The sequence below is a fragment of the Clostridium sp. YIM B02569 genome (assembly GCF_022320765.1).
Classification (GTDB): Bacteria; Bacillota; Clostridia; order Clostridiales; family Clostridiaceae; genus Clostridium; species Clostridium beijerinckii.
In genome coordinates this window covers 1-53,888 of record NZ_JAKJJX010000037.1, presented here as the reverse complement: position 1 = coordinate 53,888, position 53,888 = coordinate 1, and the positions used below count along the sequence as shown (strand labels likewise).

81 protein-coding genes are annotated in these 53,888 nt (G+C 29.8%); 7 read left to right on the top strand and 74 right to left on the bottom strand.

The genetic code is table 11. The features are described from left to right. Positions 1–431, top strand: a 431-nt coding sequence (locus L3B96_RS24920; protein ID WP_238948882.1) for a helix-turn-helix transcriptional regulator, incomplete at its 5' end; no start/stop codon positions are given. 58 nt (positions 432–489) lie between these two features. On the opposite strand, the gene L3B96_RS24915 is transcribed toward L3B96_RS24920, so the two are convergent. Next, positions 490–696: a hypothetical protein gene (locus tag L3B96_RS24915; RefSeq protein WP_041896188.1), complete on the bottom strand. Its 207-nt coding sequence runs from the start codon at positions 694–696 to the stop codon at positions 490–492. A gap of 182 nt (positions 697–878) precedes the next feature. Here L3B96_RS24915 and L3B96_RS24910 point away from each other — a divergent pair, with 182 nt between their 5' ends. Then, a complete protein-coding gene (locus L3B96_RS24910) occupies positions 879–1,106 on the top strand; it encodes a helix-turn-helix transcriptional regulator (RefSeq protein WP_236886744.1) in 228 nt (75 codons plus the stop codon). Positions 1,107–1,588: 482 nt separating this feature from the next. Continuing rightward, a complete protein-coding gene (locus L3B96_RS24905) occupies positions 1,589–1,843 on the top strand; it encodes a helix-turn-helix transcriptional regulator (RefSeq protein WP_343073115.1) in 255 nt (84 codons plus the stop codon). 78 nt (positions 1,844–1,921) lie between these two features. Here L3B96_RS24905 and L3B96_RS24900 read toward each other — a convergent pair whose 3' ends face one another. The 7 genes from L3B96_RS24900 to L3B96_RS24870 form a co-directional block, all read right to left on the bottom strand. Continuing rightward, positions 1,922–2,095 (bottom strand): hypothetical protein, encoded by a 174-nt coding sequence (locus L3B96_RS24900; protein ID WP_238948881.1) that lies wholly within the window; start codon positions 2,093–2,095, stop codon positions 1,922–1,924. Positions 2,096–2,207: 112 nt separating this feature from the next. After that, positions 2,208–2,636 carry a hypothetical protein gene (locus tag L3B96_RS24895; RefSeq protein WP_238948880.1) on the bottom strand — a complete coding sequence of 143 codons (429 nt, stop codon included), beginning with the start codon at positions 2,634–2,636 and terminating at the stop codon, positions 2,208–2,210. A gap of 227 nt (positions 2,637–2,863) precedes the next feature. Next, on the bottom strand, positions 2,864–3,442 hold the full coding sequence (locus L3B96_RS24890) for a hypothetical protein (RefSeq protein WP_168981585.1): 579 nt from the start codon (positions 3,440–3,442) through the stop codon (positions 2,864–2,866). After that, positions 3,423–4,688 (bottom strand): FtsK/SpoIIIE domain-containing protein, encoded by a 1,266-nt coding sequence (locus tag L3B96_RS24885; RefSeq protein WP_238948879.1) that lies wholly within the window; start codon positions 4,686–4,688, stop codon positions 3,423–3,425. The genes L3B96_RS24890 and L3B96_RS24885 overlap by 20 nt, the downstream gene beginning before the upstream one ends. Beyond that, entirely contained in the window at positions 4,688–4,855 is a 168-nt protein-coding gene (locus L3B96_RS24880) for a hypothetical protein (RefSeq protein ID WP_238948878.1), read from the bottom strand. Before L3B96_RS24880 ends, L3B96_RS24885 begins: the two co-directional genes overlap by 1 nt. Beyond that, the gene (locus L3B96_RS24875) at positions 4,848–5,018 is read right to left on the bottom strand and encodes a hypothetical protein (RefSeq protein WP_238948877.1); all 171 of its coding nucleotides are present in this window, start codon (positions 5,016–5,018) and stop codon (positions 4,848–4,850) included. The genes L3B96_RS24880 and L3B96_RS24875 overlap by 8 nt, the downstream gene beginning before the upstream one ends. Positions 5,019–5,152: 134 nt before the next feature. Then, the gene (locus L3B96_RS24870) at positions 5,153–5,368 is read right to left on the bottom strand and encodes a helix-turn-helix transcriptional regulator (RefSeq protein ID WP_238948876.1); all 216 of its coding nucleotides are present in this window, start codon (positions 5,366–5,368) and stop codon (positions 5,153–5,155) included. 126 nt (positions 5,369–5,494) lie between these two features. Between L3B96_RS24870 and L3B96_RS24865 the strand changes: the two genes are divergently transcribed. Continuing rightward, complete coding sequence (locus L3B96_RS24865; RefSeq protein ID WP_238948875.1) at positions 5,495–5,893, top strand: hypothetical protein; 399 nt, start codon at positions 5,495–5,497, stop codon at positions 5,891–5,893. A 226-nt stretch (positions 5,894–6,119) separates the two neighbouring features. On the opposite strand, the gene L3B96_RS24860 is transcribed toward L3B96_RS24865, so the two are convergent. From L3B96_RS24860 to L3B96_RS24565, 61 genes are all read right to left on the bottom strand, one after another. Further along, entirely contained in the window at positions 6,120–6,467 is a 348-nt protein-coding gene (locus L3B96_RS24860; RefSeq protein WP_238948874.1) for a hypothetical protein, read from the bottom strand. A gap of 118 nt (positions 6,468–6,585) precedes the next feature. Then, positions 6,586–6,756, bottom strand: a complete 171-nt coding sequence (locus L3B96_RS24855) for a hypothetical protein (RefSeq protein ID WP_238948873.1) — start codon at positions 6,754–6,756, stop codon at positions 6,586–6,588. 123 nt (positions 6,757–6,879) lie between these two features. Further along, complete coding sequence (locus L3B96_RS24850; RefSeq protein WP_238948872.1) at positions 6,880–7,413, bottom strand: esterase; 534 nt, start codon at positions 7,411–7,413, stop codon at positions 6,880–6,882. 94 nt (positions 7,414–7,507) lie between these two features. Further along, positions 7,508–8,293, bottom strand: coding sequence for a GH25 family lysozyme (locus tag L3B96_RS24845; protein WP_238948871.1), 786 nt, complete (start codon positions 8,291–8,293; stop codon positions 7,508–7,510). 59 nt (positions 8,294–8,352) lie between these two features. Further along, positions 8,353–8,817 carry a hypothetical protein gene (locus L3B96_RS24840; protein ID WP_238948870.1) on the bottom strand — a complete coding sequence of 155 codons (465 nt, stop codon included), beginning with the start codon at positions 8,815–8,817 and terminating at the stop codon, positions 8,353–8,355. Positions 8,818–8,832: 15 nt separating this feature from the next. Further along, a complete protein-coding gene (locus L3B96_RS24835) occupies positions 8,833–9,069 on the bottom strand; it encodes a hemolysin XhlA family protein (RefSeq protein WP_236894845.1) in 237 nt (78 codons plus the stop codon). A 130-nt stretch (positions 9,070–9,199) separates the two neighbouring features. Next, a complete protein-coding gene (locus L3B96_RS24830; RefSeq protein WP_238948869.1) occupies positions 9,200–10,354 on the bottom strand; it encodes an Ig-like domain-containing protein in 1,155 nt (384 codons plus the stop codon). A gap of 258 nt (positions 10,355–10,612) precedes the next feature. Beyond that, on the bottom strand, positions 10,613–10,858 hold the full coding sequence (locus L3B96_RS24825; protein ID WP_238948868.1) for a hypothetical protein: 246 nt from the start codon (positions 10,856–10,858) through the stop codon (positions 10,613–10,615). A gap of 19 nt (positions 10,859–10,877) precedes the next feature. Further along, positions 10,878–12,911, bottom strand: coding sequence for a phage tail protein (locus L3B96_RS24820; protein WP_238948867.1), 2,034 nt, complete (start codon positions 12,909–12,911; stop codon positions 10,878–10,880). Beyond that, positions 12,911–13,552: a putative phage tail protein gene (locus L3B96_RS24815; RefSeq protein WP_238948866.1), complete on the bottom strand. Its 642-nt coding sequence runs from the start codon at positions 13,550–13,552 to the stop codon at positions 12,911–12,913. Before L3B96_RS24815 ends, L3B96_RS24820 begins: the two co-directional genes overlap by 1 nt. Positions 13,553–13,572: 20 nt before the next feature. Continuing rightward, on the bottom strand, positions 13,573–14,637 hold the full coding sequence (locus L3B96_RS24810; protein WP_238948865.1) for a baseplate J/gp47 family protein: 1,065 nt from the start codon (positions 14,635–14,637) through the stop codon (positions 13,573–13,575). A 3-nt stretch (positions 14,638–14,640) separates the two neighbouring features. Continuing rightward, positions 14,641–15,075 (bottom strand): DUF2634 domain-containing protein, encoded by a 435-nt coding sequence (locus tag L3B96_RS24805; RefSeq protein ID WP_238948864.1) that lies wholly within the window; start codon positions 15,073–15,075, stop codon positions 14,641–14,643. Beyond that, on the bottom strand, positions 15,068–15,418 hold the full coding sequence (locus L3B96_RS24800) for a DUF2577 family protein (protein ID WP_238948863.1): 351 nt from the start codon (positions 15,416–15,418) through the stop codon (positions 15,068–15,070). The genes L3B96_RS24805 and L3B96_RS24800 overlap by 8 nt, the downstream gene beginning before the upstream one ends. An 11-nt stretch (positions 15,419–15,429) precedes the next feature. Then, complete coding sequence (locus L3B96_RS24795) at positions 15,430–17,481, bottom strand: NlpC/P60 family protein (protein WP_238948862.1); 2,052 nt, start codon at positions 17,479–17,481, stop codon at positions 15,430–15,432. 8 nt (positions 17,482–17,489) lie between these two features. After that, positions 17,490–18,119, bottom strand: coding sequence for a LysM domain-containing protein (locus L3B96_RS24790; RefSeq protein WP_238948861.1), 630 nt, complete (start codon positions 18,117–18,119; stop codon positions 17,490–17,492). 19 nt (positions 18,120–18,138) lie between these two features. Then, positions 18,139–20,073 carry a hypothetical protein gene (locus tag L3B96_RS24785; RefSeq protein WP_238948860.1) on the bottom strand — a complete coding sequence of 645 codons (1,935 nt, stop codon included), beginning with the start codon at positions 20,071–20,073 and terminating at the stop codon, positions 18,139–18,141. Beyond that, complete coding sequence (locus L3B96_RS24780) at positions 20,074–20,229, bottom strand: hypothetical protein (RefSeq protein WP_238948859.1); 156 nt, start codon at positions 20,227–20,229, stop codon at positions 20,074–20,076. Positions 20,230–20,249: 20 nt separating this feature from the next. Beyond that, a complete protein-coding gene (locus L3B96_RS24775) occupies positions 20,250–20,636 on the bottom strand; it encodes a hypothetical protein (RefSeq protein ID WP_041896228.1) in 387 nt (128 codons plus the stop codon). A 56-nt stretch (positions 20,637–20,692) separates the two neighbouring features. Next, positions 20,693–21,118 carry a phage tail tube protein gene (locus L3B96_RS24770; RefSeq protein WP_238948858.1) on the bottom strand — a complete coding sequence of 142 codons (426 nt, stop codon included), beginning with the start codon at positions 21,116–21,118 and terminating at the stop codon, positions 20,693–20,695. 13 nt (positions 21,119–21,131) lie between these two features. Continuing rightward, positions 21,132–22,202 carry a phage tail sheath subtilisin-like domain-containing protein gene (locus L3B96_RS24765; RefSeq protein ID WP_238948857.1) on the bottom strand — a complete coding sequence of 357 codons (1,071 nt, stop codon included), beginning with the start codon at positions 22,200–22,202 and terminating at the stop codon, positions 21,132–21,134. Next, positions 22,202–22,669 (bottom strand): DUF6838 family protein, encoded by a 468-nt coding sequence (locus L3B96_RS24760; protein ID WP_238948856.1) that lies wholly within the window; start codon positions 22,667–22,669, stop codon positions 22,202–22,204. The genes L3B96_RS24765 and L3B96_RS24760 overlap by 1 nt, the downstream gene beginning before the upstream one ends. Next, positions 22,670–23,065 (bottom strand): HK97 gp10 family phage protein, encoded by a 396-nt coding sequence (locus tag L3B96_RS24755; protein ID WP_238948855.1) that lies wholly within the window; start codon positions 23,063–23,065, stop codon positions 22,670–22,672. Then, on the bottom strand, positions 23,058–23,396 hold the full coding sequence (locus L3B96_RS24750; RefSeq protein WP_238948854.1) for a hypothetical protein: 339 nt from the start codon (positions 23,394–23,396) through the stop codon (positions 23,058–23,060). Before L3B96_RS24750 ends, L3B96_RS24755 begins: the two co-directional genes overlap by 8 nt. A gap of 1 nt (position 23,397) precedes the next feature. Then, complete coding sequence (locus L3B96_RS24745) at positions 23,398–23,670, bottom strand: hypothetical protein (protein WP_238948853.1); 273 nt, start codon at positions 23,668–23,670, stop codon at positions 23,398–23,400. Between the two features lie 51 nt (positions 23,671–23,721). Continuing rightward, positions 23,722–24,750 carry a major capsid protein gene (locus L3B96_RS24740; protein ID WP_077845011.1) on the bottom strand — a complete coding sequence of 343 codons (1,029 nt, stop codon included), beginning with the start codon at positions 24,748–24,750 and terminating at the stop codon, positions 23,722–23,724. Between the two features lie 17 nt (positions 24,751–24,767). Then, positions 24,768–25,142, bottom strand: a complete 375-nt coding sequence (locus tag L3B96_RS24735; protein WP_238948852.1) for a hypothetical protein — start codon at positions 25,140–25,142, stop codon at positions 24,768–24,770. Positions 25,143–25,157: 15 nt separating this feature from the next. Continuing rightward, entirely contained in the window at positions 25,158–25,793 is a 636-nt protein-coding gene (locus L3B96_RS24730) for a DUF4355 domain-containing protein (RefSeq protein WP_238948851.1), read from the bottom strand. Positions 25,794–26,020: 227 nt separating this feature from the next. Beyond that, positions 26,021–26,233: a hypothetical protein gene (locus tag L3B96_RS24725; RefSeq protein ID WP_238948850.1), complete on the bottom strand. Its 213-nt coding sequence runs from the start codon at positions 26,231–26,233 to the stop codon at positions 26,021–26,023. Position 26,234: 1 nt separating this feature from the next. Next, positions 26,235–27,731: a minor capsid protein gene (locus L3B96_RS24720; protein WP_238948849.1), complete on the bottom strand. Its 1,497-nt coding sequence runs from the start codon at positions 27,729–27,731 to the stop codon at positions 26,235–26,237. Continuing rightward, entirely contained in the window at positions 27,724–29,079 is a 1,356-nt protein-coding gene (locus tag L3B96_RS24715) for a phage portal protein (protein WP_343073113.1), read from the bottom strand. The genes L3B96_RS24720 and L3B96_RS24715 overlap by 8 nt, the downstream gene beginning before the upstream one ends. Positions 29,080–29,082: 3 nt before the next feature. Next, on the bottom strand, positions 29,083–30,204 hold the full coding sequence (locus tag L3B96_RS24710; RefSeq protein ID WP_343073112.1) for a hypothetical protein: 1,122 nt from the start codon (positions 30,202–30,204) through the stop codon (positions 29,083–29,085). A 196-nt stretch (positions 30,205–30,400) separates the two neighbouring features. Continuing rightward, a complete protein-coding gene (locus tag L3B96_RS24705) occupies positions 30,401–31,174 on the bottom strand; it encodes a hypothetical protein (protein ID WP_238948847.1) in 774 nt (257 codons plus the stop codon). Positions 31,175–31,365: 191 nt separating this feature from the next. Then, positions 31,366–32,052 (bottom strand): hypothetical protein, encoded by a 687-nt coding sequence (locus tag L3B96_RS24700; protein WP_343073111.1) that lies wholly within the window; start codon positions 32,050–32,052, stop codon positions 31,366–31,368. A gap of 34 nt (positions 32,053–32,086) precedes the next feature. Beyond that, positions 32,087–32,812 (bottom strand): hypothetical protein, encoded by a 726-nt coding sequence (locus tag L3B96_RS24695; RefSeq protein WP_238948846.1) that lies wholly within the window; start codon positions 32,810–32,812, stop codon positions 32,087–32,089. A 299-nt stretch (positions 32,813–33,111) separates the two neighbouring features. Further along, positions 33,112–33,822, bottom strand: a complete 711-nt coding sequence (locus L3B96_RS24690) for a hypothetical protein (RefSeq protein WP_238948845.1) — start codon at positions 33,820–33,822, stop codon at positions 33,112–33,114. A gap of 159 nt (positions 33,823–33,981) precedes the next feature. Further along, on the bottom strand, positions 33,982–34,641 hold the full coding sequence (locus L3B96_RS24685) for a recombinase family protein (RefSeq protein WP_238948844.1): 660 nt from the start codon (positions 34,639–34,641) through the stop codon (positions 33,982–33,984). Positions 34,642–34,874: 233 nt separating this feature from the next. Next, positions 34,875–35,300, bottom strand: coding sequence for a helix-turn-helix domain-containing protein (locus L3B96_RS24680; RefSeq protein WP_238948843.1), 426 nt, complete (start codon positions 35,298–35,300; stop codon positions 34,875–34,877). A 242-nt stretch (positions 35,301–35,542) separates the two neighbouring features. After that, positions 35,543–36,193, bottom strand: coding sequence for a hypothetical protein (locus L3B96_RS24675; protein ID WP_238948842.1), 651 nt, complete (start codon positions 36,191–36,193; stop codon positions 35,543–35,545). Next, the gene (locus L3B96_RS24670; RefSeq protein ID WP_041896146.1) at positions 36,190–36,372 is read right to left on the bottom strand and encodes a hypothetical protein; all 183 of its coding nucleotides are present in this window, start codon (positions 36,370–36,372) and stop codon (positions 36,190–36,192) included. Before L3B96_RS24670 ends, L3B96_RS24675 begins: the two co-directional genes overlap by 4 nt. 79 nt (positions 36,373–36,451) lie before the next feature. Beyond that, complete coding sequence (locus L3B96_RS24665; RefSeq protein WP_238948841.1) at positions 36,452–37,477, bottom strand: hypothetical protein; 1,026 nt, start codon at positions 37,475–37,477, stop codon at positions 36,452–36,454. Between the two features lie 117 nt (positions 37,478–37,594). Then, complete coding sequence (locus tag L3B96_RS27380) at positions 37,595–37,717, bottom strand: hypothetical protein (protein ID WP_275297366.1); 123 nt, start codon at positions 37,715–37,717, stop codon at positions 37,595–37,597. A 218-nt stretch (positions 37,718–37,935) separates the two neighbouring features. Further along, a complete protein-coding gene (locus tag L3B96_RS24660; RefSeq protein WP_238948840.1) occupies positions 37,936–38,121 on the bottom strand; it encodes a hypothetical protein in 186 nt (61 codons plus the stop codon). Positions 38,122–38,204: 83 nt separating this feature from the next. Next, positions 38,205–38,825 (bottom strand): type II toxin-antitoxin system PemK/MazF family toxin, encoded by a 621-nt coding sequence (locus L3B96_RS24655; protein ID WP_238948839.1) that lies wholly within the window; start codon positions 38,823–38,825, stop codon positions 38,205–38,207. A 51-nt stretch (positions 38,826–38,876) separates the two neighbouring features. Continuing rightward, positions 38,877–39,398: a hypothetical protein gene (locus L3B96_RS24650; protein ID WP_238948838.1), complete on the bottom strand. Its 522-nt coding sequence runs from the start codon at positions 39,396–39,398 to the stop codon at positions 38,877–38,879. A 48-nt stretch (positions 39,399–39,446) separates the two neighbouring features. After that, positions 39,447–40,115, bottom strand: a complete 669-nt coding sequence (locus L3B96_RS24645; protein WP_238948837.1) for an ERCC4 domain-containing protein — start codon at positions 40,113–40,115, stop codon at positions 39,447–39,449. A gap of 12 nt (positions 40,116–40,127) precedes the next feature. Continuing rightward, positions 40,128–40,799, bottom strand: a complete 672-nt coding sequence (locus tag L3B96_RS24640) for a hypothetical protein (RefSeq protein WP_238948836.1) — start codon at positions 40,797–40,799, stop codon at positions 40,128–40,130. A 162-nt stretch (positions 40,800–40,961) separates the two neighbouring features. Beyond that, positions 40,962–41,645 (bottom strand): hypothetical protein, encoded by a 684-nt coding sequence (locus L3B96_RS24635; RefSeq protein ID WP_238948835.1) that lies wholly within the window; start codon positions 41,643–41,645, stop codon positions 40,962–40,964. Between the two features lie 108 nt (positions 41,646–41,753). After that, entirely contained in the window at positions 41,754–42,623 is an 870-nt protein-coding gene (gene dcm, locus L3B96_RS24630; protein WP_238948834.1) for a DNA (cytosine-5-)-methyltransferase, read from the bottom strand. A 44-nt stretch (positions 42,624–42,667) separates the two neighbouring features. Further along, on the bottom strand, positions 42,668–42,868 hold the full coding sequence (locus tag L3B96_RS24625; RefSeq protein ID WP_238948833.1) for a hypothetical protein: 201 nt from the start codon (positions 42,866–42,868) through the stop codon (positions 42,668–42,670). Positions 42,869–42,908: 40 nt separating this feature from the next. Then, the gene (locus L3B96_RS24620) at positions 42,909–43,115 is read right to left on the bottom strand and encodes a hypothetical protein (RefSeq protein WP_238948832.1); all 207 of its coding nucleotides are present in this window, start codon (positions 43,113–43,115) and stop codon (positions 42,909–42,911) included. Positions 43,116–43,246: 131 nt separating this feature from the next. Then, positions 43,247–43,672, bottom strand: a complete 426-nt coding sequence (locus L3B96_RS24615) for a hypothetical protein (protein WP_238948831.1) — start codon at positions 43,670–43,672, stop codon at positions 43,247–43,249. Further along, positions 43,672–44,067 (bottom strand): RusA family crossover junction endodeoxyribonuclease, encoded by a 396-nt coding sequence (locus L3B96_RS24610; protein ID WP_238948830.1) that lies wholly within the window; start codon positions 44,065–44,067, stop codon positions 43,672–43,674. The genes L3B96_RS24615 and L3B96_RS24610 overlap by 1 nt, the downstream gene beginning before the upstream one ends. Before the next feature lie 11 nt (positions 44,068–44,078). Next, on the bottom strand, positions 44,079–44,813 hold the full coding sequence (locus L3B96_RS24605; protein WP_238948884.1) for an ATP-binding protein: 735 nt from the start codon (positions 44,811–44,813) through the stop codon (positions 44,079–44,081). Next, positions 44,752–45,537: a helix-turn-helix domain-containing protein gene (locus L3B96_RS24600; RefSeq protein ID WP_238948829.1), complete on the bottom strand. Its 786-nt coding sequence runs from the start codon at positions 45,535–45,537 to the stop codon at positions 44,752–44,754. The genes L3B96_RS24605 and L3B96_RS24600 overlap by 62 nt, the downstream gene beginning before the upstream one ends. A gap of 12 nt (positions 45,538–45,549) precedes the next feature. Continuing rightward, positions 45,550–46,317 (bottom strand): PD-(D/E)XK nuclease-like domain-containing protein, encoded by a 768-nt coding sequence (locus tag L3B96_RS24595; RefSeq protein WP_238948828.1) that lies wholly within the window; start codon positions 46,315–46,317, stop codon positions 45,550–45,552. Continuing rightward, positions 46,304–47,137, bottom strand: coding sequence for a RecT family recombinase (locus tag L3B96_RS24590; RefSeq protein WP_238948827.1), 834 nt, complete (start codon positions 47,135–47,137; stop codon positions 46,304–46,306). The genes L3B96_RS24595 and L3B96_RS24590 overlap by 14 nt, the downstream gene beginning before the upstream one ends. Then, positions 47,127–47,348 carry a DUF1540 domain-containing protein gene (locus tag L3B96_RS24585; RefSeq protein WP_173711407.1) on the bottom strand — a complete coding sequence of 74 codons (222 nt, stop codon included), beginning with the start codon at positions 47,346–47,348 and terminating at the stop codon, positions 47,127–47,129. The genes L3B96_RS24590 and L3B96_RS24585 overlap by 11 nt, the downstream gene beginning before the upstream one ends. 43 nt (positions 47,349–47,391) lie before the next feature. Next, entirely contained in the window at positions 47,392–47,580 is a 189-nt protein-coding gene (locus tag L3B96_RS24580) for a hypothetical protein (protein ID WP_238948826.1), read from the bottom strand. Beyond that, positions 47,577–48,017 carry an aspartyl-phosphate phosphatase Spo0E family protein gene (locus tag L3B96_RS24575; protein WP_238948825.1) on the bottom strand — a complete coding sequence of 147 codons (441 nt, stop codon included), beginning with the start codon at positions 48,015–48,017 and terminating at the stop codon, positions 47,577–47,579. Before L3B96_RS24575 ends, L3B96_RS24580 begins: the two co-directional genes overlap by 4 nt. 19 nt (positions 48,018–48,036) lie before the next feature. Next, positions 48,037–48,438 carry a hypothetical protein gene (locus L3B96_RS24570; protein WP_238948824.1) on the bottom strand — a complete coding sequence of 134 codons (402 nt, stop codon included), beginning with the start codon at positions 48,436–48,438 and terminating at the stop codon, positions 48,037–48,039. 1 nt (position 48,439) lies between these two features. Beyond that, positions 48,440–49,579 carry a hypothetical protein gene (locus L3B96_RS24565; RefSeq protein WP_238948823.1) on the bottom strand — a complete coding sequence of 380 codons (1,140 nt, stop codon included), beginning with the start codon at positions 49,577–49,579 and terminating at the stop codon, positions 48,440–48,442. Between the two features lie 104 nt (positions 49,580–49,683). Here L3B96_RS24565 and L3B96_RS24560 point away from each other — a divergent pair, with 104 nt between their 5' ends. Then, positions 49,684–49,950, top strand: a complete 267-nt coding sequence (locus L3B96_RS24560) for a DUF2513 domain-containing protein (protein ID WP_238948822.1) — start codon at positions 49,684–49,686, stop codon at positions 49,948–49,950. A gap of 51 nt (positions 49,951–50,001) precedes the next feature. Here L3B96_RS24560 and L3B96_RS24555 read toward each other — a convergent pair whose 3' ends face one another. The 5 genes from L3B96_RS24555 to L3B96_RS24535 form a co-directional block, all read right to left on the bottom strand. Further along, positions 50,002–50,256: a hypothetical protein gene (locus L3B96_RS24555; RefSeq protein WP_238948821.1), complete on the bottom strand. Its 255-nt coding sequence runs from the start codon at positions 50,254–50,256 to the stop codon at positions 50,002–50,004. A gap of 157 nt (positions 50,257–50,413) precedes the next feature. Then, the gene (locus L3B96_RS24550) at positions 50,414–50,551 is read right to left on the bottom strand and encodes a hypothetical protein (RefSeq protein ID WP_238948820.1); all 138 of its coding nucleotides are present in this window, start codon (positions 50,549–50,551) and stop codon (positions 50,414–50,416) included. A gap of 117 nt (positions 50,552–50,668) precedes the next feature. Next, complete coding sequence (locus L3B96_RS24545) at positions 50,669–50,833, bottom strand: hypothetical protein (RefSeq protein ID WP_238948819.1); 165 nt, start codon at positions 50,831–50,833, stop codon at positions 50,669–50,671. 39 nt (positions 50,834–50,872) lie between these two features. Further along, positions 50,873–51,076 (bottom strand): hypothetical protein, encoded by a 204-nt coding sequence (locus tag L3B96_RS24540; protein WP_238948818.1) that lies wholly within the window; start codon positions 51,074–51,076, stop codon positions 50,873–50,875. 58 nt (positions 51,077–51,134) lie between these two features. After that, a complete protein-coding gene (locus tag L3B96_RS24535) occupies positions 51,135–51,317 on the bottom strand; it encodes a helix-turn-helix transcriptional regulator (protein ID WP_238948883.1) in 183 nt (60 codons plus the stop codon). A gap of 215 nt (positions 51,318–51,532) precedes the next feature. Here L3B96_RS24535 and L3B96_RS24530 point away from each other — a divergent pair, with 215 nt between their 5' ends. Beyond that, positions 51,533–52,204 carry an XRE family transcriptional regulator gene (locus L3B96_RS24530; RefSeq protein WP_238948817.1) on the top strand — a complete coding sequence of 224 codons (672 nt, stop codon included), beginning with the start codon at positions 51,533–51,535 and terminating at the stop codon, positions 52,202–52,204. A 52-nt stretch (positions 52,205–52,256) separates the two neighbouring features. After that, positions 52,257–53,888: recombinase family protein (locus L3B96_RS24525; protein WP_238948816.1), on the top strand; the 1,632-nt coding region annotated here is incomplete at its 3' end.

Below are 53,888 nucleotides of genomic sequence, written 5' to 3'. Positions count from 1 at the left end.
AATCCATGGACACTCTAACTACATACAAAATTAATATGTTTGATTTTGGCAAAACCATAGGTGATAAGTTAAAATTTCATCGATTTAAAAATGACCTAACTCAAGATGAATTAGCTAAAATAGTAGGATTTAGAAAAGGATCATGTATAATGGATATTGAATTAGGTAGAAAATTACCTGGAAGGGAAATATCAAAAAATCTAGCAGCTTATTTTAATCTTGATACAAAATATTTTTACGATACATATTTGGAGGAAACAGATAACGCTAGTGAAAAGTTATTAAACTATCGAAAACAAAATAACTTATCTATAAAAGAAATATGCAAACACACTAAAATAAGTATTACAGCTTGGTCCAGTTGGGAAAATGGTAGTAACAATGTAAGCAGAGAAAAATATAAGTTATTAAAAGAATATAATATTCTATAAAATAAAGGGCCAACTTGAGTAGTTGACCCTTTATTTATTATCACTATACTAGCAAAAATCAAACAGTTTTATTGTACAGTTCTTTATTAAATATGTTTTTTTCTTTAATTTTTTCTATCGCATTACGTACTGCTATAAATTTAGAAAACTGAAATTTCAAATTATCCGGAAGATTATTCCTCATAAACTCTGTTAAGTTGTCTTCCTCTTCTTCTAGAACTTCCAAAATATAATCTTCATCATTTTCATAAGTTTTTCTTTCCATAACATAACACTCCCTGTCTCTAATATTATAGCTTTTTTATTTAGATTATTAAATTTATTATATCATAAATACCGATATACGCAAACATATGTTTGCTTGATTCTTTACTTTTTTTGTAATTTTGTTCGTTTTGCTAACATTTTGGCACAATTTACTAGTGCTATTGCTAAAATTGTGTTGAGGTGATAAAATTGCTATCCAAAAGATTAACATATCTTAGAAACGAAGCCGAACTCACTCAGGTCGAGCTCTCTAAAAAACTTAATATATCTAGATCAGCGTACGCTCATTATGAAAATGGTACATATGAGCCATCTATTCAAATGATTGAATTATTTGCCGATTTCTATGAAGTTAGTACAGACTTTCTACTTGGCAGGACTAGCATCAGAAAACCTTACCCTAAATAAGCTTTTCTGATATACATATATATTAAGTGTTTTTCAAAATTATAATTCAAAGCTTTTCTATCTAATTAATTCTCTTCGTTAATTTTTTAACTTTTCTTCGTAACCCCTCTCTATTTTTCATATAAGATATTGATCAACTCTTATAATCTAATTATACAACTAAAATCGTTCACTGACAGTAACCGTTAGACTCAATTCGAGTTTTGTCCCTTCTTTCACTCTTACGTTTTCTTGATTTTTTATAGAGCATTAGGTCTAATATGTAAATATTTTATATTTTATTGTGTTATATATAGAAATCACATCAACTTAATTTTAAAATAATTTAACTTAAATTTATAATTAATCTATTTTGTCTAAAATTTACAACGGCTTTAAATCTAACTAATATACAAAAAATAATTATTGAAAATTTTGTAGAAAACAGAGGAATATTATGATAATTGTAGAATAATAAATATACTACAAATTACAAATGAAAAATCTGTTTAGCTGAGGTAGTTTGCCTGCTTGAGGAAAAGCGAACTGAAAAAGAACTTTCTTTAACCGAATTAGCTCTTAAAATTGGGGTTAGTAAATCTTACCTATCAAAGATGGAAAAGCATCCTGGTATTTGTAACCCTACTATACGAGTTATATTCAAAATCTCCCAAGAGCTTGGGATAAGCCCTTATAGAGTTCTACACTATTTTAAACAACATTATATTCCTGATAATGAGGAGGACCAAGATAGTTAATTATCCTGGTCTTTTAACTTGCCTGACTTAATAATATGTTCATTACTTTTCCTTAAATACTACGCTATATTATTAAAACTAAAATCTCAAAAACATTTTATACAATACGTTAAGCATATATAATGCCATAATTCCAATGACTATCCATCCAAACATAACTGTGTAATCAGGCTTCTTTGGTTTTGGCTTCATAGCGTTAGCAATTTCTCTTAAAGAATCGCTAATTTCATTTAATGGATCTCTATCACTCATTTTAACTCTCCACATTTAAATTTATTCTACAACATAATTTATTATAGTTAACTTTAATTTATGCATAAAAAGAAAGCTGAAACAATCAAGTAACAGCTTTCAAAATAAATAGTTATTTAATAGCAGCAATATTAATCCAATTAGGATCTATTTGTTTAGGTCCTGTAGAAATTAAAGATTGCACTATATCTAAATTCCTATTAGTAATATCTTTAGCTTTAAGCATCGTATAAATAGCGTGTGCATCATTTTTAAATTTCTTATGTTCATATTGATTTACACTCTTTTCTAAGTAATATCTTACAGCCAATATCCTTTCTCTACTAATTTCCTTATTTCTAAGGTTATCATGAAACATTTTTTGAGTATACGCATACTTTATTTCAATCTTAGCTGGCCTTATCTTCCGTTTATTCATATCCTCTATTACCATTTCTGCTGTAACTACGCTCCTTGGTAGTAATTTTAGCTTTAGAACTCCTAAATTAGTGAATATCTTAATCACTATTGGTAAACCTATTAATACGATTAGAATTAGCATAACTTTTTTCTCCTTTCAAATGTTTTGCATATCGCTTAAGCTTGTGTTTGGTATAAATTTTGTCTTAAGTAATATGTAACTCAAAGTTTAGGAATATCTGTTGTGTTAGGCATTGGATATGTTGTAGGGGAATATAAATTCTCCCTACAATCCAATATTTTAAAGTATTGGTATGCCTACATTTCTATATCTCAATAAAATAGAGAGTATGCTGAAATAAAAGAAAGTTAGAATAAAAAAGAATATAAATTATTGTAATGTAGATCAGTGTATAAAACCTCAAAGTTGGACGAGTTATAACGAATATCATTTAGGCTTGGTCGTGATATTATGACAATCGGAAAAGTACCGTAACATTGCTTTTGAAGTGTACCTTCTTTATATAATTTTTCATAAAGTTGCATTTTTGAGTTAGGAGTGTAATGAGTGTAGTCAACTTCTAATATAATAAAATATAGATTCTTTTCATAAATAAATTCTATATAGGCGTCTGGTCTTATTAAACCTTTAAGATACTGTGGCTGAATCTTAAAATTTCTAATACTGGCGCCTTTATTTTTAACTTTCTTCAGAAAATCATATACTAGTAAATCATGATCTTTTAATTTTCTTTCATTATAATATATCTTTTCTCTGGTTAACTGACTTATATAGCTTTTCAATAATTCCATATCTTCTAATTGTTTTAATCTTCTTCGGCAGCTTTCATATGTTCCATTAAAAAATAATTCTGTAGCTTGTGGCACTGATATTGATTTGTAATCCTCAATCCATTTTAAAACCGCTCTATCCCTCTCTGTTAACATCTTCTATATCCTCCAAACTTATTACTCCTTTACGTGCCCTTTTCTTTCCTGTTGGTTTTATTTGATTTTCTTCTACATCAATTATTTGAGGTTGTTCTATTGAATATATTTTATTATTAATTTTCTTAACATTAAGTATCTCTTGTTTCTCTTTCTTTGTAGGGATTCTAATTTCAGGAACATATTTATTTAATAGAACAAAATCATCGTCTATATATGGAACTTTAATTTTTATCTCTCCATCATTTCCGCATACAATACACTCGCCTCTTTTAAGTTTCATAGCATTATTAGAATTTATTACATTTTGAGAATCAATTATTGAGTTTTGATGAAATGTAGTTCTCGTCATTTGGCTCTTTACATCAGTATCTAAATTAGTTGCAGTTGTCCTTTGTAATGCCCCGATTAAATGAACTCCAACGCTTCTACCAGCTTTAACAACTTTCCAAATCTGATCCCATACAGGCAATTCCATTAATTCTGACATTTCCTCACAGACAAGAATAACTCTTTTCATTCTTCTATTAGGAAAGTGGCTATTCCATTGTTGTATATTTCTTATGCCATGAGCTTTAAACAAATTGCTCCTTTCCTCCATTTTTATTCTTACTTTATTAATGGCTATCATTAATTCTGCTGGACTATATGCGACCATTTTTACAGGCCCACAATCTGCAAATGATGAAATTTCTCCTTTAATAAGTTGAGTGAGGTATAATTCAACATCTTTAGGTGAATTGTATATTAAATTAGTAAGAATACACGCTAAAAGCATTGATTTACCATATCCAGTAGCCCCAGCTATTAATAACATTGGATGCTTATTTAAATCTATAGTGTAACTTTGTCCTTTATAATCTTTCCCAAAATATAATTGGTGAGACTTACATTTAACTGGTTCAAACATAAACTTATCTAAGTCTTTATTGACCACATACATTTTTATATAGTTTCTAAATGTATCTTTCTCTATTTGAACTATTGAATTTAAATTACATTCTAAAATATTTATTTTGCTTTCTAAATGCTCTACGCTTAAACCTTTTGTATTCTTCAGATAGCATACATATCCATAGTTTTTAGTTTCTATCTTATAAATTTTAAATGTTTCTTCATCTTTATTTTTTATTCCAGTTTTCAACATCACTTCATTGAAATTATTCTTAAATTTTCTTTCTTCTGATGCATTTAGATAGTTATATAAATATACACTTCCAACCGCTAACCCTAGCTCTACAAGCATTACTTATGCACCTTCTTAGAATTAATATCCGTAACTTTAACTATTGCTAGTGCAATAACAGAACTATATAAAACAAACCCTTCAAATGCTCCATAGCCAAATGCAGATCCTAAGTGTTTACAATTGCTATATATGAAATTAAAAAGCCGTAAATCTAAATTAAACATGATCTTTCTCCTTTCTCATATATCTTTCTGGGTAATATATCTCTCCAAGCACTTGTTTTATTTCAGTCCCTCTATCTTCTAACTCATACAGGCGTTTATATAGTTCTATTTCCTTCGTAGATGTAGTTTTGAAGCTTATTGGTATTACTAAAGACTTATCCATTTCTTGACTCCTTTTTGATTAATCTTTAGTTTAAATATATGTATGAATTAATCAAAAGTTTCCTATTACTCAAAAAAAATTTCTAAATCTAATTTTTATTTTCTAATTCTAAATTCGCACAAAAAAGAAGACCCTTATTCTTCAGGATCTTCTTCATAATACACAATATCATTAATATCTATATTTAATTTTCTAGCTATATTAAACAAAGTATCAATAGTCAATTTATCCTTGTTATTTTCTAATCTGCTATAGTAACTATTCCCTATTTCTAAAAAACTTGCAAAATCCTTTTGTTTTTTATATCCTAACCCAAGTCTTATTTCTAGTAATTTATTTTTTACCCCCATAATACCACCTCTATATAATTGTAAATTATTTCAAATAAAAAAGCTAGTTGAATTAATGATATGGCTATATTTTTACATTTCATGGTATAATGTGGATAAAACTATATAATTGGAGGGAATAAGATAATGAAGAAAAGTATACTAAAAGTATTAAGCGCAACGCTCATAAGTTTTAGCCTATTTGCAGTACCTACAAGTGCATTTCAGACAGGTTGGGTGTCTAATATAAATAATGGACAAATTGAGTGGGAATACATATATTCGGACATGACAGCCCCTATGGGATGGACATATATAGATGGAGATTGGTATTTCTTTGGTGAAGATGGTGTTGCAAATTCAAATTTAGTTTTAAAAAGTGGAAATTATGACTATTATTTAAAAAATGACTGTAGAATGGCTCATGATGAATGGATTCACCCTGATAAAAATACCGCAGTACTTCTCTATACCGAGTCTGATGGACATATAAATTACGATAAAACTACTTACGACAATACGATTAATAAGAATACTTGGAATTAAAAATAAGTAAAGCAGCACATAGAATCGTCCATAAAAGCAAATAGCAACAAACAAAAAAATCTTGCCTGCTGCTATCGATAGATTATATTGAATGCTTACGTTGTATAGTTTATCATTACATTGCAACACTGTATCTAATCTTACTTCCTTGATTTTTATAAATATCTTATGCTATACTAATTATGCAAAATGGACTGGTGGTGGCTTCGGCTGCTGCCTTTTTAATTTAATCACATTTCACTTTTAGTAAATTCCCACAATTATTACATTTATATATTTCACAATCTAAATCATTTTCCTTAATCATTTTTAAAAATCTATATGTACCATTCTCACAATTATAGCAAAAATCATCTTCTATATTAGATTCATATAATTCTCCATCTTTAAATAATGCTATATCACATACTTGTCTAACATTTTTAATATCAACTTTTTGAATCTCCCTTTCTCTTATACAATATTCCACAATACAATCATGAGAACAAAAAAATTCTCCTATGCCACCATGATAATAGCTGTCCATTTTATCAGTTATTATGCTATTGCAATTATTGCATCTTAAATGCATCATTTTTATCCCTACTCTCGAATTTATTAAATTTACTATACTATATTTTATGATTTAGGGCAAAAAAATAAAAGGTAGACTAAGTATTTCTACCTAATCTACCTTTATTGCTTATATATCATTATGCTCCAATAGCTTTTAAAAAGATAGGAGTAAGTATTTGGCTAAATAGCTCTCCAAATAAACCTAATGCCTTTGTAACTAATCCTCCAATTTGTTGAGGATACATTGTACACATTGCTGCTATAAAAAATCCTGATAATAACTTAAATAAATTAGCCCTTCCACTCATATTCTCACCTCTATATATAATTTTACATAATTATACCATATTATATATAAAATGTAGTAATTTTAGGCAAAAAAATAAGCAGTAGTTGGATTTCTCCTAGCTACTGCTTTTTAAATTATAATTTTATTTCCAAATCCCATTAGAATTAACCCAATAACCATCTGGAGTGTAAGTATTTTTTAATATTTTACCGTCTGATCCAGCATAATACCATGCTAACCCAGTTCCTCTTACAGAGTATGTTTTAAACCAAGTATTTGTCACCATTGCACCATCAGCTCCTAAATAATAATCGCCATAAAATCTATTTTGTACTATACTATAATGATCTGACGAATGATCCTCATCTCCATAGTACCATTTCCCATCTACTTGAAACCATCCCTCTTTGTCAATACAGTCATCTCCAAAATAATTCCAAATATCGTAATGCCCCCATACTATATTACTTCCTTTTTCATGAATCCATTCGTTTCTGGCGTATGTTCCATCTTCTTTTAAAAACTCAATTCTGTTATTATTAACAAATTTCTTTCTATTAGCATCTACCTCAGTATATATCTTTGTATCTGCATGCACTCTTATTGGATTCAATGCTGCTATTGTTCCAATTATCACCCCTAAAGTTATGATTTTATTCAAATATTTATTTATCATACCTGATCCCCCTAATATATATTAGCTATATTTTACCATATACTCCTCATTTAAACAAAAACAAAGAGCACAGGATTACTCATATGCCATAAAACTATTTTATATCATAAAACCAACTTCCTAACGTCTCTTTTAATTCTAAACATTTGCTCATAGGCAAGTTTTGCGTTTCAACCCAAATTCCGTTATCATTTGAATTAGCATAGATACGAATATCTTTAAAGTATTCCTGTACATATTCCATGTCCACTCCTACAAAGCTTCCATCTCCTCTATATCCATTTGGAAGATAAGTAGTTCTTACATATCCATTTGTTTTATTTAATATACCTTCATTAAACTCATTCATATCACAATCAGTATTTATTCCACTTACTGATCCTGTTTCACTATATTGATGTCCTACTCTATTAGTGAAGAAATTAGAGTTTAATTTCCCTGGAGCATTATTATAGTTTGCTTCCCATAATGGATAATCAGCAATTCTATTATCTAAGTTATCCATAAAACTAGTATAAGTATAAATACCTATTTGCATATTAGATAGCTCTTTAAATTTAGCAATGAATCTTAGAATATAATCCATTAGCCCATCAAAATTAGTTTCTACGTCTAGCATTGGAATTAGATCATTTGCTTTATCTTTAATAGCATTATAAAAACTATTGGCCTGAGTTTCTGGTGCGCTAGTTCCAACTAAGAAATGATAGAATCCTGTTCTTAAACCTGCGTAATGTGCATTAGAATAGTTAGTGTCTAGATAACTATCTTTAAATGTTGTTCCTTCAGTAGCTTTAATATAGACTGCTTCTACTCCTGCTGCCTTTACTTGATTGAAATTTATATTTCCGTTATGATTACTTATATCTATGCCTTTCATTTATATCATCCTTTCTATAATAAAAAAATAAGAGCAACCTATAAAGGCCACTCTAAAAACTAGGCTATTGTTTGTGCTGCATCTGGTGTTACATATTGTGGCTGTTGGCCTTCTGCTGGTGCAATAACTAAAGCTTGTACTTTGCTTAATTGATCTGTTAATGCTGCTAATTCAGCTTTTAAATTAGTGTTATCCTCTTGCAACTGTTTAAGTAAAGTAGAATTATCTACAACTGCAGCTTTAGTTTGATTTACTTCTCCTGCTATAGCTTGCCTAATTTCTGCAATATCACCTGCGCTCAACTCTGGAAATTTAGCCAATAGCAATTTATCGAACATCTCTGCTTTACTTGCAAGTTTTTCTTCTACAGTCTTTGAAATTCTAAAATGTTCATCTACTATGTTCCAGATAGCCTTACCTGCAGTAATATAATTTTTATTCTTTAATATTACTTCTTCCACTCCACTTTTAACTAATTTACTTTCTAATACCTTAATAATTAACTTTAATGCTGTTCTTATCATTTTACATACCTCCAATTATTTATTAAATATTCCTGTTTGAACTGCATAAAAAAAGAAGCTAATTAAAGCTCCTCCAATTGCAGTTATAAACCACTTCATCATACTGGTTAAGTTTTTAAGATTTTCACATAGGTTCTTAAGCTCTGTTTTTAGCTCTCTTCCATCCTGCTCAAGCTTATCTAGTCTATCTCCATGATTATTTAGTCTTTTATCATGCGTTTCTAGTTCATGTCTAATTAATTCTTCATTCATATTACACCTCTTTTTATTAGTTATTTTTATATAATAAAAGCACCCACATTTCTGTAAGTGCTTTTTAGTTCATCTATTATTATAAACGATTCTAATATTAATTTTATCTTACTTCCAATCAATCATATGCTTATAGAACTACAGTTGCAGGTATTTTTATTGTAACTGTTGCACCTGGAGCAATATCCCCAACATTAACTATAATATTTTTAGATGTTGAACTTGGATCAACTGTACCTTGAGTTGTTGTTATTCCATTCACTACAAAATCAATATGATTAGGAGCAGGATCATTTACTACTACTGCTTTAGCTGTCTTTGTACCAGTATTAGTTACTACTATAGTATATGTAAAATTATCTCCTACCCATACGTCCTTTACATCTGCTGTTTTTATCACACTCAATGTAGTATCAGCTGCTCCATGAAATATAATTGTAACATCTCCACCAGCATTATTAGTGTTATCACCTTTTGCATGAGCAATATTAACTATCTTATCTGAATCTGTTGGATCTGGATCCGGATTTGTCGGCTCAGCAGTTTTTGTGGTTACAGTTACAGCACATGTTGCAGTTACCCCATCAGCAGTTGTAGCTGTAATTGTTGCTTGCCCTTCTTTTAGAGCTGTAACTTTACCTGTTGAATCTACCGTTGCCACTGATTCATCTGAAGATGACCAATTTACTTGTACACTTGCTGGTGTAGTTGTAGCAGTTACTTGTTTTGTGTCACCTAAAGTTAAATCCATTGATGATTTATCTAACGATATTGATTCATCTGGATTTACCAAATACCCCGTATTATCTATATCAATAAAGTCAAGAGCAAAAAATCCAGTATTCATATTGCTTATAGTAACAGTATGAATGTCATTAGCTAAATCAAGTTTTGCGAATGTAATAATTTGATACTGAATATTTGGGCTGTAAGTAGAAACATCAGGATATTTTATTCCATCAATGTTTACTTTGTATCCGATGTGTCCATAATGTTTTAATGTACCAATCATAAGTTTAGAGCCCTTAAATTTAAAAGTTAAAGTTCCGTTATTAGTATAAGATAACGTACCACTATAGCTGCCACTATATTGTTGCCTGGTAGGCAGAGTGTAGTGTAACCTTGCGTCTTCATCGTCAATTCTTTGCCATCCCTCTTCAGGTGATGTTAATTGCTGTCCAATTGTAGCGGCATTAGCTACATCTCCATTTTGAATTGTTCCGATGCCTAAAACTGCCAATAGCATAACAAACATTATACTAAATTTCTTAAAGTAATTTTTCATTTATCATTTCTCCCTTATCAAATAATTTGAATAATAAATGAACGCGCGTTCTTTTCCTTATATTTATAGTAACTTCTATACCAATTTAATCCAAGTAAAATCGTAATACAAATTCTTTTATATATTCAAAATCAAGTAATTTTTTACAATTATAAATATAATCTTTCTAAAAGCACCATTTTTAAATAAGCAATAAAAAAACACCTTATTGGTGCTGATCTATTGCTTATATTCTTTTATTTACTACTTCCTATTTTCCTATGATGCAGTACTTATACTTTCTAAATATGCTTTTCCTACATCTTCTGACGAAATAGATTCATCTAACTTTAGTTGTGCTCTTAATTGATTTATATTTTCTACTTGTTGAACTAGTCCTGAATTATCATCTATAATTAATAAAATATCTCCATTAATAAACCAAGCAGGACTGTTTTTTATAAAATCTTCAGCGCTAACTCCATTAATACTTTCTTTTTTATCCCATATTTTAATTTTAATCATATTATTTCCTCCTATTAAATTATATTTGATTAGAAAAATCTACAGTCACAACAAGTACATTAGTCAAAGATCCAGTATTAGTTTTATAGTCTATACCCGATACTATAAAAATATTTCCAGCATAATATTCCGCAGAAACATTTGTCAATGATGGATTAATTTCAATAACATTACCTTGAGTTGCTGAGGAAGCATTCGTTAAAGAAAGATCAATATAATCAATGTCACCATTATAATAATTACCCGAAATACTTCCCCCTATTAAGTAAGCTATATTACCAGATACTACAAGTCCATAGCCCGTTCTTGCAGTTAATAAACTTGCTGAGCTATGTACCCATGTATTTGTAGATATAGTATATATAAAAATGTCACTATTAGCAGACGAACCACCTGTCCCTCCAAGCAGAAATATAGAACCGTTATATACTACAGCCCTCGCACCAGATATCCCCGTAGAAATTGAACTCATATTTGACCATGTATTGGTTGTTATATTGTACATTTGACAGACATATGTTACAGATGTTATGGTTCCACCAATTACGTAAATATTGGCACCATTTATTATTACAGCTGGATTGCTTACAGCTGTAATCAAATTAGCTCCTGTCGTCCATGAATTAGAAGCTATATCATAAATATAAATACCTCCTAGAGATTTACCATATAAGTCTACCAGACCAGTAACATATATTTTGTTATTATAGACGACTGCACTTCCTGCATATCCAGCCACAGGCATCGAAGCTATTGCACTCCATGTATTAGATAATATATCAAATACATAACTTGATGAAACAGCATTATTTGAAAAATATCCACCAAAAACATATATTTTCCCATTATATTGAACAGTAGCTGTATTTGTTTTGGACACAGGTATACTTGCACCTTTATAAGCTAGACTAGGCATAGGAGTATATTTGTTTGTTAATAACGGTGTTTTAGATTTTACTGCTGTTCCTGTTCTTAATATCCCAGCTGATGAATTATACGTTTTACCTGCTATCACATCTGCATCTGTAGCAGTTCCAGTAATAGCAGCTATTATTTGATCTCCTATAAGATATTGTCCGCCTGATATTACTTGCTGTGATGTACTAGGATTTATTGTTATTCCAGCTCTCGTTGGAATATTTTGAGTTACTTTTCCAGCTCCATCATGGAATCCCTTGGATATTATATATGTTCCATTTATAGGCAAAGACTGATTTACTGCCCCATTATTAGGCATTGTCCCAGTTAACCCTGTATCATTATCATTACTGAATTTTTTAGTTGCTAGTACATTTGAAACATCAGCGTCACCCTCTGCACTAGCTTTGATAAAAAAACAATCACTTATCGAGTTATACCATACAGTATATGCTTTATCTTTAATAAAATTTGGTGGTGTAGTTGTTCCAGGTTTATATAATTTTTTACCATTTATAGTTGTTGCAGCTCCACCATTGTTCGCACTTGCTATAAAAGTTATTGGATATCCATTTACTAGCGATCCTCTAATTGTAAGTGTTAGTGCTGTAGCCGTTCCACCTGCTATTTGATACACCATATCTGACAATTGCGCAGTAATATAGGTTCTCAATTCTTCAATGTCCGATTTCTTAGCAAATATTATTGTAGGATCTATTTTTAAAGTTATACTTTCAGTATTTGTTACTACTAATATTAAATTTAAAAGCAATTCTTTAGTACTACCATCTGCAATAACTGGCTTGTATGTTTCAGCACATTTACATATTCCAAGCATATTTCCTTCTTCATCAAAAGCGCCATATTCCCGTATAGTAAATCCTCCGATTGTTGAGGGTATCATAACTTCTATATGTAGCCAATTCGGATTATCCTTATCGATCTCAACATGATTAATATTTCCCTCCCAAACTGTATTTTTAAGATCCAATTGATCTTCTGTTGGCTCATAGTAATTCCCGCCACCATCTCCGACTTTCATTTTCACAAAATTTACTTTAGTCCCAAGACCAATCGAATTTGCTATTTTTGCTTTACCTATATTGGTCAAAATACTATAAAATTTTTCTGCCATTAAACTACCTCCTTTGGATATGTATTTATAGTTTCTAAACTTGAAGGTTGTATTATCGGAATATAATATTCAGCTTTAGATTCTATATCATTTGGCGTCCACGGATACGTATTAACTATCTCTCCATCAAACGCGGCTAACCCTATATAAATGTTAGATTTAGTCGTTGCTTTTAACTCGTAATTAACTCCAAGATGTGCTGGCTTTAGTTCTTCAATGATATCCATTAAATCTTCTAAAAAATTGTGGAATCCACTATAACTTTCTAGGATTAACTCAAAGTAATAATCGCTGCTATACTCTATAATGCTTGTGTTATCTACAAAGCTATTACAAATATCTTTTACAACCTGTTTTGTAGTAGTGCTAGTACCTCTTTTTTTAGCCAAAACTCTACTTCTTCTATTTTCTAAAGTATCATTCATTTTAGCTTTTACCCCAAACTCATTTTCCCACGAAGATAAACTCCATGTAGCAGTTTCAATGAAACATTGATTTATCAAATCTTCTATGCAATATAAAAGACCATCTAATTCATCCCCTTGGGATTTATAGATGGACTTCATAATATTATTATTGCTATATATGAGTGGTGGTACATACTTGGTTAAATCTATAGATTGTTTTTCTAGAATTCTCATGACAATAAATTTCACCTTCTTCAAACTTCAGTTAAGGAAATATCCCCCAAGACCGCAATCTCATCTGATTCCAAAATTATATTTTCAGATGAATTATTAATTTTAAAACTAGAATAATCTGCATCTAATACATCGTCCATATCTAATAATAAACTTATTATTTTAAGAACACTTATTTGTTTGACATTATTTCTCAAATAATTAGCCACATTAGCTGAATAAGCACTTTTAATATCCTCTAAATTAGAACCTGATTTTATTTGCACATTCGCAGAAATGTTTATAGTTTTTTCTATAACACTTATAACAGTTATTGTAGGGCCTATAGGCCTCTCTTCTTCTATATGATCATAAACTGCTTTTATTAAAGAATCATTAGCTATTCTACCATTACTATTTGTTATTACAACTTTTACAGTTCCGTTACCATTCCATAACGGATAAACTTCAACATTCCCGACACCTGTCACTTCTAAAGACCAATTTTTATAATGGTACTTGTTACCGCTAGTAGCTGGAGTTTGCACCTTTAATGTATATCTATTATATAGAGCTTCAGCGGTTTCAATATCATAACCATTATCAATTTTTTCTTCATTTGCTATTGTAAATATTCCACTATATTTTACTGGCATTATACATATATCACCAGCATTACAATTATAAGAACTTCCATAATCACTTGCTACTATATTTGCATAGCCTACTCCATTTTCGTCTATAATAATTTTTTCTTGTGTCATATAAGTTTTTCCAGATTTAGTTGTAACTATAGATTGTTCTGGAAACACCGCATTTTTATTCCCAAGAATTTTTATAATCCCAGTGGCTTTTGTAGCTTGTTTTCTGTATATTCCCATGTCAGAGCATCTCTGTTCTAAAGTCTCTATATAATCATTTTCAAGAGCAGATTTTGCAAATATCATTTTAGGGATTTCGTCTAGTATTAAAGAAATTTGAGAAAATACATAACTTGATGGTGACAAAGCATTTCTTATAATACTATGTTCACTTGTATCGGTATCTTTTAATGTTTTAATCATTTCTGAATAATATTGCTCCGCGCTTTTATAAAATGTGTCCAAAATTTACACCTCCACTCCTTTTATAGATTCTGAATAAGATCCATATATGCTATTAACGTTAAAATTTATAATTGCTTTGTTATCTTTCATTGTTATCTCTAAATCTTCTATTGAGTTCACATATATGTTATCCACAATAGCTTCTTCTATAAACTCTTGGGCATGCAAACAAGCAAAACTATAGCCTTTTCCTATAAGTTCTTTTATTCTACCACCAACTTTGCCATTGTAAATAAACCATCTATCTTTATATATTTTTAAAGATAAATAATTTCTAACTTTCAAAGCTTCCAAACCATCTAAAATTATAAACTTTCCATTTTCATCAAATAGAAAATTATCATTTTCAAAATTCCAAGCATACTCTTTTAATAATGGAATTTCTGTATCTTCTATATCTTCTTTTTTATTAATAGCGTAGGTTGGGAAATTAGACATTTGATTCACCCACTTTTACTTTGTTTGAAACATAATATTTATTTTTACTTATAGGTCTAACTATAACTTTATCATCTTTATTTAATTTATTTTCAAATAAAATAGAACCATTAGAAATAGTTTCAGATTTATCTCCAATAGTTCCTGTTAGACTTTTAAAATATTCTGTATGTTCTAGCAAATCATAATTGATGATTAAATTTTTATTTGTCAAAATTAATCCCCCAACATTAATTTGAAAGGGTTCTAAAGATTCAATAATTCCTATTTCATGTTCTTTTATATCTATAGCACTTCTAGAATTTGAATCTAATGCAGCTTTTAATTTTTCTTCTGCTAGCATATTCACTCACCTCACAATCCTTCATCATATTTACTAAATCCATCCGAACTATATATGTTCCACATTTGCGAGCCTTTTGTTTTATCTCCAGCATATGGAGTATTATCAAAGCCAAAAATTTGTTCTTTCGGTGTATTCTTATCTGCTATTGCTGATTTATAGTTATAACTGCTTCCAGAAATGAGTTCGCACCAATATATTATAAAATCTTTTAATGAATCGAATTTTCTATATAACATATTTCCTTCACTTGAAGGTGGTTTATAATCTTGTATTGCATTTTCACTACTAGCAGAGCATTTTACACCACCAAAATTATAATATTTTATAGCAAGTTTAGTGAACCCACTACCTGTCCATGATTCTTGGATCATACATGAAATAATTACTCCAGGAAAAATATGATATTTATTAAATAATGTTTTAGCATACGGCGCAACTGCTGCCGCAAATTCTTTTTGACTTGTACAATTTACAGCAGTATTAATTGAAGCATCCTGATTGCTACTAGCACTTTGGTTAACTATAAAATCTTCATCTTTTAGCACCCTCCGCACACATGCATAACTAGTTTTGGCATCAGCTATTTGTATTACTCTACCGCTTTCAGGAGCATGAATAATTTTTCCATTGCCAATATACATTTGAACATGATTGGCGTGCGGAAACATTAAGTCTCCTTCTTTCCACTTACTACTATCGGATGCACTAATTGCCTTTCCCTGCCCCATTTGATTATTAGTAGTAGTTCTAGTTATGTCTATACTAAAGTGTTTATATACAGCTTGAGTGAATCCACTACAATCGTAAGCTTCTTTGCCTATCCAATTTTTCCAATTATCATTAGCACCTTCTAATGTTGTTATTTTAGGATTTGCTTTAACTAACTCTTCCGTTAATATTTTTCCAGTTCCTCCATATAAATATGGATACCCTAAAAATGTCTTAGCATACTCAACGACTCTATCTGCAAGAGATCCCTTATTTTCTCCATCTTCATCATCTTGTTTTTCTTCTATATCACTAAAATCTGTTAAGTCTTTGTGCTTACTTGTAGATAAACTTAAAGTACTTATAAAATCCCCACTAGCAACCCATTCCCATTCAGATGCTAGTATATACATAAATCTATCATAAAATGTACTATCGGGTAATTTACACATTACACCATATCCAACTTTATAGTTTATATCTCCTAGACATTTCACCTGTACCTCTTCACTGGGGTTTCCTTTTTGCTCTAATTTCTTTTTGATCTTAGTTTCTACTTCTACGCTATATTCTTCATCTTCTTCAAGAATCACGTTATCTTGTATTGTTCCATATCTATCTTCATCAAAATTAGATAACGTAAGGTAATTAATTTGCTTATAGTCACTATCAAAAATATTAATTTTATTTACCATATCCTGCATAGATCTATTAATTGTGTAGTCAATTAGATTGCCATCAATAACATCTTTGCTGCTTTCTTGTATTGTAACCCCACTATAATATTTATCACATTCAGTTATTATAATTTTGCAATTAGCATTCATATGCATGTAATAATATACATCCGTCTTTTTGCTTACCTCTTGCATTATTGCCATTAATACATCTTTAGCACTTTTGTTTTTAATAAGATGGGTTCCTATTAAAATGTTACCATCATCGTCTAGTTCACTATCAATATCAAATGCTTTTAAATCAATGTCTCCAAAAACAGTGCGTAAAGCATCTTTTACACTAATATTATCTAAATTTCTAGTTATATTAGATTTTATAATCCACCATGCCAAATCGTAACAAGTAAAAGTATAAGTGTTATTTTTTAAGTTAAATTCACTATCTGTAATCCTTCCATAGAAAATTAGCCCTCCCTTATACCATAGACAAACCTGATCTCCAATATCAAACTTATAAAAATAATAGTCATTATACTCATAAGCTATTGTAAAATTCAATTCGGTTGTTATATTAGTGTGTGAACAATACATTTTAATTGAACTACATATATCCTGTATATTAATTGTTTTATTCACATCATTCCATTTATAAATTTTTAATGTTACATTATCCATATAATCACCTATATTTTTAATCCTTGGCCAACTTCTAAAATTAAAGGGTTTTTCAAATTATTTTTATTCATAAGGTAATTCCATTTACTAGAATCCCCATATAATTTAGCTGCTATTGTAATTAAAGTATCACCTTCCCCAACATAATAAGTATCTGAACCATAACTATCTATAACATATTTCGAATTAACTACATCATTAGAATCGGTTAGTTTATTTTCTCTATATTCTCTCAAAGTTAGATTGAATTTTATATTTTTTGATCCATCTTCTTCGGCAAAATCAAACTTCTCTATCCTGCAATTTAAATGTGATATTTTTTGAGTATCTGTTCTATACGACATAAGTAAATTATTTTGATTTACCATCCAATCATATAAATAATTCGTATAATACCCAGGAGCATAATCATTATTAAACACAAAATCATAATTGTTCTTTGGATGTGGTAATATTCCATCCATAGTTATTTTAGTAAGATTTCTTATGGCACCTGTATCAGTTTCACCATGTCCAAATAATTCAGCAGTACTTATATTCATGCTACTAGAAAACTTAGGAAAAGGTGTTAAAGGAAATAAAATACTGAAGTTATCTTTTACTTTGGTTAATATTAGTTTTCTTCTATCCTCTCCCATTGTGCTTATCCTCTCCTTTTTAATAATTTACAGCGTTTCTAGTATTATTTAGCTTGTTTAATTTATTTGCAATTTGATCCATAATGTCGTTAATATCTGCTGTTTCTTTAATTGTATCTACATTAAGATTTATTTCAGTTTTATTTGATGCATGGCTATTTGTGCTAGTATTATTAATTGTATTACTTATTTCTTTATTATTAAGCATACTTGGAATTGTATTCCACTCAGAATAGGATTTATATTTTTCGTAAGAATCATCGTGATTGTAGAATTGCTCGTATGCATACAAATTCTTGTATTTATCTCTAGTTGCAGCATCCCAAGTGTAAGTATTATCACTAACACCATTAAGTTTTGCATCAGCTCTTTCACTTTCTGCCAGATTCTTAATCTCATTATTTTTATAATTGTTATCTGCCTCATCATTTCCCATAATCTTTTCATATATATAATTCCATCCATTAGCGGAAGATTTCAAAAGAGCTTTACTTGCTGCTGGAACATCTATTTTATTATCCTTCGAAGTAAATACATTAAACATACCATTTGCAACTTTATGTAAAACACCATTTTCACCAAAAAAACTATTTGTTGCAATTGCGAAAGCTCCAATTGACAGCGTAGCTTTATTTAATATGCCTGGTAAACTATTAGATACTCCCCCTAAAGTAGCTAAACCACCAGTCAATTTTACTATTGGACTTAGCACTCCACTAGCAACTTTAAGACTGAGTAAACCCCCTCCAATTTTGGTTAAAGTCGTTACGGTTTCCGGATGCATTGTAATGTAATCTAAGCCTCCTATTAATCCATTCCCTAATTTACCTAATCCATCAGCTATTTTATCAAACGATTCACTTTTACTAAATTTGTTGACACTTGTTATAAGTTTTTCTAGTCCTTTAGATGCATTATCAAATAAACTCCCATTCTTTATAGCTCCATCATTACCTATTCCAACCATATCAGCTAAAGTTTTTTCCCAATTTCCTTTTAATGTTGATAGTCTTCCACTAAGTGTCTTAGAAAATTTATCAGTCATTCCAGATATACCTTTTTCACCCATGTAAGATTCTAAAACTTCCATAAGCTTATCTTTATCAGTAACTTGACCTTTTTTATTTGTGAATTTGCCTAATCCATTTGTTTTAGCGTAATCCTCAAGACCTTGTCTCTTTATACCTGTAATTGTCTGTAGCCTTTCCCATTCTCCCCCTAATGTATCTGAAATCGCATCAACCGCACTCGATAGGTCTCCAACTCCTTGTATCTTTGCAAAAGACCCCATATCTTCATACATTTTAAATGTTTTTTCATCATCTTTCATTCCAAGGCCTTTTGCTCTCGCTAAAGCACTTGCAACCTCAGATTCAGTAAATGGAGTTTTATTTGCTTCCTGCGTGGCCCATTTAAATTTTTCTTTTCCTTTAGTTTCTCCATAAGTTGTTTGCAAAAATGTACTTGCGTTTTGATATGTCATTCCAGCTTTTAATGATTCTTTAGTAAGATCAGCTGCACCTTTAAGACTTAAATAACCTGCTGTTAGTTTGCTTAATGTACCTAATGTAGAATTGGAAAAGTTACTAATGCTATTACTTAATGATCCAAAGGCATTACTACCGTCATTTTTTATTTTTCTAAAAGTGGTTGCCCATGTTTTTCCGGTTCCAGCACCTGCATTGTTAGAGCTTCTTTCAACCTCGCTCCATGCTTTTCTAAAAGCTTCACTTTGTGATAACCCTGCCTTTTTATATTCTTGTGCCAAGCTTGCCACTTGGCTTCTCATACTACCAACTGAGTTTGCAGACGCAGCTTCAGCATTCCTCATTTCTCCAGTTAAGCCATTTACACTACTTTTAGCACTTGTAGCCTGCCCAATAAAAGCACTAAACACTCTAGAAAATCCGTCTTTTATTGTTAATTCACTTCCAAATAATCCGATAGCAATCACCTACTTTCTTGTCAAAAATGGACTTAAGGCAATTTTTTCATCTATATCTTCATCGTGTAATTTATGCATAGACGCTATATAAAACATTTTTTCATAATATCCAAGATCAATTAGTTTTTGTAAGTCATGCCCTTTATTAATATAATAGGCGAGCATACGTACCTCATCATCTTGGTCTATGAGTTTTTTATTTCTTTAATAAGTCCCTTTTCTAAATGCATTCCACTTAACTTACCAACTTCAGTTGATATCATTTCTATCTCTGCTCTAGTAAAAAGTTTTCTTACAACACCTGTTGGATTAGCTTTACAATCTAAGGCTTCTTGGAGTTCCTTTGATTTTAAATTAGGTTCTATAACTGCCTGATACACAGCATTTTTATTTATATCAAAATTTGTTTTACTCATTTTCTCAATCATATCAAACGTATCATCACCAATACTTTTTATAGTGATCATTCCATCCCCAATACCTTTTAAACTGATAACTTCTAATTTCTTGGTTTTTTCAGAATTTTTCTCATCTAAAATTCCTTTATTTTTTAATATATCTTTTATATCCATTAATAAATCATTCCTCTCTTTTAATAAAAAATAATAGCCTACACCTAAAGCACAAGCTATTCTATATCAACATTTTGTGGATTATATTTAAAATCATAAGCATCTTGTAATAATTTTTGTATATCAACATCCAATGGACTAAATGAAGTTATTTTACATTCTTCTATAATAACTCTCCTAGTGTTTCCATAAGTTTTGTTCTCAAATTCACCTATAAGGTCAAATATAAATGGTTTATTTGATTTAATACAATCATTAACCTTTTTAGGAAGGTCTCCAATTACAGTATTGAAAGTTAATGATCCAGTACCATTGGCACCAGTTATAATATCCCCATTACCAAGTTGACCAGCTATATATACAGTTTCCGTTGTCAAATCTGATTTGGCTTTAGCTGTTAATACTTCTGCCATAAGATCTCCATCCATCCACAGCTGAAAACTTTTGCCATGTATAGCATAATTCTCATTAAATATGTTCATTATTTACTCACCCCTAATAATTTATTTCAAACTCCAACTCTCCCATCGTTTGTAATACATAAACCCTAGCTTTCATAAATACCTTTCTTTTTGTATCATAAGATAATATATCTTCATCCTTCATGTCAGTTGTATCTACACCTAATGATTCTATATACTCTCTAATTGCGTCAATATTAAGATAACAAGTATTACTCATATCACCATTAAGGGCACCTTTAGTCCCCAAAGGTTTAAAATAACTTTTATTTATAGTATCTCTTAATAGTTTTCTATTAGAATAAGAGTTACCTTTTTTATCTTGCCAGCTTGTTTTGAATGCAACTTTTAAATCATCCTGCATCATGCTTAATATTTCCGATACTCTTCTATCTTTTAAAATATCTTTTTCTTTGCTATCATCTATAGTTGTCTTTGTATTAACATCGTCTGTAAGAACATATGATTCAAAATCATTGTCATAAACAACTCCAACTTGTCCTAATTCGCTTATTGATTCAGCATCTTTTGTATCATCTACTAAAGTAACTTTTGTCACACCACTCAATACTTTATTTGTCAGACCCTCTCCAATAGAACATACTGCACACATACAAGCATGATCAACAGTAAATTCTTCTCCTGTAAGAGTCTCTCCATCTATTGTTATACTAGATATATAATTACTTACTATATTTTCATAATCTGCTTTATAGTTAGCCAAATTCGCTTTAACAGTATAGTTTTTAGCTGTTATCTGACCCTTTATAAAATCTACAATGGCCTTTTTATCTTCATCTTCGGTAATTGTGGGACAGGCTAAATAATTAAACTTAACACCATCTATTTTTTTTAATGCTACACTTATAGTTTCAGGCGGGGTATAACAAACTACTTTTAATGTGCTTACTCCATATTTATCAAAACATTTATCTATTCTTTTTGATTTATTTTCTTCACTGTACTCATCTGTTACTGCTCTTTTCCTATTATAAGATTTAACACCTTCAACACTGTCATTAAGTACTAACATTACAATTCCTCTAGTACTTCTAGAATTTAATGTTTCAGCAGCTGACTTCAAATAAATATTTATATTTGACATTAGTCGATTTCCTCCTTATCTTCATTTAAAATAAAATTTAATTCATGCATAAATTCCGTATATCTATCTGGAATTGGAATATTCTTAATATCCTTAGAATTATGATATTTAATAGTTAAAGTTAAAATAATGCAATCTTCACTTTCATTAAATACTTTTTTATCAAAGTAAATAAATGTATCATTTATTCTCAAACCATAATCAAATAACTCCTTGAGCTCATCTTTTACATTTAATATTTTTTCTTGATCTAAAATTACATCTGTGAAGGTTATAATTATATTTACAAAATCCTTTGTATAATACCTGTATGAGTCATTATCTAGTGGTTTTACCTGCACAAAAAACAGAGGACCTTTAACCTCTGTTCTACTTTCTTTGATATTGATTTTTGCTTTTGTAAAATTATTTTTAAGAGAAATATAAACACTATAAAGCAAATCTACATATTTAATCTTATCATCCATTTATACCTCCCTCTCTATTCTTTCATTAATGCTTGATGTTAGTATATCTTGATAGATATCAACATTATCTCGTATCATATGCCTTCCAGGAACAAATTCTTTAACTAGTTTTTTCCCTATAGCTGGCACATATCTTCCAACTTCCTGTTTGTGCCCATCTTCAACGGCTTGAGCATATTCAATACTAGAACCAATTTTAATGGTCCAGCTATTTGGCATTTTTATAATTTTCCCATGAGTCATTGATCTTCTTAATATTCCAGTTTTAACTGGAGTAACTGCTTGTATACTTGCTACACATTCAGTAGCTTTAGTCTCCATTTCATCAGAAATAATATTATCAATTTTTTCAGCTGCTTTTTGAGCTTCAGCAATTAAATCTTCAAAGCTATTCATTGTTATCTTCCTTGATAATGTTAACATCTTTAGTTTCATTTAAAAGAATTTCATAATATTCATCATCCCAAGGTATTGCTTTAATTTCATAGAATTTATTGTTATATTCTATTATAGAATCTTCTTTTATTTCTGTAATTACATCGCAGAACATTTTTCTACTACATTCAATGTCATATCCATACTCACGTTTTGCTTTTTCAGAATTATAAGGTTGTATATCAACTAGAAATGGATTATCACTTATTTTTTTATACCCTTCTCTATCTATCCTGTGTTCATCTTCAAAAGAGTCATATTTATAAATGTAAATTTCTTTATCGTAAAACATATTAATACATCCTTACATAAGAGCTTCCTAAAAGTAATTCAATATTGTTATCAATTATAGCAATATCATCCTTATAAGTCTTACTGCGCGCGCCTTGAGTTTCGCTCTTAATATTTTTATCAACCTTTTGAGATTGTTTTATATTTTCTACTATTAATTTTATAGCTAATGAATATCTTTGCTTGATTTCTTCATCCTTAAGATCTTTATTTTTATATTCTCTTATAGCCTGTATTGCCATTTGTTCATATTCTTCATCAGTAATTACAACCAAATTAATCACCTCTTAATTATAGTTAAAAGAGAGACTTTATATCTCCCTAATCTAACTTAATGTTATAGACATAATTCCAATTTCATCTGCATGAGGACAAGATGGAAGAGCTGTTGCTACAGCTTTCGTATATTCAACCACTGGATCAGGTTTTGAATAAGTTCCGACAAATATATTTCCGACCATTGCAGCTTCATCCATTTGATTATTTCCTATCATTTTGATTTCCTCAGCAGTTAAACCATAAATAGTTTCTCCTGGATTATTTGAACTAAAAATAGTTATTTTATTCTCAGGATAATATCTCTTAGTTTCATATCCTTTAGCAGTCTCCACTTTGTAAAGTTCATCATAAGTAACAAACTTAGGCAATTTCATTCTAGACATTAAATTATTCAAATCATCTAATGTTGGAACCATATCGGAGTTTACTCCAAATATAGCTTTTCTTACACTTGTGCAGTTGCAAATTGTATCAATTATAGTATCCGAAGTTAAAGCTCTAGTTGAAGTTGAACCACTTGAAGTTTTAACTGCCTTAACAAGTGTTTTTATATCATCTAGTGGCTTATCTGTATCTGGGGTTTTCCATGTTACAGACTTTTGGTTTCCTGCGGGAACTCCATAATCTAAAGTAACTTTAACTCCATTTTCTTCTATTTTAATCTTTCCAGTAGAAAGTAACTCCATTCTCATAGCTTCAACTCTAACTTTTACTGATTCTTTCATATCTTCAGCATCATTATAAAGTTGAGAAAGCACAAATTTTAATTCTGCATCATTTCTTGGACTCTGAACTTTTATAATGTCCTTTTCTCTCATTGGAATTTGTCTTTTAATGAGTGCTAATTCTTGTGCACCTTTTTGGATTGCTTGTCTGCTTGCAATTTGAGTTTTAGTATCTAATGCATGTACTGTTGCACTAACTGGTAATCCTCCCCTGCCTAAAATCATTTCAAATTCAATGTCTTGGATTTTCCTTTCTGGAAATAGAGCTTCTCCTAGCATTGATGCCGTTTGTCTTTCTGCAAAATAATTAATTAATTCCTTTGTGTTAAATACTTCATCTACTCTTGGCATTATTAATTCCTCCCTTATTATCTAAATGTTATATTTGGTAATGCTGTTTTAATTGCGGCTATTGCTTTGTCTGCAAATCCATCTAAAACCCTATCTGCCCTTAGATATCCTTCAACAATTAATGAACATGGTTGATCTCCATTAGTTACATCTACAGTTCTATATACAATTCCAACAGGTATTGTCATTAATGTTTCTGATCCACTGGCCCCAGTTTGAGTAACAATCTTACCATCTTTATCTATCAAACTCCCAGCAACTACATATTTTTTCCCATGTTCATCACCTTCATCAACATTTGATGCTAAAACAGTTCCACTAAAAGTAGCTAAATTTGCATCACTATACAATATCTCCATTTCATTTTGATAAGTTTCTGATTTTACATACATATTATTACCTCCTTATTATTTAGCCCAAGGATCACTTGCAGCTGTACTTGTCTTATTCGCTTCGGCGGCCAATGATGCTCCAATACTAATTGGTTTTCCATCGTCACCAGTTCCAGGTACGTATGAATTTGCTTTCATTTTTTCATTAACCATAGCTTCTAATCCTTTTGACCAATCTTCAGCTAAATCGTCTAAATTAGCCTTAGTTGAATCGAAATCTTCACCAAGATATTTATCAATGGATTTTAATTTTATTCCTTTTTCATTTGCATATTTCATTGCTTCTGCTAATAAATCTTTTTTTACATTAGCAGCCTTTTCCTCCGCTAATTGTTTTTCTAAATCTAGTAATTTCTTTTGAGTTGGATCTGTAACTAAATCTGGGTACTTTTGAGTTAATACGTCTCCAAATTCAGATTCCCACGTTCCTTTTTCCTTCATAGTTTTTATTGCCTTTGAATGATAAGTATCTCTTTCACTGTCCATAAATTGTTGGAATACTTTATCAGCTTTAATTTTTTGCTTGAAAACATCTAAAGTTGGTTCAGGTCCTTTAAATTGTTCTTCAATATCAGTCCCAGTAAGTAATGAATTTATATCTTCTTCATCTTTAGCATTTTTGATTTTTTCTAATAAATCTTTCTTTAACATCCTTATTCCTCCTATACTCTAGACCATCAAGCGTGCCCTAGAACACATTATTTTGTAATTTAAATATTTTGTACTCCTTGTACACAAATCGTCCACAAGACGTAATTTAAGCAAAATAAAAAGACTAGCTTTTACTAATCTTTAATTAATTTAATAGTCCCACAATATTGACTCCTTAATTTTAGGTATAATAAAAGCACCTACCTATTTAAATTAAGTAAGTGCTTTTACATTTCATTAAGTTCTAATTCAGCTTCCTTTATTGCCTCTTCTATCTCTTCAACTTCATCTTTAGTTAATTCATCCTTACTGGCTTCTAATTTATCCTTCATTATTTGAATAGTCTTTTTTTTAGCAAATTTATTATACTCATCTAATGTCATACCTTCTTTTTGCATATGCTTCCATTCTGGGAAACCATCAAGAGTTTCATTATACATTTTATTTCACCTTCTTATAAATTAATCCATAATCATTACATACTGCTGTAGCCACTTCATTCATGTACTTATCCCAAACCTCATAAATTTTCACATCATCATCTAATTCAGGATAATTTCGTGCTATTGTTCGCCTTATGTTTTCATATTTATTGTAGAATAGATATCCTTTTACACTTGAACTCTTGCAAGTGCCTCTTTGTATTATATACTTACTTCCATCTTCACATTCAAGTGTCATTGCATTAATAGATTTATATGTTATTATTTTCTCAATATCATCTCTAGAAAATGTTGTCTTGCCAGGATGATTGTGTACGAATATTATATCATTAGCATCTGACTCTTTCAATATTCTTACAGTCTCTTTTGACAATTTGACATTTTCTTCTTCTCCAACCTGCTCAATGCATATCTTATTTCCACCTAGTTCTAATAAACTAAGTTTTTCTTTTCCCTGTTCAATCATAAATTTATTAAGATTTGTATGAATTTCGTTTAATTTATTTGAACTTTCTTTTGATATCTCTATATAATTATCCCATTTTATATTTGACTCTACTTTTTCATAATTTGAAGATCTAATTTCTTTACCATTACTTTTTATAATGCTATTATTTTCTTTCCAATCTTCATAGCTTTGCCAATTAACATTTTTCTTAGCTTCATTATCAAGTCGCATCTTAGGATGCCAATCTTTATCCGTTAATGATATATAAACACATCTACAAAATGGATGCTGCGGTATTTGTACAGGCTTTTCATCAGTATCATATACTTCAGTATCATATTTAGCACACCTTGAACACACTTTTCCATCAAGAGTCGCCATATACATAACTTTCTTTATTCCATGCTCATGCTGCCATACATCATTAGCACCCTCCTGCACTCTGCATATATTATCCTGAACTAATCTTTTGGTTTCATGTGCATTAATGTCATATTTATTTGTAATTTTTTGCCCAATTTGATTTACATTTGTTTCACCCTTAAGAAACTTTTCAACTTCTTTTTGTAATACATTGCACATTTCATTTTTATTATCATACAATCTATCTGACCATAACTTATCATCAACCTTAGTACTAATTATTTTCTCTAATACCTCATCACTTAGTTGAGTAATTTTGAAATCTGCCCCTAGGCTATACACATAATTATTAGTATTGAATTTCTCTTTAGCAGCATTTGTTAAAATGTCTTTGGTTAGAATTGTTTCAACATTAAGCTCCGACTTAATATTCTTAATGATTAAATCACTTAATTCTAAATATAGCTTCTTCTTATCAGCTGCATTTATATTTAAAATATTATCATCAATATTATAAGATAATAATATCTTTGCGATTTGGTTTAGTAAATCATTTCTACTTTGTATTTGCCCATTATAAGCTTCTTTTAATTTACTTTCAGTCTGATCATAAAGTTCTTTAGCAAATTCTAAAGTTTTATCACTAAAAAATTGTTGCTCTAGAGTAAGTTTATTCTTATCCATTATTACCAACTACCTTATCCAAACTTGTCTTTGGCCAATCTTCTTGTTGCTCTTTTTTAACTTTTTCAGCTTCTGCAACTTTATTGGTAATAAAACTAAATCTACTCCTCATTGTATCTTTAGAAATAACTCCTTCAGGCGTTTGATTAAACATCTGAGCTGTCGCTAAATCATCCGTTGGAATGTTTGGGGTATATAGGGCTTTGATATCTTTATAATCGTAATTCTTACTTTTCTTTAGATTTAAATATATACATAAGAATCTATTTCTACTTTTAATTATATTTGTATGAGCCTTAATCTCTAAATTGCATTTATTCTCTAATGCTATTAAACGTGATCTTAGGGTTATTCCGCTCAGATTACTTTGCAACTTCTCATTATGGTTTATATGGCAAGCTATTTGATACATTGTATCAACCTGCCTATCAAGTGTGTTTTGGATGAAAGTATCATTAATATTTTTGACAAGCCATTGAATAACACTATTTTTATCCTTAGTATTTAGTACACCCAACTTTTTCATATTAGGAATTTGCTTTTCATCAACTTGACATCCCATGAAGACTAAATAAGCATTTCTAAAGTCACTTATTTCATTACTTATATCGCTAAAGTTAGTTTCAAATGCATCTTGCAATCCTTTTATATCTTTATATAAGCTATCATGGTATTCCTCCAATGTTAATTTACCAACACTTACTGGAACTTCTCCAAATATATTTTCTGTTGGCACCATAATCTCATTAAAATGCCCATCATAATGATAAATAAATTCATCTGTATAAACATCAACATAAGTATTTATAGTGTCAAAATCATTTTTAAACGCGTGAATAAAAAATAAAACCTTACCCGAAGCATTATCAACATATGCGTAACCTTCAGTAGGTTTTATAATTTTACTGCAAAAATCTGCATTACCATCTAAATAATATATTTCATACACTTTAGTAAATATAATCAAGTACTTCATAAGATCAGTATCGTGAAGTTCATCCCAGTGAGCTGTATAGTATTCAATATCCTTAATTACATCAGAGTTATCATTTCTAGATTCATAGGTTATCGGATTTCCAACAGTATAAGATACCTCTTCTTTAATAAATTTCTTGATAAAATTAGTATTAATCTTGAGATTGGACCTTTCCGTTACAAACAAATACTTTTTCATTGCATCAGTATCACCTTTATAATAGCTATACATCTTATTGTAAATTTGTTTATACGTATAATAGGTCCCATAAATTTTCTTAACCAATGATAAATGATCTGGAATATTTAAATTTAGAATTACTTGTTTTGTAACTAATTGCCTTATTAAATTACTAAAATTCAAATTTATCACCTCCTATAGACCAAATGCTTTTCTGTCTAATATTTGAATTGTACTAATAACCTCAATCTGGTCAATTCTTTGAATAAACTCAGACATTACGTCGGCAGCATCATCATGCACAGTAAACTTTTGCCCTGCAAATTCCATTACTTGATCTGTAAATTCCTCATCTTCTTTAGCAAAAATAATTTCTCCTTTGTTTACATATGGTATTGATGTTGAGATCTTATCATCCTTATTTTTCTTTTGCTGTTCATTTATAATTTCTATACCTCTATATTTTAAAATTGGATGTTCATTAATCAGTTTTTCTAATGTAAAGGCATCTGCTCCATTAAAAGTATTTTTTTCAATACTCACATGGCTTACTTCAGGATATTCAAGTAATAATTCAATCATATGGCCAACATATTTATCAAACTCTTTTCTAGCATTAATTTTGGCTAATTCAGCTTTTCTTGCATACTTATTACCATTAGTAGCACTTGAACCAACTAAAAAAGCACTATAGTCATTCCTTTTACCACCACTTGCAGCTGGATCAGCTAAAAGCATTGTTTTAATAAAATCGTGAGTTTCAATTTCTTCTCTGCTTTCAGTTCTTATATATTTGAACCATTTTTCTCCTATGGAATCAACATCACCTTGAACCTCTTGCTTAAATGAATTTGGATTTTCATAATAGTCCATTGCTAGTTCTAAACAAGTCCAAAATTCTTCCCATAACATAGGGAACTGCATTTCTTCTTCATGTTCATAATAAAACTCTTTGGCATCTTCTTGCCTTGTATCATTTTTAAAGTCAAAAAGAATATCCTTAAACTCTTTCCATAAACCTGTAGTAAATAAATGATCTACACCATTTACCTTTTTACCATCTTCATCTATGAAGTCATCAACTAATACACCTTTTTCCTTTTTAAAGGTCCATGTTGCAGATTTCATTAACCTGGAATAGAAACATTCTTTATGTTGTTGAGTTCCCCAAGCCATAAGAACAGTACCTTTTTTAACAACCTTACCATTTCTCTTTACTGGTCTTTGTTTTGCGAACTTAACGTCATCAGAATACCTTTTCCATTTCTTTTCTCTAGCTTCTTCGGTTCTAACATCATCTTCACTTTGATAATCCATTTTGTTATCGTTAGGCTTTTTATCCTAACTTCTATATGTCACCATATAGTTCGGCATATATTTTCAACCTACAAGGTTGTCAACCACTCGTGGGGATATTTTATTCTACAAAGTAGTTTCAATCCCTATGCTCTACGGTGAGTCACATCTTTTAAAACGTGCTTTACCTCGGTATTATCTCAAAATAAAAAGAGCACTATAAAGCACTCTTTAAAATATTATTTATATCATCAATTTTAAAATATGGTATTCTAATTAATTTAATATTATTTTCTCTACAAAATTTATTTTTTATTTCATCATGTCTTTTTGTATATTTTAGTGAATCTTTTGCTTTTTCTTCATCAATACCACCAAAATAAGCTTTTTCAAAATGTTGTCTACCATCAAATTCTATGCAAATATCCTTATGTGGCAAATAATAATCAAATGGAAGTTTTCTTTTATCTTTGCATCCATCAAATTTGTATTCTTTCTTAAATACAATATCATGAATCTTCAGCCACTTCTCCACTTTAAGCATTCCTTTTGAATTTTGCTTATTATGTTCATTACATACTGGACAGCCTTTTCTTTTTACTAAGTTTGTCCAATAGACTTCTTGAACATCATGTATAGGACATTCAAAAACAATTAATGTGGAACGTGTATTAGGTTTTGTATATCTTTTGATAAACTTACACTTCATTTCTTTTTCCACAACCTTTAAAACTTCTTCTATTGGTTTTTGCCTACTTTTTGCAATTATCTTCTTAGCATTGTTAGGCAAAGGTCTAATATTAGAACATGATTGACATAAAGTAGTCTTTTTTCTTTTAAAATTATCAAATGTTCTTTCAAATTCTTTGCCACATTTACATTTAAATCTTAGTTTGCTTCTGGCATTTATATATTCATAAGACAACAATTCACATTCCGAATTTTCTTTTACATATTGCCTAACATCCTCAATAGTAAGTTTTTTAGACATAACAAAAACACCTCCGATAGTGTAATTCTTTTCCGATTATTAGATTTTAATGACAGGGAAGAAATCTCGGAAATTTCTTATCAATAAGGCTCGCGACTTCCTTATCTATCCCATATAATTATTATACCATATTTAATTATCAAATAGCATGAGACTTCCACCGATTTTGGTCGATTTTCACTACACTATTACTAGTATAGGGGACAATTATGTCTATCCAAAATTATAAGATCTGGTCTAACATTCTTATATTTTCTACCTCTCATTGGCGAAGTAGATGAAATAGCTTCGACAAAAGTATGGTTTATAAACTCCAATTGAGTTGCATTACATATAAAATTTCTGTTCTTATCATCAAGGAGCTTGCCAAAAGCATTTTCAATATACTCATTTTCAATCATATTATCCTTGATATCTTTGATAAACTTTTCAGCAGTACTTCCGATATCAGAACAAATAAGTACATAAGTTTTATGTTTATAAGCCACACTCCAACATGTAGGTCCCAAAGTACCAAATGCACTTTTTCCGGTTCCTCTTGGAAGGACTCGTCCAAGTTGTTCTGGACCATTACCAATTATTGATTCCTGAATATCGTGCCACAACTCTTCATGAACCTTTGAAATCGGAGCTGCAGCATTATCTTCCTTAGGCAGGTATATATCCTGTAAAAAATAGTTACAAAAAAACTCTAAGGATATTTGCCCAAGCTGCCATGCTAATCCATGGAACCCAAACAAATTCTTAGAGTTTTCAATCATTCTATTTTCGGTTAATTCATCAACTTTATCTTCTGGAATACCTATATCAGTATAAGATTTTTTTAAGTAGTGATAAAGCAGCCATTTATTACGTGCTTCATCACTAGGGAAATTCAAATGGTATTAACATGCTTTATCACCTTCTTTTATTTCATTTTTCTTTTAAAATTTTATTTACACGTTTCTTAATCTCAGGATACATTTGTATTTTACCTTCAATATACTCTGAAAATCTAGGTGCATTAATTATAAATTTAAAGAACGATACATTCATTCCTAATAATAACCAAATCATTGACTCCTCGTTTGAGTTTAAAATTGTCTTAAAAATTTCTATATTTCTTGGAATAGTCATTTCTTCATCATTCATTTCATAATTTTTTTTATAGAAATAAAGTATTCCCACAGATGATTTTAAAAGAATATTATCATCATCTCCAAAGAAAAACTCATGTATAAGGATGGTATCCAATACTTTATTATTATAGTCTCTGGAATCATTTAAAGATTGATCTAATTTATTTAATATTTCTTGATTAGATTGATTAATCTCATCTCTAATCATTAAAATATTATTAATATCATTCATTGAATTATGTAGTCTATTAGTTATTTCTATTAGATCGTCACTTACAGAAACCAGTTTATCTTTAGTTAATGACATATCCTTTTCTCCCATGATTGACATAAAAATAGCAATAACAGATAATACTATTCCCACTAAAGTTGCACCAAATGAAAATTGAACTGCCATGTCAGAATTTGAATAATTTCTAACCGTGAATAAACAAACGCCAATAGCGATGGCGATAATTCCACAATAAATAAAATGTAACTTCAACTTAATATGCTTAATTTTTAATTCATCATTGTTCATACATAATTCCACCTTTCCATAAAATACAATATTCTACAGAAAGAGTTATAATCCTTTAATAAATTGCTCGAGTCTAGCCATTTTAATTTCATGTAGATCACAATACTTATGACATTCTGGATGTAATTCACAATCATAAGATACAATTAATATACTTCCTTTAGGTTTACATTTAACTTTTTCTGGTGGTAATGCCTTTAATATTGGAACTTTAATACTATTGACACTTACATTTTCCGTAAACTTAACACCTCCTTTTAGGCATAATAAAAGAACCCTATCTCTAGAGTTTCTTAAATTTATTTTTTATTCTTTTTTGTTGTTTCACTATGATTATTAATTGTATATGTTATTTTATTTTTCTCATTATCCTCTTTTAATTCTCTTACTAAAATGCTAATAATACTGACTATAAAAAAAATAATTCCTACGACTGGCAAAGCAATCATTACATTATTTGAAATATTATTAAATAAATAATTTCCCAATTCATTACCTCCAGATGAATTACTTTTTAATAATATTGTTGTGATAGCTGACAACATTGTTATTATTAATGCTAAAGTAGTCATTAAATGATTATAATTATTAACTTTAAGTTCATCTTCATACATTAATTTATTCTTTTCTTCAGTTATACTCTCTTTATATTTACCAAATGTTATATATGTGCTTTCAACCAATCTTTTCTTATCATCTTCTTTGATAAACCTCGTTCGCAATATATCAAGTATAATTGCCTCTTTAATTTCTTTAATTGATATGAATTTTTCATCTTTTAGCTTATATTCCTTAATTATGGCTCGTCTTAAGTCTATCAGCACCTCTTGTGTCAGCTCTAATTCTTGAATAAAAAAAGGCCTTAATATCTCAAGCAACTTTTCCTCCGCTGCTGAGATAGTATTAATGTAGCCAACTGCATTCCTTTTTTTAATGAGCACTGTTACAAAAGCAACGATTAACGCTGCGATAATTGCTGTTACTGTTGGTGCAACCCATACTTTAATCATTTCACTAGAAGTATCTATTATTATCCCCTCCGTTCCACGATTATTATATCATATAAGTTTTAAATTATAACATATTTTATCACTATTAGTTGCGCAATAATACAAAATCTTACTATTTTAGGTACAATAACAATACTTAAAAAAACTATTGTTATCTTATCACTTAACCCTACCTTCATACTCCTTAACGTATCTATAATAAGTTGGCTTAGTTAATCCAAGCAACTTCATACATTCAAATGGTTTAATATCCCCAACAAGAACTCTTTTATATTCCTTTTTAAATTTATCAAATTCTAAAGCTCTTGGTCTTCCATAATCATCCCATTCACCTCTGGCTTTTTTAGCTGCCATTCCTTCACGCTGTCTTTTCTCTTTTTTCTCCAATTCAGCTTGAGCAAATGAAGCGTACATTTCAATAAGCATATTATTTATAGTTTCCATAATCATAGTAGCAATGGAACTATCATTTGGAAGCTCTGTTAATGTAGTAGGAATTTCTAAAACCATTAACCTTATACCTTTATCCTGCATTATTCTAATTTCTTTCAATGTAAGTTGCTTATTTCTACCAAGTCTATCAAGTTCAGTTACAATTAAAGCTATTTTTTCATCTGGATTAGCTTTTTTAGCTATATCCATATCATTAATTAAATTCTTATATGCAGGTCTATCAAAATTTTTACCAGTGCATTGATCTGTATAAATATCATTAATTAATTCAATTTCTTCTTTAGCAATAAAATCACTTATCTCCTTAATACCCCTATCTAAATGTTGGTCCTCTGTTGATGTCCTATGATATGCAAAATATAACATGTTAACCACCTCGACTTTTTAAAAATATTATAAAAATTGTAGAACTGGATGACGCGGTTTTTAGCTACTTCTGATTTAGAAGGTACCCCGTCCTATTTCTATACTTTTATAATACTCTTTTAGTCTCAAAATGTAAACATATATTTTTGATACAATATTAACTATTATTTATTGCTCTCGAATGGCTTAGACACATTATATTTCATGCAGTCTCATAAGCATACTTTTTGATACTACTTAACAACAGTTAAATTCTTTAGATCATTAAGCTCTGCTTTCAATGTGTTCTTATCACCTCCTGAATCCTTACCATTAGAACTGTTATCATCTTCTTTATCAACAATAGCAGCCTTTCCTAAACCTTGCTCTATTAAGAACTTATTAGCTTGGAATTTAACCCTTATATCAGTACTACTACAAGCAAGTTTCTTCATGTTATCAACATAAGTACATAGATCATTAGTTATTTTGTCCTGAGCAGATTTTTTAAACTCTTCTCTTCGAGCCTCTAACTCAGCCTTTATATCTTCTCTACTCTTCCAGTCGTAAATAGTAGACCTTGCAACATTAAGCTTATTAGCAATGTCAGTTATGTTCTGGCCTTCAAGTAACATATCTATCATTTTATCCTGTTTAGCTTTAACAACATGCGCTTCCATAATACCACCTCCTACAGGCTACACTTGTTACTATATACGTGTAGTTCTATCCTTAATATTTTAATTAAATTAGCCTCACTGTTAAATCATATATGTTTTCTCGAATACTATTTCATATCAAATTAAATGCTCTGTACTGGCCTATAAAGACCAATTAATACTCATATATTTGTATTAATACATTTGGAAAATTTTAGTGTTACGGTCACTGGGCAAGATATAAATATATATATAAGGACCAGTCACCGTACCCCCTCTATTAACCTCTTAGTATTTTTATATAGTTCATTGTTCTTATCGACTTTATACTTCTTGATTTTATAATAATACTTATTCTCTATGGTACTTATTATCACTGCTATCTCTCCACTTGCTAACTGTAATTCCGTTAGACTTATTTCACCTTGGATATATTTCTGCTGGAGTCTATTGAAAGCATTTAGATAAGCTTTATTTTTCCAAAAAGACTTATATTCCTCCATAGACACCTGTATCATTTCACCTTCATCTTTATCTAATCTGAAATAATAATACCCATCCTTTGATATAATTCTCTTATCCTGTAATGTATTATCCCATTTAGCTACAGTCTTCTTATTTACATTAGCCTTGGTCGCTATCTCTTCTATTGTATTTGGTTCTTCCTTAGTTCTTATATTGAAATAATCTATAAAGCTATTAGTTTTACTCACATTGTAAGTTTTATTTATTAACTGTTTGGTATCACTTACTTCCAGCTCATATATAGTTTTATTACCTTCAATGTATTTACTAATCAATCTATAACCCTTATCTAATAACCTTTTATCTAATGTCTTGCGCCTTTCTATTTGCTTAAGCGCATTAAGATTAACTTCTAAAATACTTTTAAGTTCATTCCTTGAGACTTTCATGTTCTTCTATCACTATTTTTAAAACATTCTTCTATCTCTTTCTTACTATATGGATAATAATATAAGGTCATATGTTCACAACCTTTTATATTACACTCTTTACATAGACTAGGAGACTTACTACACTCCACTTGTCCTTGGTTATTGAATTTTAAATTTAGGATTAGTTTCTTTTTCATGTGGTAGTCTCCTTTCTGGATTTAATCTATTTTATTGCATTAAAAAAGAACCCTAAATTAATAGAGCTCTTAAATTGTTTTAAAGTCTTCTATATAATTCCGAGTTTCTGAGTTTTGAATTTATTCTACTCATTCTCTTTTTATTCTTACTTAAATTTAATTGTTCTCTGCAATGCATGCATGTATCAATCCCCAATCCTGACAAATCCATTATTTCGAGAACATCTATTCCTTCTTCTATGTGTTTCATTACTGCATATTTGCATAAGCCTTCACCCTCAACAGTGTTTAATTCTTTTTTCATAACTTTATATATATCTCCAGATGCAGCTTCTTCCATGAATTCACCATTTTGAGTTATAAACAGACACTTGTCAAAATTATCTTCCTTGTTATTGTATTTTAGTATTTCTGATCTGCAACTATAATATTTTTTAAAATTAATAGCTAAATTATCTGGCAAATTTATTGAAATGCCATTTATAGTTATCTTATTTAAGTCATAACTATAATCCTTTTTAAGTATTGTTGACACAACTGAATTTTTTATCCCAGTAAACATAACCAGTTCCATTATTATTGCTGAAATAAACATTCCTGTATCAGTTTTATATGAACCTTCGCTAATATAATTTTCAACACTATAGGATTTAATTGCATTTTCGCAAGCAATTAATAGTTGTTCAAATTCATCATCTTCAATCGGCTCCTTCATCTGCTTAGGATTTAATTTTAACTCCTTGGCTTTCGATTCTACCTCTTTATTTAGTTTCTCAATTTCAGCTTGCCTATCAAATAATTTATTATAAATATTCTCTCTTTTCGATAGGTACCCAAAAAACACTTTAATTACAGTTATATAACTATCTATTGTGGATTTATATTGTATACCATAATTCTGTATGTAATACTCCATACTTTTTATTATCTTGTCTCTCCCTAATCCAATCAATGTTTCTTTATAGTTTTTATCATTTACTCCACATTCTTCTTCCAAATACTCTATAAAGATTTCTATTTTTCTGTTATAAACTAGTTTTGATTTTTCTTTCGTATCTTCTGTAAACCTCTCTCTAATACTATTTAGCATCTCCGAATTCGCCATAATTATCACCCCTTCATATAACTAATTATACAAAATGAAGTAAATTCCTTCTAAATATTACAAATAAAACAAAAGAACCCTATTTCTAGAGCTCTCTATTTTTATCAATATATATTTTTATCCTTTTGTGCCAGTAGTATCAATATCTCTTGAGCTTGGTCCATAGAAACCTCTTCCACTTCCAACTAAAGATTCATTTAATCCTCTACCGCTTGGACCATCATATCTCTTTATATACATAACTCTCTCACCTCCCTCTATATAGATAATTATACAAAGTTTGGTGTTTTCCTCTTTACTTATATAAAAACACCCCATATCGACTACATATCGCTACAGGGTATTTTAATAAAAAGGGTATTAATTATGAGAGGGCTGTAAATTTCCTTTCAAGAAATTCTTTACAATACTATTTTACCTCATTTAAAACTAAAAATTATTCGTTTTTTATTCCAAAATTATTCCACCGAATCAGCTCTTTTGGCATATCCACATAACCTACATGTGCAAAATTCTCCTTGCCCTACTGTACAAGTATCTTCTTCTCCTTTTCTTTGTATTCCGCTACTACAAAATTGGCATTCTTTCAACTTACCGCAAAAGCAAACATTTTCTTGATCTTTATAATATATTATACACTTCATATGCGAACCTCCGTTCGGTTTTTATTCTATTGTATAATAAAAGCACCACACTTTCAATTTAAATGTGATGCTTAATTTTTAGATTACAAATTTAATAAAGAAAATTCTATGTTACCATCCGATAGATCTTTCATGTAGTTATGTGGCATAACATTATGTTTCTTACATATATCTCCTACCATATTCTTCGCCAAATCAATATGAGATTTTAATGAGTTTTTTAATTCTTCATTTAAATCCTCTTTTTTAATTAAATACTTAATTGCTTCTAGCCCCTGAGATGATTCTTTTACCTCCACTAAAAATTTATAAGGATATTTAAAAATTCCATAAGGTCTGCCTTCTTTGCTAGTTTGTATAGATATCGCCCTATATATCATGTATCTATGTTCTTTACTGCTTAGATTTCCCCATCTCTCAATTAGATTGCTCTCTAATAATCTAACTGGTTGCTCAGCTAAAAATGTTGAGTCTTTCTTTAAACAACTGTCGCTCGCTTTTAATAAACAATGTACTGGAAGATTTGGTTTTTTCTCTGTTGTAAAACAGAAAGCGCTTAACACAACTCTATCCTTATCCATAAGATAATCATATTCGCTACCATTCCAAATCATTACTGGTCTAACACCTTGTTGTACACTCCCTTTTGCTTTAGGTAGCTTAGCCAAATATACATCATATCTATCATACTCATCGAAACTCATAAATACCCCCCATATTTGTTATTATGAGTTAATTATAACACATTATACAAATTATGAAATCTTTCCCCATTGATCCCAACCTGCTATATGCTGAATTAGCTTACGCTTTCTTTTATTAATCTGGGATTGTGATAAATGCAACTCTTCACCTATTTTTATATCTCCATACCTCTTTTTATACTTAAGTTCAAGTAATGTCTTGAGTTCACCTGTAAAGTCTTTTATTTTCCACTCAATTTCTAAAGCATCTCTTTCTATAGTATCTATTTGCTCTAATATCTTTTCTTTTTCTAGCATTATTGCGGTTTTTCTCTTGATCTTGTATTCAGTTATCCTTATTGTTTCTCGTTCAGCGTAACTGGTCCCATCTCCTGAGGTTTGTACACGTTCTTCATAAGATATAGGCTTTATATTGGGTTCTATATCTACGCTACAACTTTTTAACTCATTATCTATAGTTTTTATTTGACTCTCAAAAAGTTTTATTTTAGCATTTAAAGATTCCGTAAGCTTGTCTTTTTTGTAGTATCTATAAAGCTTATTTTCTGTCTCTCGAAATACTTCTTTATCCATGTAATACCTCCTCGCCTTAATACTATTTTTTATAATGTAACATTCTTTTTACAAAGCTGATTCTTCTAAAAACAAATCAGTATCCTCTATATATCCCTTATGAACAAATATACTTCTCACCTCATATCTTAAGGTATTATATATTTCACATCCTATAAATTCCTTATCTATTGGCCTTATCTGCGTATTAAATTCACTTTGTAGTCCTTTAAGTCTTTTATATAATCTATCCGGTTCGTATTTTGATCTATAACTAGATGAATCTCTTATATTTATATCAAAATTTTTATCCTCCAAAAAAATGAAGAATCTTATATTGTATTTATTCAAGGTGGCAAATTCGTATTTCAGCCTGTTATAATCAGTCTTAAGAACTTTTTCTAAATACTTTTCTCCAAACAATTCAATTATTTCTTTTTTTATCTCATTGATATTAGTCTTATTATCTTTTAAATTCATGGCCAATTCATCAATACAAAATTTTCTTTCAATAACTATTTCATCAGTGAAATAAATATCCCTTGTTTGTCCCTTAAAGCTTCCTATTGGTAACATACATGAATAATCCCCATATTTAAGCGTTTGTATTTTAAAAGGTCTTTTCCTCTTTCTTAACCATTGGATTACATGCTGATTCGCTTGCTCTCTTGTATCTACTAAAATAACCAATTTATTTAGTAATTCTGTTGTTTCTGTCTCTGTAAACTTATATCTCATTTATCTGCCCTCCTATGCTATCTTTCTTACACATTTATAATAAAATGCTGTATGTTTTCCATTCCAAACTACATTTACAGTTTCGCCATTGTTATAAATACTCACTACTTTCCCTTTATAAGTTTCTTTGGCATATTCGAATTCAACTGCATCACCTACATTTAGATTTCTATCTTGACCTTTTATCTCCGATTTTCTTAAAATAATTTCATACTCTTTATATACTGGCTTCTGTTCCCACTCTATTATCCATCCACGAGGTGTTATAACTGTAGTTTTATCACCAGGTACTATTATGTTTGCATCGCCTTTACGTTTTATATATCTATTTGGATTCATCTCTTCTAATTTTTTAAGCTGCATTTCATTTAAAGGTTTATCTTGGTTAACAATAAGGATTTCATCTGCTGGCATTAAACCAATATTTGCGCCTAAATCAAATTCATGCACGCCTTGCCCATTAAAATACTTTGTCTTATCTTTTAATTCAACAAGTAATGCTCCAGAAACAGTTTTTATGATTCTATTACAGCTCTCTTTATAAAGGTTTATTATCTTCTGGAAGTGGTCTTCATTCATCTCTTGTTTATCAACTATAACTTTTTCTTTAGGCTTGATAATAGGTTCTTGAATTGGCATATTAAATAAATCAATTTGCCCTTCTAAAACAATTATTTTCTTCAAAATTATCTCACCTTCTTTTTCACTTGATTTTCATATGATAATAAAGACTTATAACAATAGTGTTATTTACCCTATTTTAGTATTGCGTAGTATTTTGGATATAAAAAATACCGCAAATTCAAATTTCTAGAATAATACGGTATTTAAAATACTTCTTTAATTTTATCTACATATTTCACAAAACTTATTCCCTAGTGATGTTATATTAATTAGTTTAGTTACATTTACTTGATTTTCCAAAGGTTCAATTTGAATTATATTTTGAAATATATTCTTTTCTGGAATCAACTCATTTTTTACAAATCCAATTGACATTAATCTTTGATATATATAATTATGATTTTCTTTAATACATTCTCCTTTAGAATCATATATATCATATAATATAGAGATGTCTTTTACAAACAATCTATCATTGGCGTCACTTAGTTCACAAAAATCTTCCCATGTTATGTTTTGATTTATATATGCTGAATATAATTTTGCCAAGATAACAGATTTTTTTGAATCAATTATTTTATTCAATATAATTAATACTCTTCCTAGCTCTTTTTCAGCCTTTGAAAAATCTTTTTCTAAGGACTCTTTATATTTTTCTAATTTTTCTGGTTCTACTGAATTGTTATTAAACTGTTTGATAAATACAAATGTTTGTCTTAGTAAGTTTCTATCATACACATTATAAGCAAATTGCCCTAGTTTTACTATGGTACTAACTATTGGTATATCCTTTATTAGACCTTCCTGTAAAAATGAATCTATTCCAACTTCAGAGATATTTATACAAATTTCTTTAATATTGTTATCAAATAATGATTTCTTAAATGGTTTTATTATTTCTTCCATCTATAAACCCCTTTCATATTTATTCTATATAAATATTCTAACATAAACATGATAAATACCGCATTATTCAATTTTCAAAGAACATTTTTATAATTTACTACGTCAAATCTACATACTAAAATACTTTTTAATTTGATCTCCAACCCATTTTCCCATTGGAACTGCAACTGCATTACCTATCTGTTTATATACTTTGCTATTGCTCCCTGAAAATTTAAAATCATCTGGAAACCCTTGTAATCTAGCATATTCTTTAGTTGAATATGGTCTTAACTTTCCATCTACTTCAACAAGTCTTGTACTTCGATCTGTTCCATAATGAGCTACCGCGCATGGTGCAATATCATCTAAATCTGGATTACTTATTATAGGTTTGTCCCTATAATTTCCGATTCCATTAATTCTATTAAGAGCATATTTAGGAAGTTCTATTTCTATATTTCTTTCTATGATATCCTTAAGCTTTATTGGTTTGCTTTCAGGATATTTCAAATCATTAAAAGGCTTCTTACTTCCAATAAGTATTAATCTCTTCCGTTCTTGTGGCAGCCACATATTTGCATTAATAGGACATTCAACTCTCACATAATATTCAGGAAGTCTTGTAAGAGCTTCCATGACTACTCTAAATTTTTTCATTCCAGGAACATTTTCAACTATATACATTTCAGGTTGTGCTAGTGCGACATGCCTAAAGAAATGTAAAAACAAATCATCACCAGTCCTTGATTTATGAATATCAGCTGCAGTTGAATATTTAGTACATGGAAATGTGCCTACATAAACATCCGCATCCTGTTGATCTAATACTGTTACCTGAGAAATATCAGTTTCATATACTTTATGATTAAAGTTACTTTTAAGAGTTTCACAACAAGTCTTATCTATTTCATAAGATTCCAATATATCAATTCCTGCTTGTGTTAATCCTAAATCCATTCCTCCTGCTCCGCTAAAATAACTCTTTGCTGTTATCAATTTTCTCCCTCCTTTACTGCACACTTTCTACACAAGATGTACTATCACCAATTTTGATTTTTTATTTTTTTATCAATTACTAATTGATTGTTTTTATCTAATTCAGCTTGAAAATATCCTTTGCATTTATTACCTAATACTTTTTCTATATCAGGATCCAAAGTATCTTGATACATTATTTCTCTATCCTCGCTATAGATAAGCATACTGCTATCATTTAGGGATTTTTGTATTTTTACTATCATATTTCAAATCCTTTCTTTGCTCTTTCAACATGAAACGATTTTAACTTCCCAAATAAGGAACATCTCGTTCTCTCCATGCAATAACTTTAACTTGATTCCACCTGTCTCCCCATGCATAGATTTCGGAATCTTTATTGAAATTGCACATCTCCACATGACGTTTATTGTTGCAACCTTTTATTGTAACTTCAAATCTTCCACTTGAAGTAGGCAGCTTATCATTTACTGAAATCCATTTTCTACCCAAAATATTACCTCATTTCTTTGTAACATCTACATATTATGTTGAGGGGAATAATCCCCTCTTAATTTGCAGTAACCTTAACATTAGCAATTGTAATCCCTGCTGCTAACACTCCTAGTCCTGCAAGAACTCACTTAATCTCTATTCTTATTTATATCCATGAAATTCATTTGAGGATTTATTAGTGGTTGTACTACATATTTTCCATTTATATCGTCCCACACAACTTCTTTATTCTCATCATAGCAACCTTTTGAGTTATATTGTTTCTTTAAAGTTGATGTTATCTTATGTTCAAAATTAGGTTTTTTATATTCATATTTATCATTTATTATATTGCCACAATCATCTGTTGCAGGTATTTCCTTGTAAGCATCTCTTATTTTCAATTCAAGTTTGAGAGATATTTCTCCGCTTGCAAATTCACCATTATATACACTTTTTATAACTCTTTGTATTTCCTCATTTAAATCAGTTAACATTGCATTAAATACAGGGCTATCAATATCTATACTTAATACTCTCTTGCTTAAATCTAATAATTCACTTGTTTTACCCATTATCTTATTACCTCCAATTCAAATTCGACTCTTTCTAATTCTTCAGTAAATACTTTCTTAACGATCAATTCTGTGACCTGGCTATCATCTTTATAGGCAATTTTATTTAAACTATCCAAAATAACTTTAGCCACATTATCAATATCAGGTTTCTTCTGTGGACGCTCTATCCCCGCCCTTATCGCTTCTAACCTTTTCTTTGAATAACTCTTAGGTATTTTGTAGTAAGCTATAATTGTTGCCTTTATAGAACCTTCTAAATATCTTCTATCCTGTTGTTGATAGCAAATCCTTACCCAATTTTCATAAGTCATTGTATCTTCAGGAGTTGTTGCATGTCCCTTAAAAAATCTAGGACGTCCCTTGCCTTTTATCGTTCCTTCAACTACTACCATTTATTTCTCCTTTACCTTAACCTATAATTATTTTCCGTTCCTTCAATCTCAACTATAAAATCTTTAGACATTTCATATATCCTACTGCCTATTGCTTCATCAAAACTTAAAAGTTTCTCAACTGTAAACTCTGTTGAAACTATCAAAGGTAAATGATTAAGATATCTATAATTTATTAATTCAAACATTATGTTAATATCTGTTTCATTAACCTTACCTTTGTATAGATCATCTAATAGCAGCACTTCACAGGTCTGGTATTTGCTTAATGTCTTTTTATAGTACTCTTCATCAATCATGTTTTGCTTAAGACTTGTTACTATATCTCTATAAGGCATGTACACAACTCTTATATTTTTCTTTAAAAAGTTATTTGCTAGTGCCAAAGCTATATGAGTTTTTCCGCTTCCTGGATTGCCGCAAAGAAGAATTGAATTTCTCCTATTAGCCCTTATAACATTAAATGCTTTGTAATACTCCACGGCTTTAGATTTCATTTCTTTTGACTTAGTGGACCATTCCTCAAAGTTACTAAAGGATCTTCCGATATTATCTGAATTAATTCCGCTATTCTGCCATAACCTTCGTATTTTGTCATTCTCACTACATTTGCATTGTGTCATAACAGGTTGTCTATCTGGTTGCGGTGTTATTATATATCCTGTATCTTTGCACAAATTACATTTATATTGGTTCGTCTCCTGTTGATTTTGTATAGCTTGGATTCCATTCTGGGATTTTAACATTGAACTTCTTTTCACTTGATCCAGTATTCTGTTTAGTGCCTCCATAACTCTCTCCCTTTAACTCATAGATTCCTTTCCAGCTATTCATAATAGATTTATCAAGAATTTTAATTTTGACAGAATCATTAGTTGTAAGTTTATCTAATTGATTTAACATTTTTTTAAGACCTAACGTTGTGATAGCTGCTTTTATTCCTTTTCTCATTTTTATAAATTCATAAATGTTAATTCTCAATTCCTTATTAGTTGTATATTCAGTTATTAAGGTATCAAAATCACTAGGCTTTTTCTTTTTTAAATTAGATTTGTTATTGTTATTATTGTTATTGTTATTATTGTTATTGTTTGTGTCCTCATTTTGTGTATCTTCAAATTGTGTATCTTCATTTTGTGTATCTTCAAAATGAGGACGTAGAGAAATGTTCAACACATATAGATTACTTATAACCCTTTGACCTTTACGTCTGGGTTGTATACTTATATATCCACACTTAATAAGTTCATCTCTATATTTGTAATATCTATTTTTAGATATCTTTAAATAATGTAATATGGTTTCCACTGAAGGATATACTCCTTGTCCAACTCCACTAAATGAGGTTAAGAATGCATATATTGCTTTTGATTCAATAGACAGATTTTCATCTAATGCAACCATCTTTGGCATTATTCCATAACCTTTAGACATTACGCCTTCTATCTTGAAGTAGTTTTCTTCTTCCATTGGCTCTCCTCCCTATAAATCTTCAATAGTGAATATCTGACTTACATATAATGTTTTTCTGCACTGGTCACATAAACCACACGCAATTGGTTTTTCTTCTCCACTTTTAACTTTTATAATGCGCTCAATGTTGTATTCAATTTCCTCAAGCTTTGGTGTGGTATACCTTTCATCTACTTTAATTATTGCTTTAAGCGGATTATCATTCTTTTCTATTGCAACAATGTATGGAATTAAATCTTTGCCAAATTGCTGCTTAATTAACTCTCTATAGATTGCCATTTGTTCAACGTATCCATAATGCTCAATAAAAGTTAATCCAGCATATTTTTTATGGATCCCTTGAGTTGTTTTTAAATCTGTAAAGAATCCTTTCTCTAAGTTCAGTACGTCCACCATTCCACGCCACTTGATACCAAATAATTCACCTTGAATAATCACTTCTTTTTCACCTTGTAAAAATTTCATACAATTTGAATCAGCTTCTAATGACTTAACCATTGTTTCAGCTACTTTAAAAGTCGATTTTAATTCCCCTTTAGTTTTGCCTTGAGTTGAATATAAACTTGGATTTTCTTTTTTAAAATCATCTAAAGTTCCTTCACTCCATGAATGAATATATTTGCCTAATAGGAATGCATCACTTTCACTCTGTTTATATTCCCCTTTTAGCTTTGCCATAGCCATTAATTCACATTGCTTAAATAGTTTGTACTGTGATACTGACATAGTGCTTAAATCGGCTTCTAGGCTGTAATAGTTCTCTTTAGTTATCACCATATTCATTGACCTCCTCAAATGGAGTATCTACAAAATCAGTTTGTTTAACAATGTCCTCATTCTCCTCTAATTCTTTTTCAAGATCACTTTTTTCGGTCGCAGCTTCTTTTGGCTTTTCATTTTCAAATTCCATATCCGAACCTTCTTCCCATGCTTCAAGCTGCTTAATGTTATCAAAATCAATATTTATATGTTTGCAAAGTCTTCTCAAAACAGTCTTTTTTGCCATTTCACCAAAGCTCTTTACCCATGCAGCAGAAAACTTCCCATACTTATCCTTTTTGCTCCAATTGTCTCGAATATACTCAACCTCTTCTTTCGACATGGTTTCGTATTCCATCGCACCATCTTCGTAATAAACAACTGCAAAAACTCCCGTAATATCATCATTATTGAATGGCTTTGGCTTAAAGTTTACATATGGCTTACCATGGTCAACACCTTCTTCAAACTCATCACCATAACGAACTAGCTTTGCATAAATATCTTTAATTTTTTTAGAACTAAACTTCCTAACAAGCTTGGTTTCGCCTTTGTAATCTGTCATAAATTCTGGTTTGCCCTTATAGGTAATTACATAGCATTCATTGTTAGCAAAATCTAAACCCAGATATGCTCCACGCATTATGCATTTAGCAAGGTTAAACTCCTGCCCTTTCATATTTTCTAAATTAACAGTATTTAAAACCCTTAAAACATTTTGCTTAAATCTAAGTCTATTAAAACCTTCTGGGAGTGCCTTCTTTTCTATTTCTAACATACTAGTTAATTTTTCATTTAATGCACCTATTACATATGCTTGTATCTTATTATTTGCCAATTACATCAGCCTCCTTATTAAAATCTTTAGAGTCAACTTCTCTACCTTCTTTACACATCCAAAAGGAATCATATTTATAACTGTCGCATTTTAATCCCTCAAGTTCCTCATTATCTTCTTCATAGTCAAAACTCTTAAGTTCTATTGCAGGAGCTTTACACATTCCATCCTTATAATTAATGCAAGTTTTCCACTGACATCTAACTAACACTTGAATTCCTCCTCTCATGTGTTATAATGTTCTTGAAATATTTTCAAAATCTATTGCAGCTACTTTGAACGCTTTGGTCGGGGTTCTTGGTAGCTTTTTTATTTCCACATTGTCCATAATCATCTGTTGCAATAATAAATTCAGTAATAACAATTTTAGGTTCATCCTTAATGCAGACATAATCACCTTCGCCTATATATGTGCATTCATCACAATCTTCACATTTTTTCATAGCCTAGACCTCATTTCTACAACAATCAATTCATCTAGTTGCTGACTTATTTTAATAGTTGTATCTGACTGTGGTCCATTTACTGAAATACTAATGTGCATCCTTTCCCTTAGTTCATCGATAGCTTGTTCAATTATTGATTTACTTAAATCACAAGCTTTGAACTTAACCATAATTCCTTCCCTTTTGACATCTTCTAGCTCCTCAATTTCCAATGTTTCAGCTCTTCTGTAATAAGGTCCATTATTTGCTCTTATTGATTTTACCTGTACACCTTGCGCCTCTAATCTTTGTTTTAAATCTAATGCACTTGTAATCTCATCTTTTTCAATTTTAGTAAGTAATGCATCAACCTCTTTTTTATTTAGATTTGTTTCAATATCAATGAAGTTTAATCTATTTACTGTCTCATCAACGTGTAATCTGTATTTTTGCATTTTATAATTCCTCCTAAATCTATGAATTATTAACTTCTTTAAATGATATTTGTCCTGAAAGCTCATCTCTTCTTCTTTGAACTTTTTTCTTAGAAATATTAAGACCTTTATATTTTTTATTTAACTGGATTTCAATGTTTTTTAATGCTTTTAAATCAGTTGTAGTTTCAATATTAAAATATTTTGAATTTCCGCTATCATCCTTGCAGCTAAAACAAGTTCTAACACCTTTGTTATCACGATATGTTGCCATTAAATTATTGGCTGTTCTTCTTAATGCTTGTTCCCTAAGCTTACGGATATTAAATATATAGTGTGGTCTTAATAGCTCCACAACATCATCTGTAGTTATTTCTCCGCCAAGCTCGTCCATCTGCTCTAGTATCTTTTCTTTGGCCTTTTTTTCTAATGCTTCGCTCATATTACTTACCTCCTTTAAAATAGTTCTGTATCTTAATTAAATTTTGGATAGCTGAATTAATATCTTGTAGCTCTATTTCTACAATATCTGGAGTATTAGCTATTGCCCCCCATGCCGTTAATGCCTCGATGTCTGTACTTAATAATGCTACTTTACTAATTGCATCACGATATTTTTTAGAATGCTTTATACAGTCATTGAATTGATCCTTTGTTAGGTTATTGAAGTCTTCAATTCCAAATATATGAGTTTCCTTTGGTTTCCTAAACTTATCTAATACAACCGCATTTTCAGGAAGGTTCTTCTCAATTTCTTCTAGCTTTCTTTGTGCGTCCTGCTCTTGCTGTTCTTTTTCTAATTGCTTCTGGTACTCTTTTTCATACTCAGTATTCTTCTTTTCTGCCTCTATAGCTGATTTAGTAAGAACATAAGCACTATTAATTGTTATGTCTCCCTTCTTCACCTGCCGCTTAATTTCTTCTGGAGCTTTTTCTTCTATGAGTTCAACTTTATGGATGGTCCCTTCTGATACTCCTGCAATTTTGGCAATTTCTTTCCTTGTATTTATTGACTCTATTGTTTTTATTTCTTCTTCATTTATCTCTGAAAAATCAACTTGTCCATCTATTGGCTGATTTCCATCAGAATCAACTACTCTTGTATTATCTTCAGTTTCCTCAAAATCTTCTTTAACAAATTCTTTTCCTTTATCTTTCCGTTTTGTCAATGTTGTCAAAACGGTATTTTGCTTAAGGTTTGACAATGTTGACAAACCTTTTTCAGGCCTACCTTCTGATAATTTTTGATTTTCCTTAGCTCTAGCTTCTATTACTGGCTTAAATTTCAATGCTATTTGTGCTAACTCATATTTAGTTAAATTCCTTCTATTCTTTTGATTCATCCAAATCCATTCCATAGCCTCGAGCCTGTCCTCAAATTCCATTTCAACTATATCGAATTGAATATTATTTCTTGTACATATCTCATGCCTGTGATGGCCATCTATCAAAATGTTCTTCCATACAGTTAGTGAATTTATGCAACCATTTTTAATTATGTCTTTTTCAAGCTCTTCTTTTTGTTCCTCTGATAGCGGTGGTAATAAATCCTTAAATTCACTATCAATTATTAGTTCATTCATTTTTATGATTTCCTCACTTCCATTCCCAATTTGTTTATCTTGTATGTTTTAAAGGTTTTTACATATTTTTGTAGAATATACCACTTGAAAGGTGGTGATATATTATGAATTTAAATAATGATTGCATTAAGGATATTTTATTGACTATTGAAGAAAATACTTCATCAACAGAATATATGCTTTACGAGCCTGATAAAAATAAATACGAAAGACTAAAACCATATAGTTCTGACGAAGTTATTTATAATGCTAAGTATTGTGACTCGCTTGAGCTGTTTGAACGTTTTACTTTATACGTAATGAATACTGGTTTTTCTATTTTAGGGTTATCGTCAAAAGGTCATAGTTATCTAGAAGATATAAGAAATTAAGACAAGGTTAGTTTTACTACTTAGTTTCTTACGCAACATATTGAGTGCCCATCACTTGGTATGTTGCTCTTCTTTAGCAAGCAATTCTTCTATATTTTCTAATTTCCCGAGTTTAACATCCATTTTGAAAGTTATTTCTGATATTCCATTTGCAATTTCTTTAATTTTAAAAGAATTTTGATGAACTCCCTGTAACTCTAAATCATCCAAGAATAATCCTATATAACCATTTGTTTTTCTTACTGTTTTTAATTCGTTAAATCTAAGTGGTACAACTTTTCCATTTTCATTTCCTATTGAAACCATGTTCCTCATCCTTTCTTAATTTATTCTTAAAACTTTACTCTTAGCTGAAAATTACTGAATGTAATTGCTTTGAGTTGTAAGATGTGATAAATAAGATTTATTATGTCAATTAGGTTTCTTACTTAACTATTAGTAAATTATGTCTCTTTTATTCCTGCTAATTATCATTTCTATTTTTCGGAAATATTCTTTCATTATCTTTGTATTTGTCATACAAAATAAGCATGTTTCGTGTAACCAGCTTTTTAAATTCTTCAGTCACTTCACATCTAATTTCATAATGTAGCTTTTTCATACAAACTCTCCTTTTGATTTACTCACTAGGTAGTATTTGTATCTAAAAAGTGTTTATACATTAACTATTTGTAAATTATGTTGCGTAGTTTCATAAGGCTTTTCAGCCTGTCCATCTTTAGCCTTCATTGATTAATTCTTCCAATGCAATCCTTACTGAATCTTTTCCAAACTTTCCAACTAAGAAATCAATTAATATGCTATAGTAATTCATTAGTGCTTGTTCACAAGGAGCTCCATTGCATACTACCTTGAATTCATCGTAATTAATTCGTTTTGCCATGATCTTACTCCTTAAATTTTTATAGTCTATAATATGCATTTAATCTTTTTGTGTGATTTTATTAATCTCATTTACAAGTCCAGCGAATTGATTGTAATTTTCAAATTTCACATCTAGTCCAGTATTTAATGAACGTAATTCTTCAAGTGCTTCATACATTGAACTTGCAATCGACAAATTAATTTTTTTAGAATTAACATCTAAGTAAGGAATATTTTCAATGCTCGATAGCTTAATTTTCAAATTCATCCCCTCCTTGAAGTTTTGATTACTTTGATATGCTTGTACAAATTATTGAAATCTAGAAAAATATTTCTGTGACAGTGCTTTCAAGTGCTTTAGCAATCCTTGTCATTACATCTTTTGATGGATTAGTTTTATTCTCTTTATCATTTTCTAATGTTGACACATAGCCTACTGCTACATTAGCTCTCTCTGCAACTTTCCTAACTGTCAAACCTAATTCTTCTCTTAAAATTTTCATCCTGTTCAAATTTGATTCCTCCCTTCATCGTTCGGCATGATTGAATAATAGCATATTCAACATCATTGAACAAATCTTCTATTCTATCATATTGAACTAAATTTGTAAATTATCTTTCAATCTCATTGAATTTCTTTTATTTCCTTCTTTTTTCATTGACATTGAACATTAAAAGTAGTATTATTGTTCTATCAGAATGAACGGAGGAATTTAAATTGTTAGGTGATAATATAAGAAAGATAAGAAAAGATAAAAAAATGAGCCTTAATAATTTGGCAAGGGTTAGTGGCATTTCCGCAGGATACATAAGCGATCTTGAAAATAATAAATTTACAAACCCTACTGTAGATAAGCTAAATAAAATAGCAGATATTTTAGGCGTTGAAACTTCTGATTTTTTCAAAAATGATATAGACATGTGGGACGCTACTATAGCTGATAGGGTAAAAGAGGAAGTCGCTGTATATGAATCTATTAATGAAGATAAATCAAATATAATTAATTTGCCTATAGTTGGTTCAGTAAGAGCCGGAAAACCTATTTTAGCTGTAGATAATATCGATGGTTATATGCCTACATTAAAAAGCTTTCTAAATAGCGATACAGATTATTTCTATTTACGTGTTCAAGGAGATAGTATGAATCAAGAATTCGGTGATGGTTCGCTATTATTGATTGAGAAAACCCCATGTGTTGAAAACGGAGCAATTGGAGTTGTATTGATTGACGGAATGGAAGCTACAGTAAAAAAAGTTATTCAAAATAATAATATGATAACACTAATTCCGATGAGCACTGACCCTCAATATGTTCCGCAAATGTATGATATAGTCAAAGATCAAATTGAAATAGTAGGTAAGGTTAAACAGGCAATTAAAATTTATTAAAAGTACATATTAAATTGCATATCTATAATAATTAGAATTGAAGGTGTTGTTAATGAAAATAGCTATCTATTCTAGAAAATCAGTCTTTACTGGCAAAGGTGAAAGTGTTGAGAATCAAATCGATTTATGTAAAGATCATTGCGAGGTTTATTTTAAAAACGAGGAATTGGAATACATAATCTACGAAGATGAAGGTTTTAGTGGTAAAAATGTTAATAGACCTAATTTCCAAAGATTACTTAATGATATTAAATCTAATCAAATCAATGTATTAATTTGTTATAGATTAGATAGAATCTCACGTAATGTTGCGGATTTTTCTTCAATACTTGAATTACTGCAAAAATATAGTGTCGATTTCATAAGCATTAAAGAAAGATTTGATACCAGTACACCTACTGGCCGTGCAATGATATACATAGCTTCTGTATTCGCCCAATTAGAACGTGAAACAATTGCGGAACGAGTAAAAGATAACATGCTTCAGCTTGCAAAGTTAGGAAAATGGTCTGGAGGGCAACTGCCTCTTGGATATGCTTCAGAAAAAGTTAATTATATGAATGAAGAAATGAAAGAAAAATCTTTTGTTAAATTAATTCCTATCGATGAAGAATTAGAAATAATAAAGTTTATATATAATAACTATCTTTCTAAAGGCTCAATTTTAAATGTTGTAAAAGATTTAAACAATAATGGATATAAAAGCAAAACTGGAGTAAACTTTGAATTGACTGGTGTAAAAAGAATTTTAAGAAGTAGTTTGTATGTCAAATCGAGTGAATCTACACACGAATACCTAAAATCAAAAAACTTTAACGTATACGGTAAAGCTAATGGAAATGGATACTTAACTTATAACAAAAAAACTGATAAAGATAATATAATAGTTGCCATCTCAGGTCATTCTGGAATTATCCCATCAATTGATTGGCTTCGGGTACAAAAGAAACTCGACTCTAATGCTGAAAAATCAAAACAAATATCAAATAGAAGTGGCACTGGATCTAATAATGCCTTATTTTCTGGGCTATTAAAGTGTGGAAAATGTGGTTCAAATATGGTAATAAAATATAATTCTAAAAATAAAGATGGTAAGAGTTATATTTATTATATTTGTTCTAATAAAGAAAAGCAGTATTTAACTAATAGATGTGTAGCTCCTAACTTGAGATGTGACATTGTTGACCCTATTATAGTTGAAACAATACAAACATATAATAAGAATATTATATTAAAGACATATAATGATAAATTGAATGATTTATTAAAAAATTCTGATAAGCAGATAGTTAATAATTTAAAATCACAAATAATTGAAAAAGAAAAACAGGTTATAAACCTCGTTAATGAATTATCAAAAACAGAAATGGAAGATGTAAAAAAAATATATAGGTCCCAAATTACCGAAATGACAACTGAAGTTAATAAATTAAAGTTAATCTTATCTAGTAGCGAAGAAACTCATGCCCATTTAAAGGATTCTATTTTAGAAATAAAACATTTAATACAAAGTTTCATAGATTTTAATAAAACTTTTAATACTACTGATGATATAGATATAAAACGAACTCTACTAAGAAATATAATTGAAAAAGTAACATGCGATTTCACAAACAAAATTTTTGATGTGAAGTTTTTTGGCTTGGATAACATGCAGTTAGATAGTTCAAGCGAATCCATGGAC

Bases quoted from the DNA above. Each gene is read 5' to 3' on its own strand.
- L3B96_RS24555 (WP_238948821.1), bottom strand. From the start codon at position 50,256: ATGGTTTCAATAGGAAATGAAAATGGAAAAGTTGTACCACTTAGATTT.
- L3B96_RS24660 (WP_238948840.1), bottom strand. From the start codon at position 38,121: ATGAAGTGTATAATATATTATAAAGATCAAGAAAATGTTTGCTTTTGC.
- L3B96_RS24655 (WP_238948839.1), bottom strand. From the start codon at position 38,825: ATGAGTTTCGATGAGTATGATAGATATGATGTATATTTGGCTAAGCTA.
- L3B96_RS24725 (WP_238948850.1), bottom strand. From the start codon at position 26,233: ATGTATAATGAAACTCTTGATGGTTTCCCAGAATGGAAGCATATGCAA.
- L3B96_RS24580 (WP_238948826.1), bottom strand. From the start codon at position 47,580: ATGAAAAAATGTGAAGATTGTGATGAATGCACATATATAGGCGAAGGT.
- L3B96_RS24740 (WP_077845011.1), bottom strand. From the start codon at position 24,750: ATGCCAAGAGTAGATGAAGTATTTAACACAAAGGAATTAATTAATTAT.
- L3B96_RS24820 (WP_238948867.1), bottom strand. From the start codon at position 12,911: ATGGCAGAAAAATTTTATAGTATTTTGACCAATATAGGTAAAGCAAAA.
- L3B96_RS24685 (WP_238948844.1), bottom strand. From the start codon at position 34,641: ATGTTATATTTTGCATATCATAGGACATCAACAGAGGACCAACATTTA.
- L3B96_RS24645 (WP_238948837.1), bottom strand. From the start codon at position 40,115: ATGAGATATAAGTTTACAGAGACAGAAACAACAGAATTACTAAATAAA.
- L3B96_RS24650 (WP_238948838.1), bottom strand. From the start codon at position 39,398: ATGGATAAAGAAGTATTTCGAGAGACAGAAAATAAGCTTTATAGATAC.
- L3B96_RS24735 (WP_238948852.1), bottom strand. From the start codon at position 25,142: ATGTATGTAAAATCAGAAACTTATCAAAATGAAATGGAGATATTGTAT.
- L3B96_RS24670 (WP_041896146.1), bottom strand. From the start codon at position 36,372: ATGAAAAAGAAACTAATCCTAAATTTAAAATTCAATAACCAAGGACAA.
- L3B96_RS24675 (WP_238948842.1), bottom strand. From the start codon at position 36,193: ATGAAAGTCTCAAGGAATGAACTTAAAAGTATTTTAGAAGTTAATCTT.
- L3B96_RS24875 (WP_238948877.1), bottom strand. From the start codon at position 5,018: ATGGATAAGTCTTTAGTAATACCAATAAGCTTCAAAACTACATCTACG.
- L3B96_RS24755 (WP_238948855.1), bottom strand. From the start codon at position 23,065: ATGAATAGCTTTGAAGATTTAATTGCTGAAGCTCAAAAAGCAGCTGAA.
- L3B96_RS24840 (WP_238948870.1), bottom strand. From the start codon at position 8,817: ATGATAAGAACAGCATTAAAGTTAATTATTAAGGTATTAGAAAGTAAA.
- L3B96_RS24625 (WP_238948833.1), bottom strand. From the start codon at position 42,868: ATGATAGTAAAAATACAAAAATCCCTAAATGATAGCAGTATGCTTATC.
- L3B96_RS24635 (WP_238948835.1), bottom strand. From the start codon at position 41,645: ATGGAAGAAATAATAAAACCATTTAAGAAATCATTATTTGATAACAAT.
- L3B96_RS24860 (WP_238948874.1), bottom strand. From the start codon at position 6,467: ATGATGCATTTAAGATGCAATAATTGCAATAGCATAATAACTGATAAA.
- L3B96_RS24800 (WP_238948863.1), bottom strand. From the start codon at position 15,418: ATGCTAGCAGAAGAAAAATTAAAAGCTGCATTAGATTCAAATTCTAGA.
- L3B96_RS24855 (WP_238948873.1), bottom strand. From the start codon at position 6,756: ATGAGTGGAAGGGCTAATTTATTTAAGTTATTATCAGGATTTTTTATA.
- L3B96_RS24830 (WP_238948869.1), bottom strand. From the start codon at position 10,354: ATGAAAAATTACTTTAAGAAATTTAGTATAATGTTTGTTATGCTATTG.
- L3B96_RS24545 (WP_238948819.1), bottom strand. From the start codon at position 50,833: ATGGCAAAACGAATTAATTACGATGAATTCAAGGTAGTATGCAATGGA.
- L3B96_RS24850 (WP_238948872.1), bottom strand. From the start codon at position 7,413: ATGATAAATAAATATTTGAATAAAATCATAACTTTAGGGGTGATAATT.
- L3B96_RS24665 (WP_238948841.1), bottom strand. From the start codon at position 37,477: ATGGCGAATTCGGAGATGCTAAATAGTATTAGAGAGAGGTTTACAGAA.
- L3B96_RS24705 (WP_238948847.1), bottom strand. From the start codon at position 31,174: ATGTCTAAAAAACTTACTATTGAGGATGTTAGGCAATATGTAAAAGAA.
- L3B96_RS24710 (WP_343073112.1), bottom strand. From the start codon at position 30,204: ATGGATTATCAAAGTGAAGATGATGTTAGAACCGAAGAAGCTAGAGAA.
- L3B96_RS24695 (WP_238948846.1), bottom strand. From the start codon at position 32,812: ATGAACAATGATGAATTAAAAATTAAGCATATTAAGTTGAAGTTACAT.
- L3B96_RS24560 (WP_238948822.1), top strand. From the start codon at position 49,684: ATGAATTTAAATAATGATTGCATTAAGGATATTTTATTGACTATTGAA.
- L3B96_RS24845 (WP_238948871.1), bottom strand. From the start codon at position 8,293: ATGAAAGGCATAGATATAAGTAATCATAACGGAAATATAAATTTCAAT.
- L3B96_RS24880 (WP_238948878.1), bottom strand. From the start codon at position 4,855: ATGTTTAATTTAGATTTACGGCTTTTTAATTTCATATATAGCAATTGT.
- L3B96_RS24610 (WP_238948830.1), bottom strand. From the start codon at position 44,067: ATGGTAGTAGTTGAAGGAACGATAAAAGGCAAGGGACGTCCTAGATTT.
- L3B96_RS24770 (WP_238948858.1), bottom strand. From the start codon at position 21,118: ATGAACATATTTAATGAGAATTATGCTATACATGGCAAAAGTTTTCAG.
- L3B96_RS24835 (WP_236894845.1), bottom strand. From the start codon at position 9,069: ATGAATGAAGAATTAATTAGACATGAACTAGAAACGCATGATAAAAGA.
- L3B96_RS24765 (WP_238948857.1), bottom strand. From the start codon at position 22,202: ATGTCAAATATAAATATTTATTTGAAGTCAGCTGCTGAAACATTAAAT.
- L3B96_RS24680 (WP_238948843.1), bottom strand. From the start codon at position 35,300: ATGGAAGCGCATGTTGTTAAAGCTAAACAGGATAAAATGATAGATATG.
- L3B96_RS24535 (WP_238948883.1), bottom strand. From the start codon at position 51,317: ATGAAAATTTTAAGAGAAGAATTAGGTTTGACAGTTAGGAAAGTTGCA.
- L3B96_RS24550 (WP_238948820.1), bottom strand. From the start codon at position 50,551: ATGAAAAAGCTACATTATGAAATTAGATGTGAAGTGACTGAAGAATTT.
- L3B96_RS24870 (WP_238948876.1), bottom strand. From the start codon at position 5,368: ATGGGGGTAAAAAATAAATTACTAGAAATAAGACTTGGGTTAGGATAT.
- L3B96_RS24890 (WP_168981585.1), bottom strand. From the start codon at position 3,442: ATGTTAACAGAGAGGGATAGAGCGGTTTTAAAATGGATTGAGGATTAC.
- L3B96_RS24720 (WP_238948849.1), bottom strand. From the start codon at position 27,731: ATGGATAAGAATAAACTTACTCTAGAGCAACAATTTTTTAGTGATAAA.
- L3B96_RS24915 (WP_041896188.1), bottom strand. From the start codon at position 696: ATGGAAAGAAAAACTTATGAAAATGATGAAGATTATATTTTGGAAGTT.
- L3B96_RS27380 (WP_275297366.1), bottom strand. From the start codon at position 37,717: ATGTATATAAAGAGATATGATGGTCCAAGCGGTAGAGGATTAAATGAA.
- L3B96_RS24795 (WP_238948862.1), bottom strand. From the start codon at position 17,481: ATGGATAATGTAACATTAAAAATTTATAAATGGAATGATGTGAATAAA.
- L3B96_RS24595 (WP_238948828.1), bottom strand. From the start codon at position 46,317: ATGGTGATAACTAAAGAGAACTATTACAGCCTAGAAGCCGATTTAAGC.
- L3B96_RS24865 (WP_238948875.1), top strand. From the start codon at position 5,495: ATGAAGAAAAGTATACTAAAAGTATTAAGCGCAACGCTCATAAGTTTT.
- L3B96_RS24750 (WP_238948854.1), bottom strand. From the start codon at position 23,396: ATGTTTTACGATAAAGAAATTTACATTTATAAATATGACTCTTTTGAA.
- L3B96_RS24570 (WP_238948824.1), bottom strand. From the start codon at position 48,438: ATGAGCGAAGCATTAGAAAAAAAGGCCAAAGAAAAGATACTAGAGCAG.
- L3B96_RS24790 (WP_238948861.1), bottom strand. From the start codon at position 18,119: ATGGGAGAGGATAGAAGAAAACTAATATTAACCAAAGTAAAAGATAAC.
- L3B96_RS24885 (WP_238948879.1), bottom strand. From the start codon at position 4,688: ATGCTTGTAGAGCTAGGGTTAGCGGTTGGAAGTGTATATTTATATAAC.
- L3B96_RS24600 (WP_238948829.1), bottom strand. From the start codon at position 45,537: ATGGAAGAAGAAAACTACTTCAAGATAGAAGGCGTAATGTCTAAAGGT.
- L3B96_RS24805 (WP_238948864.1), bottom strand. From the start codon at position 15,075: ATGTCTAATTTCCCAACCTACGCTATTAATAAAAAAGAAGATATAGAA.
- L3B96_RS24780 (WP_238948859.1), bottom strand. From the start codon at position 20,229: ATGCTCGCCTATTATATTAATAAAGGGCATGACTTACAAAAACTAATT.
- L3B96_RS24730 (WP_238948851.1), bottom strand. From the start codon at position 25,793: ATGTTAAAGAAAGATTTATTAGAAAAAATCAAAAATGCTAAAGATGAA.
- L3B96_RS24615 (WP_238948831.1), bottom strand. From the start codon at position 43,672: ATGGGTAAAACAAGTGAATTATTAGATTTAAGCAAGAGAGTATTAAGT.
- L3B96_RS24825 (WP_238948868.1), bottom strand. From the start codon at position 10,858: ATGATTAAAATTAAAATATGGGATAAAAAAGAAAGTATTAATGGAGTT.
- L3B96_RS24760 (WP_238948856.1), bottom strand. From the start codon at position 22,669: ATGGATGATAAGATTAAATATGTAGATTTGCTTTATAGTGTTTATATT.
- L3B96_RS24900 (WP_238948881.1), bottom strand. From the start codon at position 2,095: ATGAGTGATAGAGATCCATTAAATGAAATTAGCGATTCTTTAAGAGAA.
- L3B96_RS24690 (WP_238948845.1), bottom strand. From the start codon at position 33,822: ATGATTAAAGTATGGGTTGCACCAACAGTAACAGCAATTATCGCAGCG.
- L3B96_RS24575 (WP_238948825.1), bottom strand. From the start codon at position 48,017: ATGCAAAAATACAGATTACACGTTGATGAGACAGTAAATAGATTAAAC.
- L3B96_RS24565 (WP_238948823.1), bottom strand. From the start codon at position 49,579: ATGAATGAACTAATAATTGATAGTGAATTTAAGGATTTATTACCACCG.
- L3B96_RS24815 (WP_238948866.1), bottom strand. From the start codon at position 13,552: ATGAGAATTCTAGAAAAACAATCTATAGATTTAACCAAGTATGTACCA.
- L3B96_RS24605 (WP_238948884.1), bottom strand. From the start codon at position 44,813: ATGTTAAAATCCCAGAATGGAATCCAAGCTATACAAAATCAACAGGAG.
- L3B96_RS24895 (WP_238948880.1), bottom strand. From the start codon at position 2,636: ATGCTAATTCTAATCGTATTAATAGGTTTACCAATAGTGATTAAGATA.
- L3B96_RS24775 (WP_041896228.1), bottom strand. From the start codon at position 20,636: ATGGATATAAAAGATATATTAAAAAATAAAGGAATTTTAGATGAGAAA.